Below are 56394 nucleotides of genomic sequence, written 5' to 3' on the forward strand. Positions count from 1 at the left end.
GCGTTTTGCTTACTTTTGCGCTTTTCAAAAGTGAGCCGCTGTAAGAGCGGAACCAATACCAGCCATCACCCAAATAACGGATATGCCCCCAACGCCCGCCCAACCCCGCCACAAAAGATGTGCTGCCACTGATCTTACGCAGGCCCCTCACCACTGAGGCAACCTGTCACGCGGCAAAAGACCACGCCTTGCTCTCGCGAAAATGGGACTACTCTTTCAGCAATGCTTGATCCAGATCAAAACCTTCGCCGGGATTGCTCTGGCGGCCGCAAGGCCAGAATCCCTGCGTGGCTGGTTAAAAAAAGAAACGAATTTAAATTCGCCACACTCCATATCCGTGGGGGCAGTGGGTGCAGGCCTCCAGCCAGCATTCGGTATTACCTGACAGAGGAAGACTTATGTTCGGTTTGGAGGCGCTAGATCTCGCCCGAATTCAATTCGCGTTCACCATCTCATTCCATATCCTGTTCCCGGCCATCACCATCGGTCTGGCCAGTTACCTTGCGGTGCTGGAAGGCCTGTGGCTCAAGACCCACAACGACACTTACCGTGACCTCTACCATTTCTGGTCGAAGATCTTTGCCGTCAACTTCGGCATGGGCGTGGTCTCCGGTTTGGTCATGGCTTATCAGTTCGGCACCAACTGGAGCCGCTTCTCGGACTTCGCCGGCGCTGTCACCGGGCCGTTGCTGACCTATGAAGTGCTCACGGCGTTCTTCCTCGAAGCCGGGTTCCTTGGGGTCATGCTGTTCGGCTGGAACAAGGTCGGACGCAAGCTGCACTTCTTTGCCACGGTGATGGTGGCCGTCGGTACGCTGATCTCGACCTTCTGGATTCTCGCCTCCAACAGCTGGATGCAGACGCCACAGGGCTTTGAAATCATTGATGGCCGGGTGATTCCCACCGACTGGCTGGCCGTGATTTTCAACCCGTCGTTCCCCTACCGTCTGATGCACATGGCCACGGCAGCGTTTGTCGCGACCGCGTTCTTTGTCGGCTCCTCGGCAGCCTGGCATTTGCTGCGCGGCAAGGACAACCCGGCAATCCGCACCATGCTCTCGATGGCGATGTGGATGGCACTGATTGTCGCGCCAATCCAGGCCGTGATCGGTGACTTCCATGGCCTCAATACCCTGAAGCATCAACCGGCGAAGATCGCTGCGATTGAAGGCCACTGGGAAAATATCGGCAACGAGCCCACGCCGCTGATCCTGTTCGGCTGGCCGGACATGAAGGCCGAAAAAACCAGATTCGCCGTGGAAATCCCGTACCTGGGCAGCCTGATCCTGACCCACTCCCTGGACAAGCAGGTGCCGGCCCTCAAGGAGTTCCCGCCTGAGGACCGTCCCAACTCGACCATCGTGTTCTGGTCGTTCCGGGTCATGGTGGGCCTGGGCTTCCTGATGATTTTCACCGGCCTGTTCAGCCTCTGGCTGCGCAAGGGCGACAAGATGTACACGTCCAAGCCGTTCCTGTACCTGGCGTTGTGGATGGGCCCGTCCGGGCTGATCGCGATTCTCGCCGGTTGGTTCACCACCGAAATCGGTCGTCAGCCGTGGGTGGTCTACGGGCTGATGCGCACGGCGGACGCCTCGTCCAACCACAGTTTTGCGCAGATGAGCATTACGTTGGTGTTGTTTGTGGTGGTGTATTTCGCGCTGTTCGGCGCGGGCCTGGGCTACATGATGCGCCTGGTGCGCAAAGGGCCTGTGACCCACGAAAGCACCGAGCCCACCCACGGTGGCCCCGGGCAGAAACGCACACCGGCCCGTCCGTTGTCGGCGGCCGATGACAGCGCCGACGCCGATCACGGCGACACCTTGAACAAGGGGAACTGAGCCATGGGTATTGATCTTCCGCTGATCTGGGCCGTGATCATCATCTTCGGCATCATGATGTACGTGGTCATGGACGGCTTCGACCTGGGGATCGGCATTCTCTTCCCGTTTATCCCGGGCAAGACCGACCGTGACGTGATGATGAACACCGTCGCCCCCGTGTGGGACGGCAACGAAACCTGGCTGGTACTGGGGGGCGCGGCGCTGTTTGGCGCGTTCCCGCTGGCCTACTCGGTGGTGCTCTCGGCGCTCTATCTGCCACTGATGCTGATGCTGATCGGGCTGATCTTTCGCGGTGTGGCGTTTGAGTTCCGCTTCAAGGCCAAGGACGACAAGCGTCACCTGTGGGACAAGGCCTTCATCGGCGGCTCGCTGGCCGCGACGTTCTTCCAGGGCGTGGCACTGGGGGCGTTCATTGATGGGATTCCGGTGGTCGACCGCCAGTTTGCCGGCGGCTCACTGGACTGGCTGACGCCGTTCACGATGTTCTGCGGCGTGGCCCTGATCGTGGCGTATGCGCTGCTGGGTTGCACCTGGCTGATCATGAAGACTGAAGGCAGCCTGCAGGAGAAGATGCACAACCTGGCACGGCCCCTGGCATTCGTGGTGCTGGCGGTGATTGGTATCGTCAGCCTCTGGACGCCGCTGGCCCACCCGGAAATCGCTTCGCGCTGGTTCACCCTGCCGAACCTGTTCTGGTTCCTGCCGGTGCCGATCCTGGTGCTGGTGACCATGTACGGGCTGATTCGCGCCGTGGCCCGCAATGCGCACTACACGCCGTTCCTGTTGACGCTGGTGCTGATCTTCCTCGGTTACAGCGGCTTGGGTATCAGCCTGTGGCCGAACATCATCCCGCCATCGGTATCGATCTGGGACGCTGCCGCACCGCCGCAAAGCCAGGGCTTCATGCTGGTGGGCACACTGTTCATCATCCCGTTCATCCTGGGCTATACCTTCTGGAGCTACTACGTGTTCCGCGGCAAGGTCACCCACGAAGACGGTTACCACTAGGAGGATTGACTCATGTCCGGCAAACCTTCGTTGCACGACATCGAACAGGCCGAGAAAAAGCCGCTCTGGCAGCGGCTGGGCTGGCTGGCGATGATCTGGACCGGCAGTGTCGTGGCCCTGTTCGTGGTGGCCAGCCTGATGCGCATGTTCATGAATGCCGCGGGCCTGACCACCCACTGACATCCCGTTGTACGTATTGCCCTCCTTTATGGAGGGCTTTTTTATTTGCGCGCCTTGAGCACCACGAACTTCGGCGTGGTGGCCACTTGCTCGATGCCGCGGAACAAGCGCGCCAATTTGGTGTGATAACCCAAGTGACGGTTGCCGACGATATACAGCGCGCCGCCGACCACCAGGGCTTCCCGCGCCTGCTGGAACATGCGCCAGGCGAGGAAGTCGCCCACCACCTGCTGCTGGTGGAACGGCGGGTTGCACAGCACCACGTCCAACGATTGCGGCGCTTGATCGGCCAAGCCATCGCCGGGGCGGATCAGCACGTCACGTTCGCCCATCGCTGCGCGCCAGTTCTCGGCCGCCGATTGCACGGCCATATAAGACTCATCGACCAGCGTGTACTGCGCCTCGGGGTTTTGCAGCGCGCTGGCAATCGCCAATACGCCGTTGCCACAGCCCAGGTCCGCAACCCGGGCGCCGCCCAGGTTGCTCGGCAGGTGCGGCAGAAAGGCGCGAGTGCCGATGTCCAGGCCTTCGCGGCAGAACACGTTGGCGTGGTTGAGCAGTTCGATGGCCGGGGTTTCCAGGCTATAGCGCGTAGGGTAGGGCGACACGGCGTGTGGCCGGTCGGCCAGGGTGGCGATCAGCAGGCGGGCTTTTTTCACCGCCAGTGAGGCGTGCATCGGCCCGATGTAGCGCTCCAGCAATTCACCGGCGGCGCGAGGCAGGTGCTTGACCATCGCCCCGGCAATCACCTCGGCACCAGGGACCAGTTGGCCCTGCAGGCGAATCAGTTGTTCTTCCAGCAGGGCCAGGGTCTTGGGTACGCGGATCAGTACTCGGTCGAACGGCCCGACCGGCGTCTGGCTGGCGGGCAGGAACGTTACCGCGTCGAAGGCCTTGCCGTTGCGCGCCAGGTTTTTTTCCAGGCCCAGGGCACCCAGGAACGAGTCGCCGCTGGAGGTGACCTGCACATGCCCTTCGAGGCTGGCCGCCAGGGCGCCGAAACTGTCGTTGAGCACCAGCACGCGAGTGGCCGGGGTCGGCTGCTGTTCCGCCAGGTGGCTGAGCAAATACTCGTCGGCCGCATCAAAGGCTTGCAACGGGTCGTTGTGCTGTTCGGGCTGGCGGATCAGGTCGAGTTGGGCGAAGGCGCTGTCGAGCAGGGGCATGGCGGGGGAGACTCTGGGTAAACGGACCATCTGGGTGAACGGCGACGCGGCCCTTGGAGCTTGCGTCATCACCCGGAACTGGCTGCAAATGTTACGTTTTTTTTGAGGGGATTACATTCGGTGTTTTAAAACAGACCGGCCTTGACCGCGGTCATCACGGCGGCAATCTTGTTCGAGACGCCCAGCTTTTTCATGGCGCTGCTGATATGAAAGCCGACTGTGCGTTCTGACAGGCAAAGAATAGTCGCAATGTCCGAGGCGGTTTTACCCATGGCCGACCATTGCAGGATTTCGGTCTCGCGCGGGGTCAACTTGCTGGGCGCTTGCACGCCGGGCTTGTCGGCATACTTCTGTGCCACCACCGCGTGCAGGGCGTGACAAAGCCATAGGGCTTGCCCGGCTTTCTCGTAAAGTTCTTCAGGGCTTACAGGGCCGGTATCGCGTCCCAGGCTCAGCATGCTGAAGACCCCCTGAAAGTCATGGACTGACTGGGTCCATCCGAAATTCAAGCCTTGGGATTGGGCGTGAACCCATAAGTCCGGTACCGAGGAAAAGGTTTTTTCGTCCCATACGATCGGCAGCACCGAGCGCTTGCAATGGGCCACAACGGGGTCCAGGTCAAAGTAGTCTTGTTGTTTGTAGAGGGTGTTCCATTCATTTGAATAGTTGTTGATGCGGACGGTCTTCGTTGGGTTGTTTGGCAGGTGAGAACTGAGTATGAATCCGCAGTACTGAAAGTCGAGCTCGTAAGTAAGATTCAGGGCCGCTTCATACATACTGGTGATTTCGTTCTCGCCTTCCAGTTTGGGTAAGCGAGTATTGCGCCAGTTGACCATTTGTACATCTCCATGAGTTTTCCCTTTCTATCTGTGACTTGGGACTGCTCGCCTCTCAGGGTCGACCCGAAAATCAGTGTAGGACACGAGCCGGGTGTAAAAATGAAAATTTAGTTATCCCTGCCGGGCTTTTAGAAGGCCAGGTGCTCTACAGAGTTAAACGTGTTGTATAAGTTGTCTGTGTTTTATGCGGAATGTTTAGTGTTATTAGTGGCTTGTCATTAATGTCACTTTGATGGTGTTTATATGCCTTACACCCTTTGCTCGCTGATTGGGTGTGAGCTAATAGCTAAATAGTTAGTACAAATTGAAGGGTTGCTATTTTTAGCTTTTCAGAAAAAACCTGCATCCCTAGCCCCTCGTGGCAGCAATGCCAGTACAAACCAGCGGTGTTTCCAGGCGCTGCTTTGAGGGACACTAGGGGTCTGTGCAAAACGGAGTTCCCCATGACGGCCAGTGCTGAAAAATTCACCCGCCAGACGTTGCTTGACGTGCAATCCCTGACCCCAAGCCTGTTTACCCTGCGTACGACCCGGGACCCGGGCTTTCGATTTCGCGCCGGCCAATTCGTGCGCCTGGGCGTCACCAAGGCCGATGGCAGCATTGTGTGGCGTGCCTATTCGGTGGTGTCCTCGCCGTTTGATGAGCACCTGGATTTCTTCTCCATCGTGGTGCCGGGCGGTGAGTTCACCAGTGAACTGAGCCGTCTGCGTGAGGGCGATACCTTGTTGGTGGAGCGTCAGGCCACGGGCTTCCTCACCCTTGACCGGTTTGTGGATGGCCGCGATCTCTGGCTGTTGGGCACCGGGACTGGCATTGCGCCGTTTCTGTCGATCCTGCAGGACTTCGAGGTGTGGGAAAAATTCGAGCGCATCATCCTGGTCTACAGCGCGCGGGAGGCCCGGGAGTTGGCCTATCAGTCACTGATCCGTGACCTGGGTGAACGCGAGTACCTGGCGGAACACGCCCACAAGCTCACTTACGTTCCCATCGTCACCCGTGAGCAACATCCGGGCGCACTGAATGGACGGATTACCACGCTGATCGAGAATGGCGAACTGGAGCGCGCTGCCGGCGTCGAGCTGACCCCCGAGCATTCCAGGGTGATGATTTGCGGCAACCCGCAGATGATCGATGACACCCGCCAGTTGCTCAAGCAACGCGACATGCAACTGAGCCTGACCCGTCGCCCCGGCCAGGTGGCCGTAGAAAACTACTGGTAAAACAAAGGCGCCCCGAAGGCGCCTTTGCTTTATCTGCCGAGCTTACTCGGGCTTGCTGTTCTGTGCCTTGAGCAGATCGCGGATCTCTCCCAGCAGCTCTTCTTCCTTGGTAGGAACCGGCGGCAAGGTAGGCGCCACGGCCTCTTCACGCTTCAGGCGGTTGATGGCCTTCACACCCATGAAGATCGCAAACGCGACGATCACGAAGTCGATCACGCTCTGGATGAACTTGCCATATGCCAGCACCACTGCAGGCGCATCGCCTTGGGCAGCCTTGAGTGTGACGGCCAGGTCGCCGAAGTCCACACCACCGATCAACAGACCGATAGGGGGCATCACTACGTCGCCTACAAACGAGGAAACAATTTTCCCGAAGGCGGCGCCGATGATAATACCGACGGCCATGTCGACCACATTACCTTTGACCGCGAAGGCCTTGAACTCACTTAACACGCCCATAGGTTATTCCTTGTTACAGATGAGGAGGTAGAAGCCAGTGTAAGACAGTGTGGCGAGGCTTGCTCGACACAACTGCTAACAGTGTCCGTTTTTATCGACACATTAAAACGCAAATAGTTTGCAAAGTGCCACCAATCGCGCGCGGAATACCCGCTATTTCAGGGGGTTACCACACTATTTTCTTTATCGGGTTGGTACGGCTTTTCTATTTATCTTCTGACTCGCGGGTCACTAGCCTCTGGCAAGCACAACTCAATGTGCACTAAAAAAATCAGAGGATACCTCGATGAAAAACCCTATTAGCCGCGGGCCTGTTTCTGCGCGACGGGTGCTGCTTGTAATGGGCGCCAGTCTTCTTTCGCTGTCCGTACACGCCGCCAACCTCACCCGCGATAATGGCGCGGCGGTCGGTGACAATCAGAACTCGCAAACTGCCGGGGCCAATGGCCCGGTGCTGTTGCAAGACGTGCAACTGATCCAGAAGTTGCAGCGCTTCGACCGCGAACGTATCCCGGAGCGTGTGGTGCATGCCCGTGGCACCGGCGCCCACGGTACGTTCACCGTCACCGACAACCTCAGCGACCTGACCAAGGCCAAGGTATTTGCCGCCGGTGAAGCCACGCCGGTGTTTGTGCGCTTCTCTGCGGTCGTTCACGGCAACCATTCGCCCGAGACCCTGCGTGACCCGCGCGGGTTTGCTACCAAGTTCTACACCGCCGAAGGCAACTGGGACCTGGTAGGCAACAACTTCCCGACGTTCTTTATTCGTGACGCCATCAAGTTCCCGGACATGGTTCATGCCTTTAAGCCTGACCCGCGCACTAACCTGGATGACGATTCCCGTCGTTTTGACTTCTTCTCCCATGTTCCAGAGTCCACGCGCACATTGACCGAGTTGTACTCGGACTCCGGTACACCGGCCAGTTATCGCGAGATGGATGGCAACGGTGTACATGCCTATAAGTTGATTAACGCCAAGGGCGAAGTGCACTACGTCAAGTTTCACTGGAAGAGCCTGCAAGGCATCAAGAACCTCGATCCCAAACAAGTGGTTGAAGTTCAGGGCCGCGATTACAGCCATATGACCAATGACTTGGTCACGCACATTAACAAGGGCGATTTCCCCAAGTGGGACTTGTATGTGCAAGTACTGAAACCTGAGGACTTGGCCAAGTTTGATTTCGACCCGCTGGACGCCACCAAGATCTGGCCAAACGTGCCGGAGCGCAAAGTCGGGCAAATGGTGCTTAACCGCAACCCGGCCAACGTCTTCCAGGAAACCGAGCAAGTGGCCATGGCCCCGGCGAACCTGGTGCCGGGCATCGAGCCGTCGGAAGACCGCCTGCTGCAAGGCCGGGTGTTCTCCTATGCCGACACGCAAATGTACCGCCTGGGGCCAAACGCCCTGCAACTGCCGATCAACGCACCCCGGGTAACCGTCAATAACGGTAACCAGGACGGCGCGATGAACTTCGGCAAAACCACCACCGGCGTGAACTACCAGCCTAGCCGCCTGCTGCCACGGGAAGAGCCGCAAACCGCCCGTTACAGCCAGTCGGCCCTGTCGGGCAGCACCCAGCAGGCAAAGATCCAGCGTGAGCAGAACTTCAAGCAGGCTGGTGATTTGTACCGCTCGTTCAACAAGAAAGAGCGTCAGGACTTGATCGACAACTTTGGTGGCTCCCTGGCCACCACCGATGACGAGAGCAAGCACATCATCCTGTCGTTCCTCTACAAGGCTGATCCGGAGTACGGCACCGGCGTGACCAAAGTCGCCAAGGGTGACCTGGCCCGCGTCAAGGCGCTGGCTGAAAAACTGACGGACTGATGGGTTAGCCCCTGTCGGCGCCCGAAGGGGCGTCGACACCTGGCAGGAGAAACGCCATGCGTATCTACATCGCTTTATTCACCGCCTTGCTGGCTTTTACCGCTCATGCCGAGTCGTCCGACCCGGAAGCGGTGAAAACACAGCTCCAGGATTACTACTTCGACGCGGCCCGCCGTGGCGACGTGGACATGCTCAATACCTTCATCGAATCCGGCTATTCGCTGAACACCCAGGACGAAAAAGGCTACACCGCGCTGATTCTCGCGGCCTACCACGGCGAGGGGGCGTACGTGGATCGTTTGCTCGCCGCCGGCGCCGATGCCTGCGTGCAGGACAAGCGCGGCAACACCGCGTTGATGGGGGCGATCTTCAAGGGAGAGCTGAAAATCGCCCAGCGTCTGCTTGCCACCGACTGCAACCCCGACCAGCGCAACGGCGCCGGACAAACGGCGGCCATGTATGCCGGGCTGTTCAAACGTGTGGAGCTGCTGGACGAACTGAAAGCCAAGGGCGCCGATCTCAACGCCGAAGACCCGATCGGTAACAGCGCTTCACGTTTGGCCAGCGGTGAAATCCGTACCCCGGCGCCGCGCTGAGCTATCATCGCGGTTTTTCGGTTGGAGGTTCTCAAATGGCAAAGGCCAAGCGCATGTATGGCTGCACGGAGTGCGGCGCGACCTTTCCCAAGTGGGCCGGCCAGTGCACTGAATGTGGTGCGTGGAACACCCTCACCGAAACCATGATTGAAAGTGGCGGCGCCGTGGCCCCCAGCGGCCGCTCCGGCTGGACCGGGCAACAAACCCAGATCAAGACCCTGGCTGAAGTCAGCGTCGAAGAAATCCCGCGTTTCTCCACAGCCTCCGGCGAGTTGGACCGAGTGCTGGGCGGCGGCCTGGTGGACGGCTCGGTGGTGCTGATCGGCGGTGACCCGGGCATCGGTAAATCCACGATCCTGCTGCAAACCCTGTGCAGCATCGCCAGCCGTATGCCGGCGCTGTATGTCACCGGCGAAGAATCCCAGCAACAGGTGGCCATGCGCGCCCGCCGCTTGGGGTTGCCCCAGGACCAGCTGCGGGTGATGACCGAAACCTGCATTGAAAGCATCATCGCCACCGCGCGCCTGGAAAAGCCCAAGGTGATGGTGATCGACTCGATCCAGACGATTTTCACCGAACAACTGCAATCGGCGCCGGGTGGCGTGTCCCAGGTGCGGGAAAGTGCCGCACTGCTGGTGCGTTACGCGAAACAGAGCGGCACGGCGATTTTCCTGGTGGGCCATGTGACTAAAGAAGGCGCGCTGGCCGGGCCACGGGTGCTGGAACACATGGTCGACACGGTGCTGTATTTCGAAGGCGAGTCCGACGGCCGGTTGCGATTGTTGCGGGCGGTGAAGAACCGTTTTGGCGCGGTCAACGAATTGGGTGTGTTCGCCATGACCGACCGGGGCCTGAAGGAAGTCTCCAACCCGTCGGCGATTTTTCTGACCCGCGCTCAGGAAGAAGTCCCAGGCAGTGTGGTGATGGCAACGTGGGAAGGCACCCGGCCGATGCTGGTGGAAGTCCAGGCGCTGGTGGATGACAGCCACCTGGCGAACCCGCGTCGGGTCACGTTGGGCCTGGATCAGAACCGTCTGGCGATGTTGCTGGCGGTACTGCACCGCCACGGCGGCATTCCCACCCATGACCAGGACGTGTTCCTCAACGTGGTGGGCGGGGTCAAGGTGCTGGAGACCGCGTCCGACCTGGCGTTGATGGCGGCGGTGATGTCCAGCCTGCGCAACCGGCCGTTGCCCCACGACTTGCTGGTATTTGGCGAGGTGGGCCTGTCGGGTGAAGTGCGCCCGGTGCCGAGCGGGCAGGAGCGCCTGAAAGAAGCGGCCAAGCACGGCTTCAAGCGCGCCATTGTGCCCAAGGGCAATGCCCCGAAAGAAATGCCGCCGGGGCTGCAGGTGATCGGAGTGACCCGCCTGGAGCAGGCGCTGGATGCCCTGTTCGAATAGTCGCCAGCCACACATTACCCCTGTGGGAGCCGGGCTTGCCCGCGATGGCGGTGTATCAGCTAATTGATATGCAAACTGACACACCGCCATCGCAGGCAAGCCAGCTCCCACATTTTCAGATCTCCAGCAAGGCGGCGAATTCCCGCTCCAGCTCTTCCTGATCGCCCAGGTTCAACTCGATTATCCGCCGCAGGTGGCTGATCGAGTCGAGGTCGATGTGCTCGCACGCAAAGCCCAACTGCCCGTGATCGTCATGGGTCAGCCGCACTTGCATCTTCACGTCGGTTTCGGCGTCCAGATGAATATCCACGTCGAACGACTCGTAGCGATGGCCCTGCCAGCCTTCGGGCCGTTGCACGAGCAGTCCCTTGAGCGACAAATCCACCAGTTGCACCGGCCAGACATGGCCGTCTTGCGTGAGCTCGGTCTTGGCATCGAAGGCAATCCGTCGGAAACGGCGTCGGTCTGAAGGCTGTTCGCTCATGGTGAAACCCTCTGTGGATAAGAGAATTGTAGCCCTGCGCCATCATGGGGCGATTATTTCTGCTTTTTTCGCCCCGGCAAGGCTCTAGACCAACGTAGGGGGGTGGCCTTTAGGGCCAGTAGCGCTAAACTCGGGATGGCTGTCTTTCTGTCCACCCTGGCTGGAATATAAAAATGAAAAATAATAATAGCCTGCTACGCCATCTACCCTGGCTGCTGCTGGCAATCGTAGGAGCGTGCGCCCTGGGCGTAGTGGCCTTGCGCCGCGGCGAGGCGATCAACGCCTTGTGGATTGTGGTCGCAGCAGTGGCCATTTATCTGGTTGCTTACCGTTACTACAGTCTGTTCATCGCTAACCATGTGATGCAGCTCGATCCACTGCGGGCTACCCCCGCTGTGCTCAACAACGACGGTCTGGACTATGTGCCGACCAACAAACACATCCTGTTCGGTCACCACTTCGCGGCAATCGCCGGCGCAGGGCCTTTGGTCGGCCCGGTACTGGCGGCGCAGATGGGCTACCTGCCCGGCACGTTATGGCTGATCGCCGGCGTGGTGCTGGCGGGCGCGGTGCAGGACTTCATGGTCCTGTTCCTGTCCACCCGTCGCAACGGCCGTTCCCTGGGGGACATGGTCCGCGAAGAGATGGGCCGCGTGCCCGGGACCATCGCGCTGTTTGGCTGCTTCCTGATCATGATCATCATCCTCGCGGTGCTGGCGCTGATCGTGGTCAAGGCCCTGGCCGAAAGCCCGTGGGGCATCTTCACGGTGATGGCAACCATCCCGATCGCGATGTTCATGGGCATTTACATGCGCTACATCCGCCCGGGCCGCATTGGCGAGATCTCGATCATCGGCGTGCTGTTGCTGCTGGGCTCGATCTGGCTGGGCGGGCAGATTGCCGCTGACCCGGTATGGGGCAAGGCCTTTACCTTCACCGGCATCCAGATTACCTGGATGTTGATCGGCTACGGTTTCGTGGCGGCGGTGCTGCCGGTGTGGCTGATTCTCGCGCCACGCGACTACCTGTCTACCTTCCTGAAAATCGGCACCATCATCGCCCTGGCGATCGGCATCCTGGTGACCATGCCAGAGCTGAAAATGCCGGCGCTGACCCAGTTTATCGATGGCACCGGTCCGGTGTGGAAGGGCGGCCTGTTCCCGTTCCTGTTCATCACCATTGCCTGTGGCGCCGTGTCGGGCTTCCACGCGCTGATCTCCTCGGGCACTACGCCCAAGTTGCTGGCCAGTGAAGGGCACGCCCGTTACATCGGTTATGGCGGCATGTTGATGGAGTCGTTCGTGGCCATCATGGCAATGGTTGCCGCTTCGGTGATCGAGCCTGGCGTGTACTTCGCCATGAACAGCCCGGCCGCAATTGTGGGCGGTGACGTGGTGACCGTTGCGCAAACCGTCAGCAGCTGGGGGTTTGCGATTACCCCGGAAGCGTTGCAGGCAGTGGCGCATGACATCGGCGAGTCCACCATCCTGGCCCGTGCCGGCGGTGCGCCGACCCTGGCGGTCGGTATCGCGCAGATCCTGCACAGCGTACTGCCGGGTGAAAACACCATGGCGTTCTGGTACCACTTTGCGATCCTGTTCGAAGCGCTGTTCATCCTGACCGCAGTCGACGCCGGTACCCGTGCCGGTCGCTTCATGCTTCAGGACCTGCTCGGCTCCTTCGTACCGGCGCTCAAGCGTACCGAGTCCTGGACGGCCAACCTGATTGCCACCGCAGGTTGCGTGGCCATGTGGGGTTACCTGCTGTACCAAGGCGTGATCGACCCACTGGGCGGCATCAACACCTTGTGGCCGCTGTTCGGTATCTCCAACCAGATGCTGGCCGGTATCGCGCTGATGCTCGCCACCGTTGTGCTGATCAAAATGAAACGCCAGCGCTACATCTGGGTGACCATGCTGCCGGCAGTCTGGCTGCTGATCTGCACCGTGACCGCAGGCTTCATCAAGCTGTTCGACGCCAACCCGGCGATCGGCTTCCTGTCGCTGGCCAAGAAATACAGCGATGCCCTGGCCGGCGGCCAGATCCTCGCACCGGCCAAGAGCATCGACCAGATGCAGCACGTGATCTGGAACGCCTACACCAACGCAACGCTGACGGCGCTGTTCCTGTTCGTGGTCTTCAGCATCCTGTTCTATGCGCTCAAGGTCGGCATTGCCGCCTGGGGCAAAAAGGAACGTACGGATAAAGAAGCGCCATACCAGGCCATCCCAGACGCTTGATAGAGGATTGCAATCATGTTCAATGACATCAGTCGCCTCGGTAAATACCTCGGTCAGGCCGCGCGCCTGATGGTCGGCATGCCCGACTACGACACCTACGTCGAGCATATGCAAACCAAACACCCGGACAAGCCGATGATGGACTACAAGGCGTTCTTCCGGGAACGCCAGGAAGCCCGTTACGGCGGCAAGGGCGGGCCCAAGTGCTGTTGAAGCACCGCATTTGAGCCCAACACCCTACTGTAGGAGCCCGGCTTGCCGGCGATAGCGATCTTCCGACCGCCATCGCCGGCAAGCCGGGCTCCTGCATTTCTTTTAGCGCATGGGAGATCGTCGTTTTGTTAACCCCCATCCCCGTCACCGTCCTCAGCGGCTTTCTCGGCGCAGGCAAGACCACCTTGTTGCGCCACCTGCTCAAGGCCGAGCACGGCTTGAAAATCGCCGTGATCGAGAACGAATTCAGCGACGCCGGTATCGACACCCAATTGCTGGGCAGCGAGCCGGTGCAAGTCATGACCCTGTCCAATGGCTGCGTGTGCTGCACCATTCACACCGACCTGACCAAGGCCCTGTACCTGCTGCTGGAACGCCTGGACAGCGGCGAGATCGCCTTCGACCGCCTGGTGATCGAGTGCACCGGCCTGGCCGACCCGGCCCCGGTAGCCCAGACCTTTTTCATCGATGAAGAACTGCGCGAGCGCTATATCCTCGACGGCATCATCACCCTGGTGGACGCGGCCCACGCCGAACACCACCTGACCCAGACCATCGCCCAGGCGCAGATCGGGTTTGCCGACCGCCTGCTGGTGAGCAAGCGTGACCTGGTGGACAACGCCACCTTTGACGCCCTGAGCGAGCGCCTGACCCGCATCAACCGCAGGGCACCGATTCGTGTAGTGGAGCACGGCAAGATCGACCTTGCCGAACTGCTGGATGTGCGCGGCTTCAACCTGAACGCCGGCATGAGCCTGCGCCCGGTGAGCCAGGCGCCGTCCATCGACCGTATTTCCAGCCTGGTGCTGCGCACCGACCAGCCGCTGGATATCGACAAGCTCAGCGAGTTCATGAACGAATTGCTGGAAGACCACGGCAAGCAACTGCTGCGCTACAAGGGCGTGCTGAACATTGCCGGGGAAGACCGGCGCATGGTGTTCCAGGGCGTGCTGAAGCTCTACGGGTTCGATTGGGACACCGAATGGGCCGAAGGCGAGCTGCGGGAAAGTGTGATTGTGTTTATTGCCGACGAGTTGCCGGAAGAGAAGATCCGCGAAGGCTTTGCACGGGTCTATCAACCCTGACTTGAAATGCGGTCAATGTGGGAGCTGGCTTGCCTGCGATAGCAGTGTGTCAGTCACAGGTGTATTAACTGGCACACCGCTATCGCAGGCAAGCCAGCTCCCACACTTAACCGTATTTCAATTTGAAATCCGGCATAAAAAAGCCCGGCTCTTGAGCCGGGCTTTTCATTCAAGCTACTGCAATCAAGCGCCGTATACCGGCAGCTTCTTGCAGATGGCCTTGACCTTCTCACGCACAGCGTCGATCACTGCTTCGTTGTTCAGGTCAGCCAGGATGTCGCAGATCCAGCCAGCCAGTTCCTTGCACTCTGCTTCCTTGAAGCCACGAGTGGTCACAGCCGGGGTGCCGAAGCGCAGGCCGGAAGTGACGAACGGCGAACGTGGGTCGTTCGGTACCGAGTTCTTGTTCACGGTGATGAAGGCTTTGCCCAGTGCGGCGTCAGCATCCTTACCGGAGATGTCCTGCTTGATCAGCGACAGCAGGAACAGGTGGTTTTCAGTACCGCCGGACACCACGTCAAAACCGCGCTCGATGAACACACCGGCCATGGCCTTGGCGTTTTTCACCACTTGCTGCTGGTAGGTCTTGAACTCAGGCTGCAGGGCTTCCTTGAAGCAGATCGCTTTGGCGGCGATCACGTGCTCCAGCGGGCCACCTTGGCCGCCCGGGAATACGGCGGAGTTCAGCTTCTTCTCGATCTCGGCGTTGGCGCGCGCCAGGATCAGGCCGCCACGTGGACCGCGCAGGGTCTTGTGGGTCGTGGTGGTTACTACGTCAGCGAATGGCACCGGGTTCGGGTAGACGCCAGCGGCGACCAGACCGGCCACGTGGGCCATGTCGACGAACAGGTAGGCGCCGACTTTGTCAGCGATTGCGCGGAAGCGTGGGAAATCCAGGATCTGCGAGTAGGCAGAGAAACCGGCCACGATCATTTTTGGCTTGTGCTCAACCGCCAGGCGCTCGACTTCGTCGTAGTCGATCAGGCCATTGCCGTCGATGCCGTACTGAACGGCGTTGTACAGCTTGCCGGAGGAGGAAACGCTGGCACCGTGGGTCAGGTGACCGCCGTGGGCCAGGCTCATGCCCAGGATGGTGTCGCCCGCTTGCAGCAGGGCCAGGTAAACGGCGCTGTTGGCTTGGGAGCCGGCGTGTGGCTGGACGTTGGCGTAATCGGCGCCGAACAGTTCCTTGGCGCGGTCGATTGCCAGCTGCTCAACGATGTCGACGTACTCGCAACCACCGTAGTAACGCTTGCCTGGGTAACCTTCGGCGTACTTGTTGGTCAGAACCGAACCTTGAGCCTCCATAACCGCAGGGCTGGTGTAGTTTTCCGAAGCGATCAGCTCAATGTGCTCTTCCTGGCGCACGGCTTCTTGCTCCATGGCGGCAAAGAGATCGGCGTCGTACTTGGCAATAGTCAAATCACGGCTGAACATGGCGGTCCTCAAGGATCGGGGGCAGAAAAGAAGCGCATTCTAACCCAATGGGTTTTAGATGGCATATGAAAGGACATCATGTCGCGGACAAGCGGGATTCACTTGGGGATGAGTGGTGCCCTTGTGGCGAGGGGGCTTGTCCCCCGTTGGGCTGCGCAGCAGCCCCATTCAGGGCTCACACGTTTATTCAGATAGATCGCGGTGGCAGGTTTTGGGGCTGCTTCGCAGCCCAACGGGGGACAAGCCCCCTCGCCACAAAAGCCGCATCACACGCTCTTAGTCGAACATGAACAGCGCATCATTGCTGAACTGCGCCTCAAACCGGTTCGCCGGCATCGGCCGCCCGAACAGGTAGCCCTGCACTTCGTCACAACCGTGCTCCCGCAGGAAGTCCAGCTGCTCATGGGTTTCCACGCCCTCGGCGATTACCGCCAGGTTCAGGCTGTGGGCCATCGCGATAATCGCCCGGGCAATCTGCGCATCCTGTTCACCCGACGGCAGGCCGTCGACAAAGGTGCGGTCGATCTTCAGCACGTCGATCGGGAATTGCTTGAGGTAGTTCAGCGACGAATAACCCGTGCCGAAGTCGTCTACCGCAATGCTCAGGCCGAGGTTTTTCAGGCTGGCGAGGATCTGCATCGCTTCATTGACCTCGCGCATCAGGATACTTTCGGTCAGCTCCAGCTCCAGGCACGCCGGCGGCAGGCCGGTGTCCTTGAGGATGGTGGCGATACGCTCGCCCAGTTGCCCGTCGGAGAACTGCCGGGCCGAGATGTTGACCGAGACCTTGGGCACCCGCACCTTGTTCTGGTGCCAGGTCTTGAGTTGACGGCAGGCTTCGCTGATCACCCAGTCGCCTACATCCACCACCAGTCCCAACTCCTCCAGCACCGGGATGAAATCCCCCGGCGGCACCAGCCCGCGCCGCGGATGACGCCAGCGCAGCAGGGCTTCGGCGCCGGTCAGGCGTTTGCCGTCGCCGCTGAACTGCGGCTGGTAATAGAGCACGAATTCGTTCTGTTCGAGGGCGTGGCGCAGGTCGCTTTCCAGCTCCAGGCGCTCCAGGGCGCTGGCGTTCATGTCGGCCTGGTAGAACTGGAAGTTGTTCTTGCCGCGCTCCTTGGCGTGGTACATCGCCGTGTCGGCGTTCTTCATCAACTGGCTCAGCTCGTTGCCGTCCTGCGGGCTCAAGGCGATGCCGATACTGGCGGTCACGAAGAACTCGCGGCCCTCCAGCACAAACGGCTTCACCAGGCTGGCCAGGATCTGCTCGGCCACGTGAATCGCGCGGTTCAGCGCCATTTCACGGTTGACCCGTGGCTGCAGCAGCAAGGTGAACTCGTCGCCGCCCATGCGCGCCACGGTATCGTCTTCGGCCACGCAGCCCAGCAGGCGGGTGGCCATTTCCTTGAGCATGCGGTCGCCGGCAGCGTGGCCCAGGGAGTCGTTGATCGGCTTGAAGCGGTCGAGGTCGAGGAACATCAGCACCACCCACGACTTCTGCCGTTCCGCCGACTGCAACGCGGTGTGCAGGCGGTCCTGGAACAGCGTGCGGTTGGGCAGGTGGGTCAGGGCGTCGTAGTAGGCCAGGCGGTGGATCCGCTGTTCGCTGGCCTTGCGCTCGCTGATGTCACTGAAGAAGCACACGTAGCTGGCCAGGTCGCCTTCGTCATCGAACACGGCAGTAATCCCGACCCAGGCCGGGTAATGCTCGCCGTTGCGGCGCTTGAGCCACACTTCGCCTTCCCAGGTGCTGTGCTGGTGCAATTGCTTGAGCACGTAGCGCAGGTGAGCTTCCTGCTGTTCGTCGACGGTGAGCATGTTCGGCAACTGGTCGAGCACGTCCGCCACCGCATAACCGCTGACCCGGCTGAAGGCCTCGTTGGCCTGCACGATATAGCCGGCCGGGTCGGTGATCAGGATCGCCGAGGTGGAGTGTTCGAATACCGTGGCCGCCATGCGCAGGTCTTTTTCCGCGCGGCGTTGCTGGCTGATATCGCGACCCACGCCGAGGATGCCTTCGAACGCGCCGTGCTCGTCCCACACCAGCACCAGGCGCAGCTCGATGGGGATCTTGCGCCCGTCGGCGCGCAGGCAGTCGAACAGGAACAACTGGGTCTGCACGTCGTTGCGCAAGGCCGCCAGGGACTCGGGTTGGTCCAGGGCGCGGCTGACTTGTTCCACCAGGGAGTAGATGCCGGTCAGTTGCTGCGGGTTGGCGATGGTCGATTGCCAGCCGTTTTCAAAGATCCAGTCAACGTCATAACCCAGCACCGCGTTCACCGAAGGGCTGACGTAGTTGAGGGCCAGCTTGCTGTCGGTGGAAAAGATCACGTCGCTGATGCTTTCGGCCAGCATGCGGTAGCGCTGTTCGCTGTCCCGCAGGGATTCGCTGGCCTCGATCTGGTCGGTGATGTCCTTGGCCACGCCGATAATGCGCGTCACCTGGTCGGTCTTGTCTCGGGCCAGGGCCTGTTCGCGGATATCGAAGCGCCGCCATTGGTTGTTGCGGTGACGAAAGCGCAGTTGGCACTGCAACTGGCTGAGGTAGCCGGCCTGACGCTGTAGCTGACGCAGGTCGTGGTAACGCTCGGCGTCTTCGGGGTGCAGCAGGATTTCCCAGAAATACTCGCCCATTTGCTGCAGTTCGGGCTTGTTGTAGCCCAGGGTGTGGCCAAGGTGGTGGTTGCTGAAAATCATCCGTTGGCTGATCACGTCCTGCACATACAGGTGATCGGGCACGGTGCGCACCACGTCCGACCAGAAACCCTCGCGCTCCACCAGCGACAGCTCGATCAGCTTGCGGCTGGTGATGTCGCTGATGCTCAGGATCACGGCCTTGAAGTCGTCCTGTTGCTCCGGCAGGCGCATCACCAGCCACAGGTATTGGTCGTTGCCTGCGACGTCGCTGAGCTGGATTTCCAGTTCGAGCTGTTTCTGTTGGGTCAGTACCGCGTCGATCACCTGGTGGCCGATGGCGGTCGGGCTCGACGGGCAGGCGTCGATCAGGCGCTCCCAGGCTTGCTCGCAAGAGGCGACATTCAGCAGGCGCACCGCCACCTGATTGACCTCGGTAATGCGCAGTTCCTTGAGCAGTTGCTGGCGTTGCTCCGGGCTGTCTTGCAGTAACTGTTGCAACTGTTCGCGGGTTTGCAGTCGGGCTCTATCGAAGAACGCACGCAGGCCAGACAGGTCCAGCACGCACAGCGCCACGCCGGTGCCTTCGAAAATATCCTGGTAGCGGCGCCGTCCCTCGTGCACCTGGCGCTGGCGGCGGCGCATGTTCAGCAGCACGATCACCGGGATCAGCGAGAAGGCCAGGCCCAGCAGGCATTTGCCAATAAAGGCCGGCAGCAGCTGTTCCAGCACGGCAGCGCGGTCGAACAGGCCGCGCAGTTGCCAGTCGCTCTTGCTCAGGGGCGTGACCAGTACACTTTTGTTCAATTCGTCCGGGGTCAGCGACGAGGCCCATTGGGCCGGCATGCCGCTGTCACGGCTGACCACGCGGTGGTTGAGGCGGTTTTCGATGACCCACATGGGGCGCTGGCCCTGGCCGTCCTGGCGGGTCAGGTTGGCCAGGTAATTGGGCGCCAGGCGCAGGGCCCAGTACATCTTGGTGCCGCCGCTGGGCTGGTGCAGCAGCAGGTAGATGACGGTGCCGTCGTTGTTGTTGCTCAGGTAATAGGACTGGGCGTGGCTGCGCTTGACCAGTTCTTCAAGCCAGGCGCTGTCCTGGCTGTCGCTGGCGCTGTCACTGATCATCGCGCCGCTGGGGGCGAGCAGGGCGACGCTGCGCAACTCCGGCAGGGAGCGTTGCAGGGTGCGCATCAGGATTTGTTGCTGTTCGGTGTCCCGGGGCGGCTCGACGATCGGTAGCAGGTTCAGGGCGATTTGCGCGCTGAGGGCCATGTTCAGGCTGATCTGTTCGGCCAGGTCGGCGCTGTAGTCGATGGTGTATTGCTGCTGGTTTTTCTGGTTTTGCTGCAATTGGTCCAGCAGTTGCCAGAACAGCAGCGCGAGCAGCAGCAGGACAAGCGTCGCCAATGCGCCCTTCAGGGTTCCGTGCAGGGGCGCTCCCGGCGCTATATGAGCGGCGCGCAGGGGAGTTGGCGGCGTGACGTTGGACAAACTGTGATCCTGCGGTTTGGCTGGACTGGCGCGCGACGTGCACTATAAGCCGGACGCCCGGAGGGCGGCTAGCATGCCTTGTGTTGTGGCAAAGTGCCAGCCCCGCCTGGCTGGACTGCCCACCCGCATTCAGGTAGCTTTGCCGGTTACGCGAGGGCGTTCCAGCCCCAGACAATCAGGCATCTACCGCACGCAGGCATTGATAGATATCAACGGCCCGCGCGGCGCATGGCCTGGCACGGGTTTCGCCCGCTTAATTCATCAGTCACTGACGCTAGGTTCACCATGGCTCAATACGTCTTCACCATGCATCGGCTGGGAAAAGTTGTTCCGCCGAAGCGGGAAATCCTGAAAAACATTTCTCTGTCCTTCTTCCCGGGCGCCAAGATCGGCGTGCTCGGCCTCAACGGTTCGGGTAAATCCACCCTGTTGAAAATCATGGCCGGCGTCGACACCGAATTCGACGGCGAAGCCCGCCCGATGCCCGACCTGAACATCGGCTACCTGCCGCAAGAGCCGATCCTGGACCCGACCAAGACCGTGCGTGAAGTGGTCGAGGAAGCCGTCAGCGTGATCAAGAACGCCCAGGCGCGCCTGGACGAGGTCTACGCGGCCTACGCTGAAGAAGATGCCGACTTCGACAAACTGGCGGCAGAACAGGCCAAGCTCGAAGCCATCCTGCAAGCCGCAGACGGTCACAACCTGGACCGGCAGCTGGAAGTCGCCGCCGACGCGCTGCGCCTGCCGGCGTGGGACGCCAAGGTTGAACACCTGTCCGGTGGTGAAAAGCGTCGTGTGGCCCTGTGCCGCCTGCTGCTTTCCGCCCCTGACATGCTGTTGCTCGACGAACCCACCAACCACCTGGACGCCGATTCCGTCGCCTGGCTGGAGCATTTCCTCCACGACTTCCCGGGCACCGTGGTTGCGATCACGCACGACCGGTACTTCCTGGACAACGTGGCCGGCTGGATTCTGGAACTCGACCGCGGCGCCGGTATCCCTTACGAGGGCAACTACTCCGGTTGGCTGGAAGCCAAGTCCGACCGTCTGGCGGCCGAATCCAAGCAGCAGTCGGCCCATGAAAAGGCCATGAAAGACGAGCTGGAATGGGTGCGTAAAGGCGCCAAGGCACGTCAGTCGAAATCCAAGGCCCGTCTCGCGCGTTTCGAAGAGATGCAATCCCAGGAATTCCAGAAGCGTTCCGAGACCAACGAGATCTACATCCCGGCCGGTCCGCGCCTGGGTGACAAGGTCATCGAGTTCAAGAACGTCTGCAAAGGCTACGGCGATCGCGTGTTGATCGACAACCTGTCGTTCTCCATGCCCAAAGGCGCCATCGTTGGTGTGATCGGCGGTAACGGTGCGGGTAAATCCACGCTGTTCCGCATGCTGATGGGCAAGGAACAACCGGACTCGGGCACCATCGAAGTCGGCGAAACCGTGCAGCTGGCGTGCGTGGACCAGAGCCGCGACGACCTCGACGGCAGCAAGACGGTGTTCCAGCAGATTTCCGACGGTTCCGACCAGATTCGTATCGGCAACTATGAAATCCCGTCGCGCACCTACGTGGGTCGCTTCAACTTCAAGGGCGGCGACCAGCAGAAGTTCGTCAAGGACCTGTCCGGGGGTGAGCGCGGTCGCTTGCACCTGGCCCTGACCTTGAAAGAGGGCGGCAACGTCCTGCTGCTCGACGAACCGTCAAACGACCTCGACGTTGAAACCCTGCGTTCCCTGGAAGAAGCGCTGCTGGACTTCCCGGGCGCCGCCATTGTGATCTCTCACGATCGGTGGTTCCTTGACCGCGTGGCCACTCACATCCTGGCGTACGAAGACGACTCCCAAGCCGTGTTCTTCGAAGGCAACTACACCGAATACGAAGCCGATCGCAAGAAACGCCTCGGCGAAGCCGCTGCCCAGCCGCATCGTGTACGGCACAAGAAACTGGCCTGATTCGGGCTGGTGGTTTGAAAAAGCGGAGCCTTCGGGCTCCGCTTTTTTTTGCGTGTTTTCAGGTGGACCGCGTCGTCTGCATCGCAGGCAAGCCAGCTCCCACATTCGACCGCGTTGTCTTGAATGTACGCAGCCAGATGTGGGAGCTGGCTTGCCTGCGATAGCGGTTCATTTGTTGGTGCGAAACTTTGATTTAAATCCTCATTAAGGTGCAAAAACTGCCTTAATTTATATCAAATGCACCATTTAAATTCACAAAGGCGACATTTTGCCCTGTCGCGGTGCGGCATGAGTTGATAAAGTCCGGGACAAATCTCCTTTAACGACAATAAATTTGCCGAGACTTTTCATGATTGAATCCGTTGAATCCTTCCTTGCCCGCCTCAAAAAACGCGACCCCGACCAGCCGGAATTCCACCAGGCCGTGGAAGAAGTCCTGCGCAGTTTGTGGCCGTTTCTTGAAGCCAATCCCCACTACCTGAACTCGGGCATCCTGGAGCGCATCTGCGAGCCTGAGCGTGCGATTGTGTTCCGGGTGTCGTGGGAAGATGACCAGGGCAAAGTGCGGGTCAACCGCGGGTTCCGGATCCAGATGAACAGCGCCATCGGCCCATACAAAGGCGGCCTGCGTTTCCACCCGTCGGTCAACCTCGGCGTGCTGAAATTCCTCGCCTTCGAACAAACCTTCAAGAATTCCCTCACCTCGCTGCCCATGGGCGGCGGCAAGGGCGGCTCGGACTTCGATCCCAAGGGCAAGAGCGACGCCGAGGTGATGCGCTTCTGCCAGGCGTTCATGAGCGAGTTGTATCGCCATATCGGCTCGGACGTGGATGTGCCCGCCGGTGATATCGGCGTGGGCGCCCGCGAAATCGGCTTCCTGTTCGGCCAATACAAGCGCCTGAGCAACCAGTTCACCTCGGTGCTGACCGGCAAGGGCATGAGCTACGGCGGCAGCCTGATCCGCCCGGAAGCCACCGGTTTTGGCTGTGTGTACTTCGCCGAGGAAATGCTCAAGCGCAATGGCGAGCGGGTCGAAGGCAAGCGCGTGGCCATCTCCGGTTCCGGCAACGTCGCGCAATACGCGGCGCGCAAGGTCATGGACCTGGGGGGCAAGGTGATTTGCCTGTCCGACTCCGAAGGCACCCTGTACTGCGAAAGCGGCTTGACCGAAGAACAATGGACGGCGCTGCTGGAGCTGAAAAACGTACAGCGCGGGCGCATCAGCGAACTGGCGGTGCGTTTTGGCCTGGAATTCCGTGCCGGCAAGGCGCCGTGGGAGTTGGCCTGCGATATCGCGCTGCCCTGTGCGACCCAGAACGAACTGGACGCCGAAGCGGCGCGCACCCTGTTGCGCAATGGCTGCGTGTGTGTGGCCGAAGGCGCCAACATGCCCACCACCCTGGAGGCGGTGGATATCTTTATCGAGGCCGGCATCCTGTTCGCGCCGGGCAAGGCGTCCAATGCGGGCGGCGTGGCGGTGAGCGGGCTGGAGATGTCGCAGAACGCCATGCGCCTGCTGTGGACCGCCGGCGAAGTGGACAGCAAGCTGCACAACATCATGCAGTCGATCCACCATGCGTGCGTGCATTACGGCGAAGAGAACGGTCGGGTCAACTACGTGAAGGGCGCCAACATCGCAGGCTTTGTGAAAGTTGCGGACGCGATGCTGGCTCAAGGCATCGTTTAAGCCTCGGGCTCGATGCGCAGGATTTCGATCAACTGATCACCGACGGGGCGCTTCCACAGCACCTCGTCGCCCACCTGCGCACCCAGCAGCGCCCGGCCCAGGGGCGAACCCCAGTTGATCAGGCCCACCGTGGCGTCGGCCTGGTCTTCGCCCACTAACTGAATGCGCTGCTCTTCGTCCTGTTCGTTGGCAAAGGTCACCCAACTGCCGATCTGCACCTTGTCGGTGGAGGTTGCCGGCGCCACCACCTGTGCGCTTTGCAGGCGCTGGTTGAAGTAACGCAAATCCCGCTCAAGGTCGGCCTGGCGCTGTTTATCGGCCTGCTCGCCCTTGGCGGATTCTTCGCTGTGCTCGTTCTGCAACTGCGCCACCTTGGCCTGCAACTGCGCAAGCCCGCGGGCGGTGAGGTGATTGGGTTGCGCGCTGACCTGGCGTTCCACCGGTTGGCTGGCCTGGGCAGCGGCGCTGTCTTCATTGACGAACGCTCGACTCATGGGATTCTCCTGCTATGGAGTTTGGGCCATGGTCGCAGGGGTTAAGTTTCGCTGGATGTCTGAAAGCGACCTATGGCGAGCGAAAGGCCCGGGCGGCGTCGCGGTCCTTTTCCTGTTGCCAGGCGCGTTCGCGGTCGTCCCAGTGGCGGTTCTTATAGTCGTTCAGGTCTTCGTTCTCGCGCATGGCCTTGCACTGGCGGAAGCCGTCATCCCAGCCTTCGGCGTAGGTGCGGTCCTTCAGATAGCGGGGGACGTTCTTGCGAAATTCCCCGGTGATCACCCCGGCGGCCTGGCGGCCGCTGCTGCAACCGTCGTCATAGCCGTCGGCGAAGGCGGGAGGGTAACCCTTGGCCAGCAAATCCTCATGGGTTGATTGGCAACCCGAGAGCAGGGCCAACACGCCCAGCATTACTGCGTGCCGCCACATCGCATGCTCCCTGGCCGTTGAACGGCTGATGAGGGGAGTTTAGAAGGCGATTCGTTGGGGGGATGTGAAAGGGCTGTGATTAATCTGTTGGCACTGCTGCCTCTGAAGTAACGCGGTCAAAATGTGGGAGTTGGCTTGCCTGCGATGCCGGCGACGCGGTATCTCAGGCGTAAACCAGCGATGCCATCGCAGGCAAGCCAGCTCCCACATTTGATAGGTGTTTTCCTGGCGAGTGGGGTCAGTAGTGATACCACTTCACTTCCAGCATCACTTCATTCACCGGTGTCGCCAAGTGGCTGTATTCACGCTGGGCACTCAGTCTCAACCCCAGGTTGCGCGACAATTCCCACTGTTGATTCAGGCTGATACTGCGCCGTACTTCGCCATTGGTGAAGAAATCACCCTTGGCTTCCAGGCTCAGGTTGCCCAGCGGATTGCGCCACAGCACGCCGGTGTTGAAGCCGGCCGCCGGGGAGATGGCTTCGCCAAAGTCGCTGTTGTGTTCCACGCGCACGGTGCCGAGGGCGAAGCCCAGCATGTCGTCGCGCAGTTGCCAGGTGCCGCCGGCGCCGCCGTTGACGTGGCTGACCAGGGTTTCGTCGTCATGTTTGCCCGGCACGCGCTCAAGGCCGCCGGTCACTTGCCACGACCAGGGTTGCAGCAGCTCGTTGCGCGGGGTCAGTGAGCGGATGGTCGCCAGGTCCAGTTGCTGCAATTGCCAGTGGTTGCCTTCGTACTGGCGCAGTTTCATTTGCAGGATTTCGATCTGCGCGCCCAGCGGGAAGCCTTCGGCGTTGTCGTTCAGGTCGTGATAGGCCATGCGCAGGCCATATTCGCCGAAGGCCTTGTCGCCCCGGGTGCCGATGCCGGCTTGCCAGGTGCGGGACTCGTGGCCGTCTTCGGGCAGGCCGGGGCGTTCGATCTTCAGGTCTGGCGCCGGGTTCTGGTTGATGGCCCGCAGCAGTTCGAAGCTGCGTTGGGAGCGTTCGGTGTCGCGCTCCAGGCCGTTGGCGCGGTAGCGGCCGAGGCGGTAGGCCGCGTCGATGATCAGGGCCTGGCGGTCTTTGGCGATGGCCTTGAAGCCCGGCTCCTGCAGTTGTTTCTGGTCGTCGCTGATCTTCAGCACCCATTGTTGCTCATCACTGCTCAGAGGCTTGGCACGTTCCAGCAGTTCGCGTTCACGGGACGGGCGATAGTCGATTTTCTCCACCAGGCCGGCTTCTTTCACGGCTTTCACAGTGTCGGTAGGAATCGCGGTCAGCGGGAATTGTTCGGTCAGCCGCAGCGTTGGGCGGGCCACTTGCAGCAGTTCCAGCAGGCGATAGGAGCAGTTTTCGTCGAAGAAGAAGTAGTCGAACTGGATCTGTTTGAGTTCCCACACATGCTCGACCATGCGCTCGGTCTCGACCTGGGTCAGGTTCAGGCGGTATTCCCACAGGTCGCGGTTCTCCAGGCTACGGTATTCGGAGAGTTTTTCCTGGTAGGGCACCAGCGCAAACAGGCCGGGATAACCGCCCATCAGGCCTTTCCAGGCGTAGAGGATGCTGTTGTCCGAGCCTTCGATATAGGCGCCAAAGTTGATCGCGTAGCTGAGCAGCGCGGTGTTGTTGCTCTGCACGTCAGCCTGGTCGATGCGCAGCAGGGTGTGGCCGAACATTGACGACGGGCTGTTGAGGTAGGCCGCCGGGAAGATCATCACCGCGCTGTGGGGGGCGACGTCCTTGAACCATTGCTTGAATTCCTTGCAGTCCAGCGCCGGCAAGTCAGTCAGGTGCAACTGGTCCTTGAGCCAACGGGTACGTGCGGGGTAAACGCATTGAGCGTGTTTTTCACCGAGGCTGGCCGGAGCATAGAGTGCTTCTACGGTGGCCTTTAGTTCCTGGTCCGGATGGTGGGCGCCATCGGGTGCGAGGAAGAATTTCTTGTCGCTGACATAACTGCGCCAGCCTTCGAACTTGCCGGATTCGTAATGCCCCAGCGACAGCCAGAACGGCTCGTTGGCCAGTTGCTGCAAACGTTGATCATCAAGGTGCGGTGCCGCATACAGCGGGGCGCAGGCGAAGAGTGCCAGGTAGGCAAGGCGTTTGAGCATGTGGGCAACTTAAGTCGAGATAAAAAGACCCAAAGGGGAGGCAGGTCCAAAAATAATAAAACCCGTGCCTCGAAAGGCACGGGCGGGTCGAGCTTAAGCCTGGGTAGCGTATTTCGCCAGGCGGGTGTCGCCTTTCAGTACGGCCAGGGTGTTGTTGTGCACGTCATCAGCGGTTACGTCAGCTTTGCTGAAGATTTGCTGGAAGTGCTCGTGAGTCACCGCGGCAAAGTGCTCGCGGTCTTCAGGAGCAACACCCAGTACCACGGCGTAGGTAGTCAGCGCTTCGCCGTTACCTTTGGCCATGTCTTCGGACAGCTCGTTCATCATGCCATTCATGGCAATCCACGATTTGCCACCGTAGGTCAGTGCGCTGTTGGTGTTACAGCCGTTAGTGCCCGAGGTCATGCCGAAAGTGGCGTTCCCCGAGGTACCGTTGGTGGTGGAAGCCAGGAAGTGAGCGGGAGTGCCGCGTTGGCCTTCGAACAACATGTTGCCCCAACCGCAGTTCGGGCCACCTGGCGCTTCAGCCATTGCATTGAGGGAGACTACGGTGAAGAGAGTACCAAGAAGGATCCGTTTCATAGCTTTGTTCTCTTTGTGTGCAAACCAATGGACAAGGGTTCAGGTGCCTGACAGCACCCTAGGGGCCGGTTATTAGTCCAACCCGCAGCAGGTTGGAGTTTAGGCACGATCCAAGGGTTCCGTTATTTTTTGTGAAACAAGCCGGAAACACTCGGTTTTTTTACAGCCTCAAAGCCGGGTCTATGCTTTCCCTAAGCCGTGCCTTGCCAGCCGGCCCAACCCGGCGCCAGAATGCCGTCATCTGCCCCGCCTGATGTAAGGAAGCCCGATGCCTGATCCTGTTGCTGCCAGCTTGCGTCTAGCGCCTGAAGCGCTGACTCGTCCTTTTTCCGCTGAACAGTTCAGCTTCTCGACCACCAATGATTTGGAGCCCTTTCGCGGTGTGCTTGGCCAGGAACGTGCGGTCGAAGCCTTGCAGTTTGGTGTGGCCATGCCACGCCCCGGTTACAACGTATTTGTGATGGGCGAGCCCGGGACCGGCCGCTTTTCGTTCGTCAAACGCTACCTTAAGGCCGAAGGCAAACGCCTGCAGACCCCGGCCGACTGGGTCTACGTCAATAATTTCGATGAGCCTCGCGAGCCCCGCGCGCTGGAACTGCCTGCGGGCGGTGCTGCCGCGTTCATCAGCGACATCAACGGCCTGATCGACAACCTGGTCGCGACCTTTCCAGCGGTGTTCGAACACCCGACGTATCAACAGCGCAAAAGCGCCATCGACCGTGCCTTCAACCAGCGTTACGACCGTGCCCTGGATGTGATCGAGCGCTTGGCCCTGGAAAAGGACGTGGCGCTGTACCGTGACAGCAGCAACATCGCCTTTACCCCGATGCTCGACGGCAAGGCGCTGGACGAGGCCGAGTTTTCGCAGTTGCCGGAAGCCGACCGCGAGCGTTTCCACACCGATATTTCCGAGCTGGAAGAACGCCTCAACGAAGAACTCGCCAGCCTGCCCCAGTGGAAGCGCGAGTCCAATAACCAGATGCGCCAGTTCAACGAAGAAACCATCACCCTGGCCTTGCAGCCACTGTTGGCGCCGTTGTCCGAGAAGTACGCGGAGAACGCGGCCGTCTGCGGTTACTTGCAGGCCATGCAGGTGTACCTGCTGAAAACCGTGGTCGAGCAGTTGGTGGATGACGCGAAAACTGACGCCCAGGCCCGTAAGTTGCTGGAAGAGCAGTACTGCCCGAGCCTGGTGGTGGGCCATCCGGTCAACGGTGGCGCGCCGGTGGTATTCGAGCCGCACCCGACCTACGACAACCTGTTCGGCCGTATTGAATACAGTACCGACCAGGGCGCGCTCTACACCACCTATCGCCAGTTGCGGCCGGGCGCGCTGCACCGGGCCAACGGCGGTTTCCTGATCCTCGAAGCCGAGAAAATGCTCAGCGAGCCGTTTGTGTGGGACGCCCTCAAGCGTGCCCTGCAGTCGCGCAAGCTGAAGATGGAATCACCGTTGGGCGAACTGGGCCGCCTGGCCACCGTGACCCTCAACCCGCAAGTGATCCCGTTGCAGCTCAAGGTCATCATCATCGGCTCCCGCCAGCTGTACTACGCGTTGCAAGACGCGGATCCGGACTTCCAGGAGATGTTCCGGGTGCTGGTGGATTTTGACGAAGACATTCCGATGGTGGATGAAAGCCTGGAGCAGTTTGCACAGTTGCTGAAAACCCGCACCTCGGAAGAAGGCATGGCGCCGTTGACCTCGGACGCTGTGGCGCGTCTGGCGACCTACAGCGCGCGGCTGGCGGAGAACCAGGGGCGCCTGTCGGCGCGTATCGGCGATCTGTTCCAGTTGGTCAGCGAGGCGGATTTCATTCGCCACCTGGCGGGCGATGAGCGCACGGATGCCGGGCACATCGAGCGCGCGCTCAAGGCCAAGGCCACGCGCACCGGGCGGGTGTCGGCGCGGATTCTCGACGACATGCTCGCCGGGGTGATCCTGATCGACACCGCCGGTGCCGCGGTGGGCAAGTGCAACGGGCTGACAGTGTTGGAGGTCGGTGACTCGGCATTCGGTGTGCCGGCGCGGATTTCTGCCACGGTGTACCCGGGCGGCAGCGGCATCGTCGATATCGAGCGCGAAGTTAACCTCGGCCAGCCGATTCACTCCAAGGGTGTAATGATCCTCACCGGTTACCTGGGCAGCCGTTATGCCCAGGAATTCCCGCTGGCGATCTCGGCGAGTATCGCCCTGGAGCAGTCCTACGGTTACGTCGACGGCGACAGTGCGTCCCTGGGCGAGGCGTGCACCTTGATCTCGGCCCTGTCGAAGACGCCGCTCAAGCAGTGCTTTGCCATCACCGGTTCCATCAACCAGTTTGGTGAAGTGCAGGCGGTGGGTGGGGTCAACGAGAAGATCGAAGGTTTCTTCCGCCTCTGTGAAGCCCGCGGGCTGACCGGCGAGCAGGGCGCGATCATTCCCCAGGCCAACGTCGCGACGCTGATGCTTGATGAGAAGGTGTTGCAGGCCGTGCGGGACGGGCAATTCCACGTCTACGCCGTGCGTCAGGCTGACGAAGCCCTGAGCCTGCTGGTGGGCGAGCCGGCGGGGTCGCCGGACGAGGAGGGGCAATTCCCGGAAGGCAGCGTCAACGCGCGGGTGGTGGAGCGCCTGCGGGCGATTGCCGAGATGATCAGCGAAGATGATCTGAAGGAAGCCGAGAAGGAGTTGGCGCAGGAGGCGTTGGCTGAGACCAAGCCCGTGTGATGTTGATCGGATGAGGGGCGCGCCTTGTGGCGAGGGGGCTTGTCCCCCGTTGGGCTGCGAAGCAGCCCCAAATCCAGGCAGTGTGTTTTACCTGTTAGAGCGTGTTTATCCTATTGGGGCTGCTTCGCAGCCCAGCGGGAGACAAGCCCCCTCACCACAGGGCAGTCGTCCGTTGGTCCCCCAGCCTTGGTTTGTACCGGGTTTCTTCTATTCTCAGCTCAAGGGATATCCACAGGAGTCGCTGGATAGAAACAGTCTTGCCCTGCGAGGCTGAATACCGGATCTACCGAGGGTCGCCGCCATGTCGCGCAACCTCTGCCTCACCCGCCAGTGCCTGGGCCTGGTCACCCGTATCGAATGTTCCATTCGCCCTCTCGCGGGGGATACCGGGATGTGGACCTTGTTGTTTGCCGCCGGAATGACTGGCGAACAGCCCTCCACCATCAAGTCTCAAGGCCCGTTTCACGGACCTTTCGTGGCACAAACCATCCTCGATTCGATTGTCGAAAGCCTGACCCTGCACGGGTACGAGCTGGCCGACGACCCGCAGATCTGGTGCCTGCACCTCCAGGCGCACTTGCGACAGCTCAATGGCGGGCGGCACACGGCGTTGAGTGATATCCGCTAAACATCGAAAACCCAATGGGTGGGTTTGTGTGGGAGCTGGCTTGCCTGCGATGCAGGCAACTCGGTCTTTCAGCTGGACCGAGGTGATGCTATCGCGGGCAAGCCCGGCTCCCACACCAGCCCGCTTGGCGCTTACGGCTTGGGGGCAGGTGCCGCCTCGGGCTTGTCCAGCTTGACCTCAAACCCATACTGCACCGTGTTCAACCCGGTGCGCTGGTAGGTCTCCAATGCGCTCGGCTGGCCGTAGAAGTAATGCACGTCGAACAACGCCGTGCCGTACTCCTCTGCGCGGTGGCTGACGCCGAGAATTTCCTTCAGGTAGTTGCCGCTGGCGTCCTTGGCATAGAACCGCCAGCTGTCGGCGGGGAACAGCTTCTGGTCGACAATCAGCGCGTTGTCTTTCAGTTCCAGGCCCTTGGGCAGTTGCCCCGCCGTGAGGTTGCCTTTTTCGATGGTGGCCAGGAACAGCGGCATTGAACCTACGGCAAACCCTGGGTTCTCGGGGAACAGGTTCAGGTCATAGGTAATGGTGGCGCGCCCCGGGTCGACCTCGTAGGCCTCGGCGGGCAGCTCGATCGGCTCGCCCAGCTTGCCTTCGTCGTTGGCCGTGAGAAAGGTCACGGGGGCATCGCCGCCGCCCCGGTCGTCGCCCAGCAGGTCGTCGTTGAAGGTGTAGGGGTGATCGAACTCGATGTGCGCCGCGCTGGCGTCATCCACCGACTGATTGATGGTGACGCTTTTCTTGAGTTGGTCTTCGGACAGCGTGGCGTCCTTCAGCCAGTCGGAGGCCTGGTCGTCATACACGGTGACGGGCATCGGCAGGGGCTGTACGGTTTTCTCCAGGCTGTTCTTGTCGAAGCGCCGCACGGGCAGGTCCAGGTCCTTGCGGGTTACGGTGGCTTGGGAAAAATCGAGGACGCTGACTTGCACGTTGTCGATCAAGCCATTGAAGTACACCTTGGTGTAATGGCTGTCCTGCTTGTGTTCGAAGGCTTTCTGCTCGTCTTCCAGCTGTTTCTCGAAGGCATCGGACCAGGCCGTCTGCTTTTGCATTTCCGCCAGTTGCTTCTCGTAGAACGCCAGTTGGGCGGCGTTCTCGTTGATCGAGCCCGAACGCGAGAGAAATTGCCCGGTGGTATCGCGCGCCTGCACCAGCAGCGGGTTAGGCGATTCGTCGGCGACTTCCGGCGCGAGGGGGGAGCTGTTGGTCAGTTCGATCTCGGCGTAGTTCTTTTCCAGGGTCAGCAGGGTGATCGTGACGTTTTCTTCGGTGCGTTTGCGGCCCACGTCCTTCTTCGACAAGTCGAAGGTAAAGACTTTGCGCGGGGCGATCACTTCGACCTTGCCCTTGAGGGTGACAGGCTGCGGCTGGCTCTTGTTGTCAGTCTCGATGCCTTCGACGAACGGGTAGGTCACCGTGAGGTCATCGGGGTTGGTCAGGTTGGAACTGGTGGGGCTCAACTGGATGCCCGGGTCGGTTTCCGACCATTCCGGCTGGAAGGGGATGACCTTGTTGTTGCTCAAAGTGACCGACTGCCACTCCAGGCCGTGGGGGAACGGGAACTGGTCGGGCATGTTGAAGTTGAACGGGAAGATCGGCTGCAGGTCCGTCAGGTAGTCCGAATGGGACGCCTTGCGCAGCACAAACAGGCCATTGATGTAGGTGTCAACCAGGGCCTGGGGTGTCGGGTAATGCTTGAGCAGCGCCAGGGCGTCTTCGCTGTACTCGGCCTCGATGGGCTTGGTGGCGAGCTTGACCCGCGCCCGTTCCAGCAACAGCAACGAGCCACCGAGCTCGGACACGGCGTCCTTGAGCTTGGGGTCCTGGATGGCGTCCAGGGACTGTTCGAACTTGGCGGTTTTCTCTTCGAGGCTGGCTTGCTTGTGTTCATCGCTGGGGGAACAACCGCTGCCCATCAGCAACGCCGCACACAGGCCAATGCTGGCCAAAGGGGATCGCACATCCATTATCTGAGTTTTCCTGTCCGACATCATCGAGCCGAGTTGATGAGCTCGACACTAGCAGAAAAATTCTTTTACAGATGCCGTACAGATCAGTTTTCTCGACGGTTTCTGGCGTTTGGGAACGGCTGGTATACTCGGCGCCATTTTTAGCCAAGCTGTGTGAGATTCAATGGAACGCTTTATCGAAAATGCAATGTATGCCTCACGCTGGCTGTTGGCGCCGATCTATTTCGGTTTGTCCCTGGGCCTGCTGGCGCTGGGTCTGAAGTTCTTCCAGGAAGTGTTCCATGTGATTCCCATGGTGTTCTCCATGAGCGAATCGGATGTGATCCTGGTGCTGCTGTCGTTGATCGACATGGCGCTGGTGGGCGGCCTGCTGGTGATGGTTATGATCAGTGGCTACGAGAACTTCGTCTCCCAGCTGGACATCGACGAAAGCAAGGAAAAGCTCAACTGGCTGGGGACCATGGATTCCTCGTCGCTGAAGATGAAGGTCGCGGCGTCCATCGTGGCGATTTCGTCGATCCACTTGCTGCGGGTCTTCATGGACGCGAAGAACGTCGACCCCGAGCACCTGAAGTGGTACGTGATCATTCACATGACCTTCGTGGTGTCGGCGTTTGCCATGGGCTACCTGGACAAAGTCACCAAGCACTAATGGACGGATGGCCGGTTTTCGCCTTGTGGTTCGAGGCATTCCGGCCTATCTCTATAGCTCTGTCCTGGAGGTGCCGTCATGAACCTGCAAGAGCTGTATGCCTACGCCACGGTGGGCCGTATTGACCAATTGAGCCTGATCTCCCTCGAAGGCGGTATCTACGTGCTGGAAGCCCGCATGCAGGGCAGGGCGTACCCGTTGGGTGATGACCAGGGCAAAACCCTGCACCTGCGTTCGGTGGAGCACGCGCGCCAACTGCTGCACAAGCACGCGATGCCGAAAATGCCGTTTGAGCTGGTGCACACCTCGGTGCACGACGAAATGTGCGGCATGCCGCCCAGCGCCGAGGAAAGCCTGCGCTTGCCGATCGCCATCCACTCCGCCTGGTAAGGGCGGGGGCTCATCATCGGTCGTTCTTGTGTGCTAGTCTGCTCGCCCTTTTAGTTCTGGGCGGTTCGGGAAATGTTGCAGTTTTCCGGCGCTGTCCTACAGCGGAGCAGTTCCATGTCCGAAGTTAACTTGTCCACCGACGAAACCCGCGTGAGCTACGGCATTGGCCGTCAGTTGGGCGACCAACTGCGCGACAACCCGCCACCGGGCGTGAGCCTGGACGCGATCCTGGCTGGCCTGACCGACGCTTTCGCCGGCAAGCCAAGCCGTGTGGACCAAGAGCAAATGGCCGCCAGCTTCAAGGTCATCCGCGAAATCATGCAAGCCGAAGCGGCTGCAAAGGCTGAAGCCGCTGCTGGCGAAGGCCTGGCTTTCCTGGCTGAAAACGCCAAGCGTGACGGCATCACCACCCTGGCTTCCGGCCTGCAATTTGAAGTGCTGACCGCAGGTTCTGGCGCCAAGCCAACCCGTGAAGACCAAGTGCGCACTCATTACCACGGCACCCTGATCGACGGCACTGTGTTCGACAGCTCCTACGAGCGCGGCCAGCCTGCAGAATTCCCGGTTGGCGGCGTGATCGCCGGCTGGACCGAAGCCCTGCAACTGATGAATGCCGGCAGCAAATGGCGTCTGTACGTGCCGAGCGAACTGGCTTACGGCGCTCAAGGCGTTGGCAGCATCCCGCCGCACAGCGTTCTGGTGTTCGACGTCGAGCTGCTCGACGTTCTGTAAGACCTTACCTGTAGGAGCGAGCCTGCTCGCTCCTACAGCGTTTTGCGCGGTTACTCATGGATGAAACTTGCCATTGAGATCCGTCACCGGGCGCAACGCCCGGGCATAGCAGAACAGAAACAGATTTCTCACCACCTCCTTCAACACCCCAGGTTCGCTGGAGCTCAGGCCATTGACGTCCAGGTCGCCCTGATCCTGCAGTTCACTCAGCGCTTCTTCTTCCAGCACCGCGCAGACTTCCCCGGTTTCCCGATGAAGGATCCGCAGGTAAGGGTGTGGGCGGTCCAGCCAGGCATCAATCAAATAAGTCATGGGTCGCATCTCCTTGATGGTTTTCAATGAGAATAATTCTTATTCAAGGAATAGCAAGTACCTATTGGCGATTTCCGTACTTTTCTGTGTGGATATTGTTTTTGATCAAAAGGCCTGGCCTTTTGCCAGTAGTGCGGGGGTGACGCGGGGAGGGCGAAGCGCCATCCCGTGCAGGGCACGGGATGGAGGCAGCAGATTCAGACTTTGCGCACGAACTCGGACTTGAGCTTCATCGGGCCTATACCGTCGATCTTGCAGTCGATATCGTGGTCGCCATCGCACAGGCGGATGTTTTTCACCTTGGTGCCGACCTTGACCACCAGGGACGTGCCCTTGACCTTGAGGTCCTTGATCACGGTGATGGTGTCGCCGTCCTGCAGGACGTTGCCCACAGAGTCTTTTTTCACGGATTCATCGCTGGCAGCCTCGGCTTCGCCTCCGACGGCCCACTCATGGGCGCATTCCGGGCAAATCAGCTGGGCGCCGTCTTCGTAGGTGTATTCGGAATTGCATTTCGGGCAGGGTGGCAACGTGCTCACTAAAGCTCCTTTAGTTTCAGGATGGCTAAAAAGCGCACATTGTATAGGGTTTTAGCCCGGCAGGGTGCAGCAACGCCAGAGAGCGCTGTGGGAGCTGGCTTGCCTGCGATTGCATCACCGCGGTGTGACGAACAAACCGAGGTGCCTGCATCGCAGGCAAGCCAGCCCCCACATGAAGCGGAGCAGAATCAGTGAGTGCGGGCGACCGCAAACTCACTCAGCTCAACCAGGGCATCCCGGTATTCGCTGGCTGGAAGGGCTTCCAGGCATTGGATGGCGCGAGCGACGTAGTCACGGGCCAGTTGTGCGGTGTATTCGAGGGAGCCCGAGGCTTCCACGGCTTCACGGATGCTTTCCAGGTCTTCGATCCCGCCTTTCTGGATCGCCTTGCGCACCAGGGCGGCCTGTTCCGGCGTGCCTTCGCGCATGGTATAGATCAGCGGCAAGGTCGGCTTGCCCTCGGCCAGGTCGTCACCGACGTTCTTGCCCAGGGTTTCGGCGTCGCCGCGATAATCCAGCAGGTCGTCCACGAGCTGGAAGGCCACCCCCAGGTGATCGCCGAAGGTGCGCAGGGCTTCGCTCTGCTCGGGCGTCGCTTCGCACAGGGCCGCGGCACTGTGGGTCGAGGCTTCGAAGAGCATCGCGGTTTTGCCGCGAATCACTTCCATGTAGGTTTCTTCGGTAGTGCTGGCATCGCGAACCTTCGACAGCTGCAACACTTCGCCTTCGGCGATGATGCGCGTGGCCTGTGAAAGAATCTTCATCACCGGCATCGAGCCCAGCTCGACCATCATTTCGAAGGAACGTGAGTACAGGAAGTCGCCCACCAGCACGCTTGGCGCGTTGCCCCACATCGCGTTGGCCGTCTCGCGACCGCGGCGCATGCCGGACATGTCGACCACGTCGTCGTGCAGCAGGGTAGCGGTGTGCAGGAACTCGATGGTCGCGGCCAGCAGGCGCAGGTCATCGCCTTCGCGGCCGAGCGCCTTGCCACACAGCAACACTAATAAAGGACGCAGGCGTTTACCGCCGGCCGACGTAATGTAGTCGCCAATTTTGGAGACCAGCGGCACTTTAGAAGTCAGCTGCTTCTTGATGATGCCGTCGACGGCGCTAAAATCGTCCGCCACCGCGCGGTAGAAAGCTTGGGGTTGCATCAGCGACAGTCGCTCCAGAAGGGTTGCGCGGCATGCTAGGACCCACGTCCCGTAGTGTCAAGGCGCGATAGACGGCTACTTGCAACACCTCCATAGCTTGCGTACAATCGCGCACCCTGAACTTCCTGGGCAGCACCTGCCTTACGCAATTGCATTCGGGACGTCCATCCCATGCAGCCATGCCAGCCAATACCTCTTCTTATAAAGCGCTGGGTGAGCAGGATTATCGGAGAAATACCATGTCGTACGCAGTAATTGTTACTGGTGGCAAGCAATACAAGGTCGCCCCAGGTGAATACCTGAAGATCGAGAAGCTGGAAATCGCTACTGGCGAATCCGTTACCTTTGATCGCGTTCTGTTGGTCGCCAATGGCGATGACGTGAACATCGGCGCTCCAGTTGTTGCAGGCGCTACCGTTGTGGCTGAAGTGATCTCCCAAGGTCGTCACGATAAAGTCCGCATCATCAAGTTCCGTCGTCGTAAGCACCACATGAAGCGTATGGGCCACCGCCAGTGGTACACCGAGATCAAAATCACCGGTATTCAGGCTTAATTTCAGCCTAATTCCTCACTAGGAGAATTGACTCATGGCACACAAAAAAGCTGGTGGTAGTACCCGTAACGGTCGCGACTCAGAAGCCAAACGCCTTGGCGTGAAGATGTATGGCGGCCAGGTTATCATTCCGGGCAACATCATCGTGCGTCAGCGCGGCACCCAATTTCACGCCGGTTACGGTGTTGGCATGGGTAAAGATCACACTCTGTTCGCTAAAATCGACGGCGTGATCAAGTTTGAAGTAAAAGGCGCTTTCAACCGCCGTTACGTGAGCATTGTCCCGAAGACTGAAGTCGTCGCGGCATAATTACGTAGTTGCTGGAAAAGCCCTGTCTCGCGACGGGGCTTTTTCGTTTGTGGGGTGAGTCTCTTGCAAAGCTGTTTGTGATGGGTGAAGGCAGTGGATTTGCGGTCGTTGCTTGAGGTCGCTGCGCTCATTTTTGCAAGAGTCTTATGTCTTGGTTTCTTAAGCTCGTCCATGCGACGAGAGGCGTTTTGTTATGAAGTTCGTTGATGAAGTTTCGATCCGAGTAAAAGCTGGCGACGGCGGTAACGGTTGCATGAGTTTCCGTCGGGAAAAATTCATCGAAAACGGTGGTCCCAACGGTGGTGATGGTGGTGACGGCGGCTCGGTCTACATGGTCGCCGACGAAAACCTCAACACTCTGGTGGATTACCGTTACACCCGGCACTTTGATGCCGAGCGTGGCTCCAACGGCGGCAGCACCGACTGCACCGGTAAAAAAGGCGAAGAGCTGGTCCTGCGGGTTCCGGTCGGCACTACCGTGATCGACTCCGCGACCCAGGAGATCATCGGCGACCTGACCAAAGCCGGTCAGCGCTTGCTGGTGGCTCATGGCGGCTGGCACGGTCTGGGTAACACCCGTTTCAAATCCAGTACCAACCGTGCGCCACGCCAGACCACGCCGGGCAAGCCGGGCGAGCAGCGTGACCTCAAGCTGGAAATGAAGGTGTTGGCTGACGTGGGTCTGCTGGGCCTGCCGAACGCTGGCAAAAGTACGTTCATCCGCTCGGTGTCTGCTGCCAAGCCGAAAGTTGCCGATTACCCGTTCACTACCCTGGTGCCAAACCTGGGTGTGGTCAGTGTCGATCGCTGGAAAAGCTTCGTGGTTGCGGACATCCCGGGCCTGATCGAAGGTGCTTCCGATGGCGCGGGCCTGGGGATTCGTTTCCTCAAGCACTTGTCCCGTACCCGCTTGCTGCTGCACCTCGTCGACATGGCGCCGCTGGATGACACCAGTGCGCCGGACGCTGCAGAAGTGATTGTCAGCGAGCTGACCAAGTTCAGCCCGTCCCTGGCTGAGCGTGACCGTTGGTTGGTACTGAACAAGTGCGACCAGATCCTCGAGGAAGAGCACGAAGAGCGCGTCAAGGAAATCGTTGATCGCCTGGAATGGACCGGTCCGGTCTACGTGATCTCGGCCATTGCCAAAGAAGGCACTGAGCGCCTCACTCGCGATATCATGCGCTACCTCGAAGACCGTGCCGATCGCCTGGCGGCCGACCCTGTCTACAAGGCGGAGCTGGCCGAGCTGGATCAGCGCATCGAAGACGAAGCCCGTGCCCAGTTGCAAGCGCTGGATGACCAGCGTGCGCTGCGTCGCAGTGGCGTCAAGTCGGTCCATGACATCGGTGACGACGATTGGGACGAAGAAGACGTGGATGATGAAGATGGCCCGGAAATCATTTACGTGCGCGACTGATTCGTTGCAGTAAACTTAAGCGCCGCTCAATCGAGCGGCGTTTTGGTATCTGGAAATCGGTAGTCACGAATAACGTTATGGGCGGCGCTGGGTCGCGCGGCCCTCTATCTAAGGTTGAAGATGATGCGGAGCAAGGTGACAGGTGCGCAGCGTTGGGTCGTTAAGATCGGTAGCGCGCTGCTGACGGCGGATGGCAAGGGGCTGGATCGTGCGGCCATGAGCGTCTGGGTGGACCAGATGGTGGCGTTGCATGAGGCTGGCGTTGAGTTGGTGCTGGTGTCGTCCGGGGCAGTTGCCGCGGGCATGAGCCGTCTCGGCTGGACCGCGCGACCCAGCGCGATGCACGAGCTGCAGGCCGCTGCCGCCATCGGTCAGATGGGCCTGGTGCAGGCCTGGGAGTCCAGCTTTGCCGAGCACGGTCGCCACACGGCGCAGATTCTGCTGACCCATGACGACTTGTCTGACCGCAAGCGCTACCTGAATGCCCGCAGCACCTTGCGCGCCCTGGTTGAACTCAAGGTGATCCCGGTGATCAACGAGAATGACACCGTGGTGACCGACGAAATTCGTTTCGGCGACAACGACACCCTGGCCGCCCTGGTGGCTAACCTGGTTGAGGCTGACTTGCTGGTGATCCTCACGGATCGCGATGGCATGTTCGACGCTGACCCGCGCAATAACCCGGATGCCCAGCTGATTTACGAAGCCCGTGCAGATGACCCGGCGCTGGATGCAGTGGCCGGCAGTGTCGGTGGTGCCCTGGGGCGTGGCGGTATGCAGACCAAGCTGCGTGCGGCGCGGCTGGCGGCGCGTTCCGGCGCGCATACCATCATCGTGGGTGGCCGGATTGAGCGTGTGCTGGATCGCCTCAAGGCGGGTGAGCGCATCGGTACGCTACTGTCGCCCGAGCGTGGCATGCTGGCGGCGCGCAAGCAGTGGCTGGCGGGGCATCTTCAGACGCGCGGTACCCTGGTGCTGGATGCGGGTGCGGTGTCTGCGTTGTCTCAAGGCAACAAAAGCCTGCTGCCGGTGGGCGTAAAATTGGTCCAGGGCAGTTTCCGTCGTGGCGAGATGGTGGTGTGTGTGGCGCCGGACGGTCGCGAGATTGCCCGTGGCCTGGCCAATTACAGCGCCCTCGAAGCGCAGAAAATCATTGGGCAGTCGTCTGAGGCGATTGTCGGTCTGTTGGGTTACATGGCTGAGCCGGAGTTGGTTCACCGGGATAACCTGATTCTGGTTTAAGTAAAAAGGAAGTCTCGATGCGCGTAATGAAGGGATTGCTCGGTTTGCTGCTGGTGGTGCCGCTGCTGGCGTCGGCCGAAGAGATTGGCCAGGTGTCGACGGTGTTCAAGTTCGTCGGCCCCAATGACCGGATCGTGGTCGAGGCCTTTGATGATCCGAAGGTGGATGGCGTGACCTGCTACCTGTCTCGCGCCAAGACTGGCGGGGTGAAGGGTGGCCTGGGCCTGGCGGAAGATCGTGCCGAGGCGTCGATTGCTTGTCGTCAGGTGGGCGCGATTCGCTTCAGGGGCGAGCTGAAGGATGGGGATGAGGTGTTCAAGGAGCGCACGTCCCTGGTGTTCAAGACCATGCAGGTGGTGCGTTTCCTCGACAAGAAGCGCAATACCCTGGTGTATCTGGTCTACAGCGACCGCTTGATCGAAGGCAGCCCGCAGAATGCGGTGACGGCGATTCCGATCCTGCCGTGGCCTACGGCGCAGTAAATCTCTAAAAGAGCCGGCATGCCGGCTCTTTTTTTGGCTTGCCCAAATTGCAGGCAATAAAAAACCGACCCTGGGGTCGGTTTTTTAACAAGCTTATCGCTTAGGCTGCAGCAGCAAGGTTCAGAGCCTTGATGTGGCCATTCAGACGACCTTTATGGCGAGCAGCTTTGTTCTTGTGGATGATGCCTTTATCGGCCATACGGTCGATAACTGGCACGGCCAGAACGTAAGCAGCTTGAGCTTTTTCAGCGTCTTTTGCGTCAATGGCTTTAACTACATTCTTGATGTAGGTACGAACCATGGAACGCAGGCTGGCGTTGTGGCTGCGACGCTTCTCAGCCTGTTTTGCACGTTTTTTGGCGGAAGGTGTGTTGGCCACCGTCGAGCTCCTCGAAAGACTTTTTAGGAAATAGCAAACAAAATAGGCCGCGAATCATGCCGATGAGTTGAAGTCTTGTCAAGGGCGTGTGATGCGAACTGCTGAGTGGTCGATCTTAAGAGGCGGGTGATTTATTTCCGGCGCTTGACCTGTAAACTCGCGAGCTTTGGCTCTGTGCTTGTTGCAGGCGCGGAGTATCGCATATGTGGGCCGTTTGTTCGCCTGCTCTTTATCTATAGGCAAAAACTCTTTCAATGAACCTGCTCAAATCGTTGGCCGCCGTCAGCTCTATCACCATGATTTCCCGGGTTCTGGGGTTTGTGCGTGACACGCTGCTGGCACGTATTTTTGGCGCCAGCATGGCCACGGATGCCTTCTTTATTGCCTTTAAACTGCCCAACCTGCTGCGGCGGATCTTCGCCGAAGGGGCTTTTTCCCAGGCCTTCGTGCCGATTCTGGCGGAATACAAGGCCCAGCAAGGCGAGGAGGCGACCCGCACCTTTATTGCTTATGTTTCGGGTTTGCTGACGCTGGTGCTGACGCTGGTGACGATCGCGGGCATGCTCGCCGCGCCCTGGGTGATCTGGGCCACGGCCCCCGGCTTTGCCAATACGCCGGAAAAATTCGCCCTGACCACTGACCTGTTGCGGGTGACCTTTCCTTATATATTGCTGATTTCCCTGTCGTCCCTGGCCGGGGCGATCCTCAATACCTGGAACCGCTTCTCGGTGCCGGCGTTTGTGCCAACCCTGCTTAACGTCAGCATGATTGTTTTTGCGCTGTTCCTGACGCCGTACTTCGATCCGCCCGTGATGGCTCTGGGCTGGGCGGTCCTGGCCGGTGGCCTGGCACAACTGCTGTATCAGCTGCCGCACCTGAAGAAGATCGGCATGCTGGTGCTGCCGCGCCTGAACCTCAAGGACACCGGCGTCTGGCGGGTGATGCGCAACATGCTGCCGGCAATCCTCGGGGTTTCCGTCAGCCAGATTTCACTGATCATCAACACTGCCTTCGCCTCGTTGCTGGTCTCGGGTTCGGTGTCGTGGATGTATTACGCCGACCGCCTGATGGAATTGCCGTCCGGTGTGCTGGGTGTGGCGCTCGGCACCATCCTGCTGCCAACGTTGTCCCGAACCTACGCCAGCAAGGACCGTCACGAGTATTCGCGGATCCTCGATTGGGGCCTGCGCCTGTGCTTCGTGCTGGTGCTGCCGTGCGCCGTGGCCCTGGGGTTGCTCGCCGAGCCGCTGACGGTTGCGCTGTTCCAGTACGGCCAGTTCACCGCGTTTGACGCCTCGATGACCCAGCGTGCGCTGATTGCCTACTCCGTCGGGCTGCTGGGCATCATCGTGATCAAAGTGCTGGCCCCTGGCTTTTATGCTCAACAAAACATCCGCACCCCGGTAAAAATCGCGATCTTCACCCTTATCGTGACGCAGCTGCTCAACCTGGCGTTCATTGGCCCGTTGAAGCATGCCGGGCTGGCGCTGGCGATCAGTGTGGGTGCCTGCATCAATGCCGGGCTGCTGTTTTATCAGCTGCGCAAACAGAAAATGTTCCAGCCGCAGGCGGGCTGGGGCCCGTTCGCGCTCAAGCTGGTGGTGGCCGTGGGCGCGATGGCGGCGGTGCTGCTGGGCCTGATGCACTTCATGCCCGCCTGGGATCAGGGGCATATGCTGGAGCGCTTCATGCGCCTCGGTGTGTTAGTGGTGGCTGGCGTAGCGGTGTACTTCGGCATGTTGCTGCTGATGGGCTTCCGCTTGCGGGATTTCAATCGCAAGTCGCTGAGCTAGAGACTTTTCGTCGATAAAGCGGTTGTTTTATCGATTCGCACAAATGGCCTGCGCTGTTGCCTGTCGTCCGGGGCCGGGTGTGGTTATAATCGACCACTTTATGAGCAAGAAGCGCGTTATGCAGCTGGTTCGAGGTCTCCACAACCTGCGCCCCCAGCATCGGGGCTGCGTCGCCACTATTGGCAACTTTGACGGTGTTCACCGTGGCCACCAGGCTATCCTGGCCCGCCTGCGTGAGCGTGCGGTTGAGTTGGGCGTGCCCAGCTGTGTGGTGATTTTTGAACCACAGCCCCGCGAATTCTTTACCCCGGAAACGGCGCCGGCACGTCTGGCCCGCCTGCGGGACAAGCTGCAACTGCTGGCGGAAGAGGGCGTGGACCGTGTCCTCTGCCTGGCTTTCAACCAGCGCTTGCGCAGCCTCAGTGCCGCCGAGTTCGTCGACCGTATCCTGGTGGACGGCCTGGGCGTGCAGCACCTGGAGGTCGGCGACGACTTCCGTTTCGGTTGCGACCGGGTAGGGGATTTCGATTTCCTGCAGCAGGCCGGCGTCACCCAGGGTTTTACCGTCGAAGCCGCGCAAACCGTCGAACTGGACGGCCTGCGCGTGAGCAGTACCCAGGTGCGTAACGCCCTGGCCGCTGCCGACTTCGCCTTGGCCGAGCGTTTGCTCGGTCGCCCGTTCCGGATTGCCGGGCGGGTCCTGCACGGCCAGAAGCTGGCGCGCCAACTGGGCACGCCAACCGCCAACGTGCAACTCAAGCGCCGTCGTGTGCCGCTGACCGGGGTTTACCTGGTGAGTGTCGACATCGACGGCCAATCGTGGTCCGGAGTCGCCAACATAGGCGTCAGGCCCACGGTTGCAGGTGATGGCAAAGCCCACCTGGAGGTTCACCTTTTGGATTTTGCCGGTGATCTGTATGACCGGCGTTTGACGGTGGCTTTCCACCAAAAGCTGCGTGAAGAGCAGCGTTTCGCCTCCCTGGAGGCGTTGAAAACGGCGATCAATGCGGATGTCGCCGCCGCCCGTGCACTAGCCGCACCTAGCGCCCATCGCTAATGAAGAGCCTTAAATGACCGACTATAAAGCCACGCTAAACCTTCCGGACACCGCCTTCCCAATGAAGGCCGGCCTGCCACAGCGCGAACCGCAGATCCTGCAGCGCTGGGACAGTATTGGCCTGTACGGAAAGTTGCGCGAGATTGGCAAGGATCGTCCGAAATTCGTCCTGCACGACGGCCCTCCTTATGCCAACGGCACGATTCACATCGGTCATGCGCTGAACAAGATTCTCAAGGACATGATCGTCCGCTCGAAAACCCTTTCGGGCTTCGACGCGCCTTATGTTCCGGGTTGGGACTGCCACGGCCTGCCGATCGAACACAAAGTCGAAGTGACCTACGGCAAGAACCTGGGCGCGGATAAAACCCGCGAACTGTGCCGTGCCTACGCTACCGAGCAGATCGAAGGGCAGAAGTCCGAATTCATCCGTCTGGGTGTGTTGGGCGACTGGGCCAACCCGTACAAGACCATGGACTTCAAGAACGAGGCCGGTGAAATCCGTGCCTTGGCCGAAATCGTCAAGGGCGGTTTCGTGTTCAAGGGCCTCAAGCCCGTGAACTGGTGTTTCGACTGCGGCTCGGCCCTGGCCGAAGCAGAAGTGGAATACGAAGACAAAAAGTCCTCGACCATCGACGTGGCCTTCCCGATCGCCGACGAGGCCAAGCTGGCCGAAGCGTTCGGCCTGGCGAGCCTGGCCAAGCCAGCCTCCATCGTGATCTGGACCACCACCCCGTGGACCATCCCGGCCAACCAGGCGCTGAACGTGCACCCGGAATTCACCTACGCCCTGGTAGACGTCGGTGACAAGCTGCTGGTGCTGGCTGAAGAGCTGGTTGAGTCGTGCCTGACCCGCTACAACCTGCAGGGCTCGGTGATCGCGACCACTACCGGCTCCGCGCTGGAGCTGATCAACTTCCGTCACCCGTTCTACGACCGTCTGTCGCCAATCTACCTGGCCGAGTACGTTGAACTGGGCGCCGGCACTGGTGTGGTTCACTGCTCGCCTGCCTATGGCGTAGATGACTTCGTGATCTGCAAGCAGTACGGCCTGGTCAACGACGACATCATCAATCCAGTGCAAAGCAACGGGGTGTATGCGCCGTCCCTGGAATTCTTCGGTGGCCAGTTCATCTTCAAGGCGAACCCGGCGATCGTCGACAAGCTGGCTGAAGTCGGTGCGCTGCTGCACACCGAAACCATCACCCACAGCTACATGCACTGCTGGCGCCACAAGACCCCACTGATCTACCGCGCCACCGCGCAGTGGTTTATCGGCATGGACAAAGAGCCGACCAGCGGCGAAACCCTGCGCAAGCGTGCGATCAAGGCGATCGAAGACACCAAGTTCGTCCCGGCCTGGGGCCAGGCGCGCCTGCACTCGATGATCGCCAACCGTCCGGACTGGTGCATCTCCCGCCAGCGCAACTGGGGCGTGCCGATCCCGTTCTTCCTGAACAAGGAAAGCGGCGAGCTGCACCCACGTACCGTCGAGCTGATGGAAGTGGTTGCCCAGCGCGTTGAGCAAGAGGGTATCGAAGCCTGGTTCAAGCTGGATGCCGCCGAGCTGTTGGGCGACGAAGCGCCGCTGTACGACAAGATCAGCGACACCCTCGACGTGTGGTTCGACTCGGGTACCACCCACTGGCACGTATTGCGTGGCTCGCACCCTATGGGTCACGAGACCGGCCCGCGCGCCGACCTGTACCTGGAAGGCTCCGACCAACACCGTGGCTGGTTCCACTCCTCGTTGCTGACCGGTTGTGCGATCGACGATCACGCCCCGTACCGCGAGTTGCTGACCCATGGTTTCACCGTCGACGAGAACGGTCGCAAGATGTCCAAGTCTTTGGGCAACGTGATCGCGCCGCAAAAGGTCAACGACACCCTGGGCGCCGACATCATGCGCCTGTGGGTGGCCTCTACCGATTATTCGGGCGAGATGGCCGTGTCCGAGCAGATCCTGCAGCGCAGCGCCGATGCGTACCGCCGGATCCGTAATACCGCACGCTTCATGTTGTCGAACCTGACCGGTTTCAACCCGGCCACCGACATCCTGCCGGCCGAGGACATGCTCGCCCTGGACCGTTGGGCCGTGGACCGTACCCTGTTGCTGCAGCGCGAGTTGCAAGAGCACTACGGCGAATACCGTTTCTGGAACGTCTACTCGAAGATCCACAATTTCTGCGTGCAGGAGTTGGGTGGTTTCTACCTCGACATCATCAAGGACCGCCAGTACACCACCGGCGCCAACAGCAAGGCCCGCCGTTCGGCGCAGACCGCGCTGTACCATATCTCTGAAGCGCTGGTGCGCTGGATCGCGCCGATCCTGGCCTTCACCGCCGACGAGCTGTGGGAATACCTGCCGGGCGAGCGTAACGAGTCCGTGATGCTCAACACCTGGTACGAAGGCCTGACCGAACTGCCGGCCGACTTCGAGCTGGGCCGCGAGTACTGGGAAGGTGTGATGGCGGTCAAGGTTGCGGTGAACAAGGAGCTGGAAGTGCAGCGCGCGGCGAAGGCCGTTGGCGGCAACTTGCAGGCCGAAGTCACGCTGTTTGCCGAGGAAGGCCTGACCGCCGACCTGGCCAAGCTGAGCAACGAACTGCGCTTTGTCTTGATCACGTCCACCGCCAGCCTGGCGCCGTTTGCTCAAGCCCCTGCGGATGCCGTCGCGACTGAAGTCCCGGGCCTCAAGCTCAAAGTGGTCAAGTCGTCCTTCGCCAAGTGCGCCCGTTGCTGGCACTGCCGTGAAGATGTCGGTGTGAACCCGGAGCATCCGGAAATCTGCGGTCGCTGCGTCGACAACATCTCTGGCGCTGGCGAGGTTCGTCACTATGCCTAAAGCCAGTCGTTTTGGACGCCTGGGCTTGCTCGTACTGAGCGTGCTGGTGCTGGTCATTGACCAGCTCAGCAAGGCTCATTTCGAAGGCGCCTTGCAGATGTACCAGCAGATCGTGGTGATTCCCGACTACTTCAGCTGGACCCTGGCCTACAACACCGGCGCTGCGTTCAGCTTCCTGGCTGACAGCTCCGGCTGGCAGCGCTGGCTGTTTGCCTTGATCGCCGTGGTGGTCAGTGCGGTGCTGGTGGTCTGGCTCAAGCGCCTGGGGCGCGATGACACCTGGCTGGCGGTTGCGCTGGCCCTGGTGCTGGGTGGCGCATTGGGCAACCTGTACGACCGCATCGCCCTGGGCCATGTGATCGACTTCATTCTGGTGCATTGGCAGAACCGCTGGTACTTCCCGGCGTTCAACTTTGCTGACAGCGCCATCACCGTCGGTGCAATCATGCTGGCGTTGGATATGTTCAAAAGTAAGAAAACCGGAGAGACCGTTCATGACTGAACAGGTATTGGCTGAGCAACGCATCGGCCAGAACACGGAAGTCACCTTGCATTTCGCATTGCGCCTGGAGAATGGCGACACGGTCGACAGCACGTTCGACAAGGCTCCGGCGACCTTCAAGGTTGGCGACGGCAACCTGCTGCCGGGCTTCGAAGCGGCCCTGTTCGGTTTCAAGGCCGGCGACAAGCGCAACCTGCAGATCCTGCCGGAAAACGCCTTTGGCCAGCCCAACCCGCAAAACGTGCAGATCATCCCGCGCTCGCAGTTCCAGGACATGGAGCTGTCGGAAGGCTTGCTGGTGATCTTCAATGATGCGGCGAATACCGAGCTGCCAGGTGTGGTGAAAGCCTTTGATGACGCGCAAGTGACCATCGACTTCAACCACCCGTTGGCCGGGAAAACCTTGACCTTTGATGTTGAAATCATCGACGTTAAAGCGCTCTGACTGACGAAGCCGGCGCTGGTAAACGGCGCCGCAATGTTCCAATTTCTTGCGTTGCAAGACACGAGGCACAGCATGCAAATCAAACTCGCCAACCCCCGTGGCTTCTGCGCCGGCGTGGACCGGGCGATTGAAATCGTCAACCGCGCCCTGGAAGTCTTCGGGCCGCCGATTTATGTGCGTCATGAAGTCGTCCACAACAAATTCGTGGTCGAGGACCTGCGCAGTCGCGGCGCCATCTTCGTTGAAGAACTGGACCAGGTGCCGGACGACGTTATCGTCATCTTCAGCGCCCACGGCGTTTCCCAGGCGGTGCGTACTGAAGCTGCAGGCCGTGGCCTGAAAGTGTTCGACGCTACCTGCCCGCTGGTGACCAAAGTGCACATCGAAGTTGCGCGCTACAGCCGCGATGGTCGTGAATGCATCCTGATCGGCCACGCCGGTCACCCGGAAGTCGAAGGCACCATGGGCCAGTACGACGCCAGCAATGGCGGCGCGATCTACCTGGTAGAGGATGAAAAAGACGTCGCTGCCTTGCAGGTGCACAACCCTGAAAAGCTGGCCTTCGTCACCCAGACCACCTTGTCCATGGATGACACAAGCCGCGTCATCGATGCCTTGCGCTCGCGTTTCCCGGCCATCGGCGGGCCACGCAAGGATGACATCTGCTACGCCACGCAAAACCGCCAGGATGCGGTCAAGCAATTGGCTGACGAATGCGACGTAGTACTGGTGGTGGGCAGTCCGAACAGTTCCAACTCCAATCGGCTGCGCGAGCTGGCCGAGCGCATGGCGACTCCGGCCTACCTGATCGATGGTGCCGAAGACATGCAGCGCAGCTGGTTCGACGGTGTCGAGCGCATTGGTATCACTGCGGGTGCCTCGGCCCCGGAAGTGCTGGTGCGTGGCGTGATTCAACAATTGCAGGCCTGGGGCGCAACCGGTGCCGATGAGCTGGCTGGTCGTGAAGAGAACATCACTTTCTCCATGCCCAAGGAGCTGCGGGTTCGTTCGCTGCTCTGAGTCCCTGGGTGCCGGCATAGCCTCGGCACAACGCCTGCTCGGTCTTGTTACTGCGCAGGCTGATGCGCCCGCTGGCTGCCAGCACTATCTGATACAGGCTCAATTGCTGGTCCGTGGCACACACGTGAACCGTGCCAGCACTGAACGCCCCTGCTGACAGCAGCGGTTCACCCAGGCCGCTGAAGCGTATCTGGGTTCTCACCGGGGTATTCCCCACAATTGGTATCTGCCCACTGTCCTGGCGCTCCAGCAGCACCGGGTTGTCGTCGTCCAGATGGCCGCGACCGTTCAGGTCCAGTATTACCCTCCATCCCCGACTCCAGTCATCGTCCAATGCATGGATGACCACCGTGCGATTGCGTGCGATGGCTTCCGTGCGCGCATAACGTACCCCGCTGGCGAGGGATTCGGCGGCGCCCTGGCGTCGTTGCGACTCAAGCAGCCCCTTGAGGCTCGGCACTGCCAGATTGGCCAGGATGCCGCTCAGGAACAGGCCCAGTATCAGCTCGATCAGCGAGAAACCTCGTTGTTTCATGTGCCGTCCCTCCGTGGACGCGGTGTGCTTTTTCAGTCGGTGCCGGATGGCAGACATAGTTATAGCGCCCGGGTCGCGGCGTCGAATGGTGGCCATGTAGTCCAAAGTATTTCGCTTTGTTCCGGGGTGCAGCGCTTGGGCAAGACCGGCGCTAGTCTTGCGTCGCACTGCGGATTTCCCGCTGCTTTTTTTGACGACCTTCGACATGGATGGCGACGGTAATGAATACGTGCCCTGCAATATTTCACCCTCGACCGACCCAGGTCGGGATGACCCTGGTCGAGGTTTTGGTGTCTGTACTGATCCTGGCCATTGGCCTGCTGGGGGCGGCGGTGATTCAGCTCAATTCGTTGAAATACACCGACAGTTCCAGGATGACCAGTCAGGCCAGTTTCATTGCGTACGACATGCTTGACCGGATCCGTGCCAACTCCGGTGCCGATTATTCGTGGGGGCAGAGCGAGCGCGCGCCTGCGAGTACTTCGGTCGCGAGTGTCCGTGATCTGGACCTGCACGATTTCGAAGCCAACATCGCAGGATTTGCCGGGGAGAGCGCCAAGGGTTCGGTGGTGGTCAATCAGCGCGAGGTGACGATCAGTATCAGTTGGGACGACTCCCGTGGCGCGAAGGCTCAAGGGGCCCGGGAAACATTTACCCTGACCAGTCGGGTTGCCGTCGACCCGAGGGTGCGGCCATGAGAGGCCCAGGTCGCGGTTTCAGTCTGGTGGAGATGCTGCTGGCATTGGCCCTCGGCCTGGTGCTGATCCTGGGCGTGACGCAGATTGCGCTCAGCTCCCGAATCACTCATGCCAGTCAGCGTGCAGCTTCGCTGCTGCAGGATGATGCACGGTTCGTCCTCGGCAAGCTGATTCAGGAAATACGCCAGGCAGGCATGTTCGGTTGCCTGTCCACGGCCTCGATCAGCAACGCGCCTGCGGGTTTCGATCGGCCCATCGGCTGGAGTGCCACCGGCAGCTCCCGGTCCCTGACGCTGGTGACCGCTGGCGTCGGAGAGGGCGGCAGCAAGCCCGATTGGACAGTGCTCTCCGACTGCACCGTTGCTGCCCAAGCCTATGCGGGGAGCGCGCCGGCACTCGCGCCCGGGCAGATCCGCTTTCCACTGCGCAGGCTGACGTACACCTTCGAGGGCGGGCAATTGAAGTTCAGCACGCTGGCGGCCCCGAGCAAGGCGGTGCTTGTGGATAACGTGGGGGCGTTCGATATCAGTTTCGGGGTGGCCGGGAAGGCGGGCTCGACGGTTGTCACCCGATATGATCCCAACCCCGGCGATGAGTCGCTGATACGTAGCGTGCGGATTTTACTGACGCTTCAGGATCCGGCGGGGTTGGTGAAAGACCAGACCTATAGCGTTGTAGCGGCGCTGCGTAATCGTCTGGAGTAGCGGGCCCATGGTTTATGACTTCTCCCGTTCAAGGCAGGCAGGCATGGTGTTGCTGATCAGCCTGGTCTTTCTGCTGCTGTTGGCGCTGCTCGGGTTGTCTTCGATGGAGGGGGCAATCTCGCAAGAAAAAATGACCGGCGGTGTTCGCCAGCGCAACCAGTCGTTTCAGCTGGCCGAAAGCGGCCTCAGGCTTGGCGAGTCTGTGGTGCAGGCGCCCGGGTTTGCCCTGCACCCTTGTCGCTCGATTGCCGCGTGCGCGCCACCTGCCGAGTCGGTTTCGGTCGCGGGGCCGGGGACGAACCCCGTGTCGACGGTCACTTGGATCGGGATGAAGGATGGCATCTACGGTATTCAAAACCTGGGGCCGGGGACGGGCTTGGCCCATCTCCCGGCAGACATCCAGGCCACTCTCTATCGCGTGACGTCGGTGGGTGTCAGTGGTCACTCGCGATCGGTCCTGGAATCTGTGTATGCGCGCGTCGGCAGCGGCCCCGATGAGCGTTTTCGACGAATCATGTGGCGGCAACTTCAATAGGTGAACAGCACGATGAGCAAGGATTGCACAGGCTTCACCCTGATCGAATTATTGATCGCCGTGGCGATCATCGGCCTCCTGGCCGGGGTTGCCTATCCCGGGTATGCCAGCCATATGAAAAAGGTCTATCGTGCGGAAATTGCCGGGTTGCTGACTGAACAGGCCCAGCTCCTTGAGCGCTATTACGCGAGGAACGGCACTTTTATTGATGCGACCGGCGTCATCGCCGGCAATGATCGCTATAGAATCACCCCTGCATTGAACCCTCAGGATTTCATTCTGCTTGCCACGCCGGCGATTGACTCGGTGATGGCCGGCGATCCCTGTGCCGCCTTCAGCCTGAGCAGTACCGGTGCGCGAAGCAATCCGGGAGCCGCGCCTGATATGACCCGCAAGGCGTGCTGGGGGCAATGATGAGGAAGCTGGACGATTGGGCGCCGGGCGTGCCTTTTTCTTTTTATCGGCTGGATCGAACAATGGCTAAGCAACAGCAAGTAGTGGTTGTGGGTGGTGGGGTAATCGGGTTGTTGACGGCGTTCAACCTGGCGACCCAGGGGCAGGCGGTGGTGCTGTTGGATCGTTCGGCGGTCGGGCAGGAGTCTTCGTGGGCAGGCGGCGGCATTGTTTCCCCACTGTACCCGTGGCGCTACAGCCCGGCGGTAACTGCCCTGGCGCATTGGTCCCAGGACTTTTACCCGCAACTCGCGGAGCGTCTGTTTGCAGCGACTGGCGTTGATCCGGAAGTTCACACCACGGGCCTGTATTGGTTGGATCTGGACGATGAAGCCGAGGCGCTTGCCTGGGCCGCCCGCGAAGGCCGTCCGTTGAGCAAGGTGGATGTTTCAGCTGCCCATGACGCTGTGCCGGTGTTGGGTACCGGGTTTTCCGAGGCGATCTATATGGCGGATGTGGCCAATGTGCGTAATCCGCGACTGGTCAAATCCCTCAAGGCGGCCTTGTTGGCCCTGCCAGGCGTGACGATTCACGAGCAGTGCGCGGTTGATGGGTTTATTCAGGACGGCGGGAAGATTGTTGGTGTGAACACGGCGCTTGGGCCGATCCGTGGTGATCAGGTAGTGCTCGCCGCCGGGGCCTGGAGCGGTGAGTTACTGGGCAGCCTGGGGTTGGCGTTGCCCGTGGAGCCGGTCAAGGGCCAGATGATCTTGTACAAGTGCGCGTCGGACTTTTTGTCGAGCATGGTCCTGGCCAAGGGCCGTTATGCGATTCCCCGGCGCGATGGGCACATTCTGATCGGCAGCACGCTGGAGCATGAAGGCTTCGACAAGACCCCCACCGATTCCGCGCTGGAAAGCCTGAAGGCCTCTGCCGTCGAGTTGATCCCGGCCCTGGCCGATGCTCAAGTGGTGGGACATTGGGCCGGCTTGCGGCCCGGCTCGCCGGAAGGCATTCCCTATATTGGCAAGGTGCCCGGGTTTGAAGGGCTGTGGCTCAACTGCGGGCATTACCGCAATGGCCTGGTGCTGGCGCCGGCGTCCTGCCAGTTGTTCGCCGATTTATTGCTGGAGCGTCAGCCGATCATTGATCCGACACCGTACGCGCCGGCAGGCCGAATCAGCGCTGGATAGCCTTCGGCCCTTGCTCCAGATGCGCCTGGGTGCAATACCATTCCTGGCGCAGGCTCAAGGCTCGGTCCTGTGGCAGGTGAAGGCCGCAGTGGGCGCAACGCACCATCTGGATCGTGCCGGGTTCGCTGGGCCGCTGCTGTTTGGCGGCCGGGCTTTTGAATTTGCGCCAAAACCATACCGCGGCAGCAATAACGGCAATCCAGAACAGTAGACGAACCATGGTGGGCAGCTTCTCGACAAGGAATTCGGCAGTTTAGCCAAGGACGTGACAGGCGCACAGCGGAATTAAATCGCAGGCAAAAAAAAGGGAGACCCGAGGGTCTCCCTTTTTGCATCGCAGCGAACAATCAGTCAAAGATACCGAAAGTCATGTAGCTGAACCACGAGCGGTCTTCGTTGTTGCCCAGGGCTTGAGGCCCTTGCTCTTCGATAATGTCGCCGTTTTCGTCACGAGGCTTGAGGTCCGATGGAATCGAATCCTTGGCGTCCTGGTATTGCTTGATGATGTCCTGGTTGGCGCGGGTTTCGCCCGGCGGCAGCGGTGGACGGGACTCGATCAGGCCCAGGGTGTATTTGCTCAACCACGAACGGTTGTCCGCTTCGGCTACCTGCGGTACGAACTGGCCGTCCTTCAGACTTGGGTGGTCCGGGTAGTTGAGCTTCAGGGTTTCCAGGCTGGTAGCGGCCAGGGCGTCCAGGTGCAGGCGCTGGTAAGCCTCGGTCATCACGGCCAGGCCGTCACCCACGGACGGGGTTTCCTGGAAGTTTTCCACTACATAGCGGCCACGGTTCGCGGCAGCAACATACGCCTGACGGGTCAGGTAGTAGTGGGCTACGTGGATCTCGTAGGAAGCCAGCAGGTTGCGCAGGTAGATCATGCGCTGCTTGGCGTCAGGCGCGTAGCGGCTGTTGGGGTAGCGGCTGGTCAGCTGGGCGAACTCGTTGTAGGAGTCGCGGGCAGCGCCCGGGTCACGCTTGGTCATGTCCAGCGGCAGGAAGCGCGCCAGCAGGCCAACGTCCTGGTCAAACGAGGTCAGGCCCTTGAGGTAGTAGGCGTAGTCCACGTTCGGGTGTTGCGGGTGCAGGCGGATAAAACGCTCGGCGGCGGACTTGGCAGCTTCCGGCTCGGCGTTCTTGTAGTTGGCGTAGATCAGCTCGAGCTGGGCCTGGTCGGCGTAGCGCCCGAACGGATACCGCGACTCCAGTGCCTTCAGCTTTGCCGTGGCGCTGGTGTAGCTGTGGTTGTTCAGGTCGGTCTGAGCTTGTTGGTACAGCTCGACCTCGCTCAGGTTTTCGTCGACGACTTCCTTTGTTGACGAGCAAGCAGCAGTCATGGCGAGGATGGCGATCAGCAGCAGGTGTTTCACTTGCATGGCGGCTTGCGTCCCTATGACGGCCGCTGTCTTGGGCGGGGCCGTCCTGTTATGATGAGCGCCCCTTGGAAAGCCTCGGGGCAAAAGACGCCGTATTTAACCACAAGCGCGCAGCCGAAACCAAAGGCTGTGCCACGCCTAGTCTGAGCATGTCCGATAAAATTGAACTTCGCGCAGAGGTGCCGTCCGAATTGGGCGGCCAACGCCTCGATCAAGTCGCCGCACAATTATTCGCTGAGCACTCGCGCTCGCGCCTTTCCGCCTGGATCAAAGACGGCCGCCTGACTGTGGATGGAGCGGTTATCCGCCCGCGAGACATAGTCCATGGTGGTGCGATTCTTGAGCTGACTGCCGAGCAGGAAGCCCAGGGAGAATGGATCGCCCAGGACATTGAACTGGACATCGTCTACGAAGACGACGACATCCTGGTGATCAATAAACCCGCAGGCCTCGTGGTTCACCCGGCCGCCGGGCACGCTGATGGCACCCTGCTCAATGCCTTGCTGCACCACGTGCCGGACATCATCAATGTCCCGCGCTGCGGCATCGTGCACCGTCTGGACAAGGACACCACTGGCCTTATGGTGGTGGCCAAGACCATTCAGGCGCAGACGCAGCTGGTCACACAACTGCAGAGCCGCAGCGTCAGCCGGATCTACGAATGCATCGTGATCGGCGTGGTAACGGCGGGTGGCAAAATCAATGCCCCGATCGGTCGCCACGGCCAGCAGCGCCAGCGCATGGCGGTGATGGAAGGCGGCAAGCAGGCCGTCAGCCACTACCGTGTACTTGAGCGTTTCCGCTCCCACACCCACGTGCGGGTGAAGCTGGAAACCGGTCGTACCCACCAGATTCGGGTGCACATGGCGCACATCAACTTCCCGTTGGTCGGAGATCCGGCCTACGGTGGCCGCTTCCGTATTCCGCCTGCGGCCAGTGCAACCATGGTTGATTCGCTGAAGACCTTCCCGCGCCAGGCGCTGCATGCCCGCTTCCTGGAGCTGGATCATCCGACGAGCGGTAAGCGGATGAGCTGGGAATCGCCACTTCCAGACGATTTTGTCTGGTTGTTGTCGCTGCTCAAGCAGGATCGCGAGGCGTTTATCGGATGAGTGACTGGCTGATTCCTGACTGGCCCGCGCCGGCCGGGGTGAAAGCCTGTGTTACCACCCGTGCGGGCGGCGTCAGTGTGGCGCCGTTCGACAGCCTCAACCTTGGCGATCATGTCGAGGACAGTCTCGACGCCGTCCTTGAAAATCGCCGTCGCCTTACCGACGCCTTCAATATTCAGCCGGCCTGGTTGCGTCAGGTTCACGGTGTTGGTGTGGTTGAGGCGGATCCAAGTCGGACTGCCGAAGCAGATGGCAGTTGGACCAGCACCCCAGGCATCGCCTGCACATCAATGACGGCAGATTGCCTGCCTGCCTTGTTTTGCAATCGCGCCGGCACCCGCGTGGCCGCAGCCCATGCCGGCTGGCGTGGGCTGGCCGCTGGCGTATTGGAAGCGACCGTTGAAAGCCTGGATCCCGAGCCTGCCGACGTACTGGTGTGGCTGGGCCCGGCGATTGGCCCGCAAGCCTTTGAAGTCGGCCCGGAAGTGCGTGAAGCCTTTATGCAGCAACTTCCGGAAACGATTGCGGCGTTCGTCCCCAGTCAGAACCCGGGCAAGTTCATGGCCGATATTTATCAGTTAGCCCGCCTGCGTCTCGCAGCCTGCGGCGTTACTGCTGTCTATGGTGGCGGCTTCTGCACGGTGACCGATCCTCGCTTCTATTCCTACCGCCGCAGCCCGCGCACGGGTCGGTTTGCCTCCCTTATCTGGCTTGAACGCTAGACTCTCTTGACTTGGGTCAATCCTGACGCAAGTCAGCAATAGCCCGCTTGAATCTTCCAGAATCCACCCCATCTATAAGGGTATCTGGCAGGTTTCTTCATTCAGGATGTGTTTGTTCATAGCTCCGGCCTGCTCAAAAGGAAGGTGACTAATGCGTATTGATCGTTTAACCAGCAAATTGCAGTTGGCTTTATCTGACGCCCAATCTCTGGCGGTTGGCCTGGACCATCCGGCCATCGAGCCTGCGCACTTGATGCAAGCGCTTCTGGAGCAGCAAGGCGGTTCCATCAAACCCTTGTTGATGCAGGTGGGCTTTGACGTCAACAGCCTGCGCAAAGAGTTGAGCAAAGAGCTCGACCAACTGCCGAAAATCCAAAATCCGACTGGCGACGTGAATATGTCCCAGGACTTGGCGCGCCTGTTGAACCAGGCCGACCGTCTGGCCCAGCAGAAGGGTGACCAGTTCATCTCCAGTGAAGTGGTGTTGCTCGCCGCGATGGACGACAACAGCAAACTCGGCAAACTGTTGCTGGGCCAGGGCGTGAGCAAGAAAGCCCTGGAAAATGCCATCAACAACCTGCGCGGTGGCGAGGCGGTCAATGACCCTAACCACGAGGAGTCTCGCCAGGCCCTGGAC

Annotated in this window: 54 protein-coding genes (1 of these 54 only partly in view); 36 read left to right on the forward strand and 18 right to left on the reverse strand. The window is 60.3% G+C overall.

Annotated elements, in window-relative coordinates; genetic code table 11:
• Nucleotides 1-398 precede the first annotated feature (398 nt).
• The 3 genes from MUM_RS0123810 to MUM_RS1000000133490 are packed head-to-tail and all read left to right on the forward strand — an operon-like array spanning nt 399 to nt 3029.
• Complete coding sequence (locus MUM_RS0123810; protein ID WP_010174899.1) at nt 399-1838, forward strand: cytochrome ubiquinol oxidase subunit I; 1440 nt, start codon at nt 399-401, stop codon at nt 1836-1838.
• Between the two features lie 3 nt (nt 1839-1841).
• Nucleotides 1842-2849, forward strand: coding sequence for a cytochrome d ubiquinol oxidase subunit II (cydB, locus tag MUM_RS0123815; RefSeq protein ID WP_008432810.1), 1008 nt, complete (start codon nt 1842-1844; stop codon nt 2847-2849).
• Nucleotides 2850-2861: 12 nt separating this feature from the next.
• Nucleotides 2862-3029 carry a DUF2474 domain-containing protein gene (locus tag MUM_RS1000000133490; protein ID WP_010174906.1) on the forward strand — a complete coding sequence of 56 codons (168 nt, stop codon included), beginning with the start codon at nt 2862-2864 and terminating at the stop codon, nt 3027-3029.
• A 41-nt stretch (nt 3030-3070) separates the two neighbouring features.
• On the opposite strand, the gene MUM_RS0123825 is transcribed toward MUM_RS1000000133490, so the two are convergent.
• Both MUM_RS0123825 and MUM_RS0123830 read right to left on the reverse strand, forming a co-directional pair.
• Nucleotides 3071-4195: a methyltransferase gene (locus MUM_RS0123825; RefSeq protein ID WP_010174908.1), complete on the reverse strand. Its 1125-nt coding sequence runs from the start codon at nt 4193-4195 to the stop codon at nt 3071-3073.
• Nucleotides 4196-4320: 125 nt separating this feature from the next.
• The gene (locus MUM_RS0123830; RefSeq protein WP_010174910.1) at nt 4321-5031 is read right to left on the reverse strand and encodes a helix-turn-helix transcriptional regulator; all 711 of its coding nucleotides are present in this window, start codon (nt 5029-5031) and stop codon (nt 4321-4323) included.
• Between the two features lie 446 nt (nt 5032-5477).
• Between MUM_RS0123830 and MUM_RS0123835 the strand changes: the two genes are divergently transcribed.
• On the forward strand, nt 5478-6254 hold the full coding sequence (locus tag MUM_RS0123835; protein WP_010174912.1) for a ferredoxin--NADP reductase: 777 nt from the start codon (nt 5478-5480) through the stop codon (nt 6252-6254).
• A gap of 42 nt (nt 6255-6296) precedes the next feature.
• Here the strand turns inward: MUM_RS0123835 and mscL are convergent, their stop codons facing one another.
• On the reverse strand, nt 6297-6713 hold the full coding sequence (gene mscL / locus MUM_RS0123840) for a large-conductance mechanosensitive channel protein MscL (protein WP_010174913.1): 417 nt from the start codon (nt 6711-6713) through the stop codon (nt 6297-6299).
• 286 nt (nt 6714-6999) lie between these two features.
• Here mscL and katB point away from each other — a divergent pair, with 286 nt between their 5' ends.
• The 3 genes from katB to radA are packed head-to-tail and all read left to right on the forward strand — an operon-like array spanning nt 7000 to nt 10540.
• Nucleotides 7000-8541 (forward strand): catalase KatB, encoded by a 1542-nt coding sequence (gene katB / locus MUM_RS0123845; protein WP_029616068.1) that lies wholly within the window; start codon nt 7000-7002, stop codon nt 8539-8541.
• 56 nt (nt 8542-8597) lie between these two features.
• Complete coding sequence (locus tag MUM_RS0123850; RefSeq protein WP_010174917.1) at nt 8598-9137, forward strand: ankyrin repeat domain-containing protein; 540 nt, start codon at nt 8598-8600, stop codon at nt 9135-9137.
• 35 nt (nt 9138-9172) lie between these two features.
• A complete protein-coding gene (radA, locus tag MUM_RS0123855) occupies nt 9173-10540 on the forward strand; it encodes a DNA repair protein RadA (RefSeq protein ID WP_003215821.1) in 1368 nt (455 codons plus the stop codon).
• A 115-nt stretch (nt 10541-10655) separates the two neighbouring features.
• On the opposite strand, the gene MUM_RS0123860 is transcribed toward radA, so the two are convergent.
• Entirely contained in the window at nt 10656-11024 is a 369-nt protein-coding gene (locus tag MUM_RS0123860; protein ID WP_010174919.1) for a PilZ domain-containing protein, read from the reverse strand.
• 173 nt (nt 11025-11197) lie between these two features.
• On the opposite strand from MUM_RS0123860, the gene MUM_RS0123865 reads away from it, so the two are divergent.
• The 3 genes from MUM_RS0123865 to yjiA all read left to right on the forward strand — a co-directional run bounded on the left by MUM_RS0123865 (nt 11198) and on the right by yjiA (nt 14562).
• The gene (locus tag MUM_RS0123865) at nt 11198-13264 is read left to right on the forward strand and encodes a carbon starvation CstA family protein (RefSeq protein WP_010174921.1); all 2067 of its coding nucleotides are present in this window, start codon (nt 11198-11200) and stop codon (nt 13262-13264) included.
• 15 nt (nt 13265-13279) lie between these two features.
• The gene (locus tag MUM_RS0123870) at nt 13280-13477 is read left to right on the forward strand and encodes a YbdD/YjiX family protein (RefSeq protein WP_003176208.1); all 198 of its coding nucleotides are present in this window, start codon (nt 13280-13282) and stop codon (nt 13475-13477) included.
• A gap of 125 nt (nt 13478-13602) precedes the next feature.
• Nucleotides 13603-14562: a GTPase gene (gene yjiA, locus MUM_RS0123875; protein WP_010174923.1), complete on the forward strand. Its 960-nt coding sequence runs from the start codon at nt 13603-13605 to the stop codon at nt 14560-14562.
• 183 nt (nt 14563-14745) lie between these two features.
• On the opposite strand, the gene glyA is transcribed toward yjiA, so the two are convergent.
• Together glyA and MUM_RS0123885 are read right to left on the reverse strand one after the other, a co-directional pair.
• Nucleotides 14746-15999 (reverse strand): serine hydroxymethyltransferase, encoded by a 1254-nt coding sequence (gene glyA / locus MUM_RS0123880; RefSeq protein ID WP_010174925.1) that lies wholly within the window; start codon nt 15997-15999, stop codon nt 14746-14748.
• Between the two features lie 276 nt (nt 16000-16275).
• Nucleotides 16276-20127: a bifunctional diguanylate cyclase/phosphodiesterase gene (locus tag MUM_RS0123885; protein ID WP_029616069.1), complete on the reverse strand. Its 3852-nt coding sequence runs from the start codon at nt 20125-20127 to the stop codon at nt 16276-16278.
• A 285-nt stretch (nt 20128-20412) separates the two neighbouring features.
• On the opposite strand from MUM_RS0123885, the gene ettA reads away from it, so the two are divergent.
• Together ettA and gdhA are read left to right on the forward strand one after the other, a co-directional pair.
• Nucleotides 20413-22077 (forward strand): energy-dependent translational throttle protein EttA, encoded by a 1665-nt coding sequence (gene ettA, locus MUM_RS0123890; protein WP_003215833.1) that lies wholly within the window; start codon nt 20413-20415, stop codon nt 22075-22077.
• A 349-nt stretch (nt 22078-22426) separates the two neighbouring features.
• Nucleotides 22427-23764, forward strand: coding sequence for an NADP-specific glutamate dehydrogenase (gdhA, locus tag MUM_RS0123895; RefSeq protein ID WP_010174929.1), 1338 nt, complete (start codon nt 22427-22429; stop codon nt 23762-23764).
• On the opposite strand, the gene MUM_RS0123900 is transcribed toward gdhA, so the two are convergent.
• From MUM_RS0123900 to MUM_RS0123915, 4 genes are all read right to left on the reverse strand, one after another.
• Entirely contained in the window at nt 23761-24258 is a 498-nt protein-coding gene (locus MUM_RS0123900; RefSeq protein WP_010174931.1) for a GreA/GreB family elongation factor, read from the reverse strand. The genes gdhA and MUM_RS0123900 overlap by 4 nt on opposite strands.
• A gap of 70 nt (nt 24259-24328) precedes the next feature.
• Nucleotides 24329-24685 carry a hypothetical protein gene (locus MUM_RS0123905; RefSeq protein WP_010174933.1) on the reverse strand — a complete coding sequence of 119 codons (357 nt, stop codon included), beginning with the start codon at nt 24683-24685 and terminating at the stop codon, nt 24329-24331.
• A 238-nt stretch (nt 24686-24923) separates the two neighbouring features.
• Nucleotides 24924-26777, reverse strand: a complete 1854-nt coding sequence (locus MUM_RS0123910; RefSeq protein WP_010174935.1) for an Lnb N-terminal periplasmic domain-containing protein — start codon at nt 26775-26777, stop codon at nt 24924-24926.
• Between the two features lie 93 nt (nt 26778-26870).
• Nucleotides 26871-27359 carry a DUF3015 domain-containing protein gene (locus MUM_RS0123915; protein ID WP_010174937.1) on the reverse strand — a complete coding sequence of 163 codons (489 nt, stop codon included), beginning with the start codon at nt 27357-27359 and terminating at the stop codon, nt 26871-26873.
• Between the two features lie 268 nt (nt 27360-27627).
• Here MUM_RS0123915 and MUM_RS0123920 point away from each other — a divergent pair, with 268 nt between their 5' ends.
• A complete protein-coding gene (locus MUM_RS0123920; protein ID WP_010174939.1) occupies nt 27628-30066 on the forward strand; it encodes a Lon protease family protein in 2439 nt (812 codons plus the stop codon).
• 301 nt (nt 30067-30367) lie between these two features.
• Nucleotides 30368-30694: a PA4575 family protein gene (locus MUM_RS0123925; RefSeq protein ID WP_010174941.1), complete on the forward strand. Its 327-nt coding sequence runs from the start codon at nt 30368-30370 to the stop codon at nt 30692-30694.
• A 131-nt stretch (nt 30695-30825) separates the two neighbouring features.
• Here MUM_RS0123925 and MUM_RS0123930 read toward each other — a convergent pair whose 3' ends face one another.
• On the reverse strand, nt 30826-32661 hold the full coding sequence (locus tag MUM_RS0123930; RefSeq protein WP_010174943.1) for a hypothetical protein: 1836 nt from the start codon (nt 32659-32661) through the stop codon (nt 30826-30828).
• A 166-nt stretch (nt 32662-32827) separates the two neighbouring features.
• Between MUM_RS0123930 and MUM_RS0123935 the strand changes: the two genes are divergently transcribed.
• The 3 genes from MUM_RS0123935 (at nt 32828) to MUM_RS0123945 (ending at nt 34438) form a co-directional block, all read left to right on the forward strand.
• Nucleotides 32828-33316, forward strand: coding sequence for a TIGR00645 family protein (locus tag MUM_RS0123935; RefSeq protein WP_010174946.1), 489 nt, complete (start codon nt 32828-32830; stop codon nt 33314-33316).
• A gap of 78 nt (nt 33317-33394) precedes the next feature.
• Entirely contained in the window at nt 33395-33706 is a 312-nt protein-coding gene (locus tag MUM_RS0123940; RefSeq protein WP_010174948.1) for a DUF6482 family protein, read from the forward strand.
• Between the two features lie 114 nt (nt 33707-33820).
• Nucleotides 33821-34438, forward strand: coding sequence for an FKBP-type peptidyl-prolyl cis-trans isomerase (locus tag MUM_RS0123945; protein ID WP_003215854.1), 618 nt, complete (start codon nt 33821-33823; stop codon nt 34436-34438).
• A 54-nt stretch (nt 34439-34492) separates the two neighbouring features.
• On the opposite strand, the gene MUM_RS0123950 is transcribed toward MUM_RS0123945, so the two are convergent.
• The 3 genes from MUM_RS0123950 to MUM_RS0123960 form a co-directional block, all read right to left on the reverse strand.
• Nucleotides 34493-34750, reverse strand: coding sequence for a PA4570 family protein (locus MUM_RS0123950; protein ID WP_003215856.1), 258 nt, complete (start codon nt 34748-34750; stop codon nt 34493-34495).
• A 197-nt stretch (nt 34751-34947) separates the two neighbouring features.
• Nucleotides 34948-35289: a zinc ribbon domain-containing protein YjdM gene (locus MUM_RS0123955; protein ID WP_003215858.1), complete on the reverse strand. Its 342-nt coding sequence runs from the start codon at nt 35287-35289 to the stop codon at nt 34948-34950.
• A gap of 188 nt (nt 35290-35477) precedes the next feature.
• The gene (locus tag MUM_RS0123960) at nt 35478-36446 is read right to left on the reverse strand and encodes a polyprenyl synthetase family protein (RefSeq protein ID WP_003215860.1); all 969 of its coding nucleotides are present in this window, start codon (nt 36444-36446) and stop codon (nt 35478-35480) included.
• A 239-nt stretch (nt 36447-36685) separates the two neighbouring features.
• Between MUM_RS0123960 and rplU the strand changes: the two genes are divergently transcribed.
• The 5 genes from rplU (at nt 36686) to MUM_RS0123985 (ending at nt 40451) form a co-directional block, all read left to right on the forward strand.
• Entirely contained in the window at nt 36686-37000 is a 315-nt protein-coding gene (gene rplU / locus MUM_RS0123965; RefSeq protein ID WP_003176051.1) for a 50S ribosomal protein L21, read from the forward strand.
• Between the two features lie 34 nt (nt 37001-37034).
• The gene (gene rpmA / locus MUM_RS0123970) at nt 37035-37310 is read left to right on the forward strand and encodes a 50S ribosomal protein L27 (RefSeq protein ID WP_003215862.1); all 276 of its coding nucleotides are present in this window, start codon (nt 37035-37037) and stop codon (nt 37308-37310) included.
• 193 nt (nt 37311-37503) lie between these two features.
• Nucleotides 37504-38727 carry an Obg family GTPase CgtA gene (cgtA, locus tag MUM_RS0123975; RefSeq protein WP_010174956.1) on the forward strand — a complete coding sequence of 408 codons (1224 nt, stop codon included), beginning with the start codon at nt 37504-37506 and terminating at the stop codon, nt 38725-38727.
• A 123-nt stretch (nt 38728-38850) separates the two neighbouring features.
• On the forward strand, nt 38851-39969 hold the full coding sequence (gene proB / locus MUM_RS0123980) for a glutamate 5-kinase (RefSeq protein ID WP_010174957.1): 1119 nt from the start codon (nt 38851-38853) through the stop codon (nt 39967-39969).
• Nucleotides 39970-39986: 17 nt separating this feature from the next.
• A complete protein-coding gene (locus MUM_RS0123985) occupies nt 39987-40451 on the forward strand; it encodes a CreA family protein (protein ID WP_029616071.1) in 465 nt (154 codons plus the stop codon).
• Nucleotides 40452-40551: 100 nt separating this feature from the next.
• Here MUM_RS0123985 and rpsT read toward each other — a convergent pair whose 3' ends face one another.
• Nucleotides 40552-40830 carry a 30S ribosomal protein S20 gene (rpsT, locus tag MUM_RS0123990; protein ID WP_003215870.1) on the reverse strand — a complete coding sequence of 93 codons (279 nt, stop codon included), beginning with the start codon at nt 40828-40830 and terminating at the stop codon, nt 40552-40554.
• 254 nt (nt 40831-41084) lie between these two features.
• Here rpsT and murJ point away from each other — a divergent pair, with 254 nt between their 5' ends.
• The 6 genes from murJ to ispH all read left to right on the forward strand — a co-directional run bounded on the left by murJ (nt 41085) and on the right by ispH (nt 48492).
• Nucleotides 41085-42623, forward strand: coding sequence for a murein biosynthesis integral membrane protein MurJ (murJ, locus tag MUM_RS0123995; protein WP_010174959.1), 1539 nt, complete (start codon nt 41085-41087; stop codon nt 42621-42623).
• Between the two features lie 118 nt (nt 42624-42741).
• On the forward strand, nt 42742-43680 hold the full coding sequence (gene ribF / locus MUM_RS0124000) for a bifunctional riboflavin kinase/FAD synthetase (RefSeq protein ID WP_010174960.1): 939 nt from the start codon (nt 42742-42744) through the stop codon (nt 43678-43680).
• 13 nt (nt 43681-43693) lie between these two features.
• Nucleotides 43694-46525: an isoleucine--tRNA ligase gene (gene ileS, locus MUM_RS0124005; protein ID WP_010174961.1), complete on the forward strand. Its 2832-nt coding sequence runs from the start codon at nt 43694-43696 to the stop codon at nt 46523-46525.
• Nucleotides 46518-47027, forward strand: coding sequence for a signal peptidase II (gene lspA / locus MUM_RS0124010; RefSeq protein ID WP_010174962.1), 510 nt, complete (start codon nt 46518-46520; stop codon nt 47025-47027). The genes ileS and lspA overlap by 8 nt, the downstream gene beginning before the upstream one ends.
• 7 nt (nt 47028-47034) lie before the next feature.
• Entirely contained in the window at nt 47035-47472 is a 438-nt protein-coding gene (gene fkpB, locus MUM_RS0124015) for an FKBP-type peptidyl-prolyl cis-trans isomerase (protein ID WP_003215879.1), read from the forward strand.
• A gap of 72 nt (nt 47473-47544) precedes the next feature.
• Nucleotides 47545-48492 (forward strand): 4-hydroxy-3-methylbut-2-enyl diphosphate reductase, encoded by a 948-nt coding sequence (gene ispH / locus MUM_RS0124020; RefSeq protein ID WP_010174963.1) that lies wholly within the window; start codon nt 47545-47547, stop codon nt 48490-48492.
• On the opposite strand, the gene MUM_RS0124025 is transcribed toward ispH, so the two are convergent.
• Nucleotides 48446-49027: a GspH/FimT family pseudopilin gene (locus MUM_RS0124025; RefSeq protein WP_010174964.1), complete on the reverse strand. Its 582-nt coding sequence runs from the start codon at nt 49025-49027 to the stop codon at nt 48446-48448. The two genes, ispH and MUM_RS0124025, sit on opposite strands and share 47 nt — an antisense overlap.
• A gap of 221 nt (nt 49028-49248) precedes the next feature.
• Here MUM_RS0124025 and pilV point away from each other — a divergent pair, with 221 nt between their 5' ends.
• The 5 genes from pilV to thiO all read left to right on the forward strand — a co-directional run bounded on the left by pilV (nt 49249) and on the right by thiO (nt 52550).
• A complete protein-coding gene (pilV, locus tag MUM_RS0124030; protein WP_032882132.1) occupies nt 49249-49725 on the forward strand; it encodes a type IV pilus modification protein PilV in 477 nt (158 codons plus the stop codon).
• Nucleotides 49722-50429 carry a PilW family protein gene (locus MUM_RS0124035; RefSeq protein WP_029616073.1) on the forward strand — a complete coding sequence of 236 codons (708 nt, stop codon included), beginning with the start codon at nt 49722-49724 and terminating at the stop codon, nt 50427-50429. Before pilV ends, MUM_RS0124035 begins: the two co-directional genes overlap by 4 nt.
• A gap of 7 nt (nt 50430-50436) precedes the next feature.
• A complete protein-coding gene (locus MUM_RS0124040) occupies nt 50437-50964 on the forward strand; it encodes a pilus assembly PilX family protein (protein WP_010174970.1) in 528 nt (175 codons plus the stop codon).
• Nucleotides 50965-50976: 12 nt separating this feature from the next.
• Entirely contained in the window at nt 50977-51378 is a 402-nt protein-coding gene (locus MUM_RS0124045) for a type IV pilin protein (protein ID WP_010174972.1), read from the forward strand.
• Nucleotides 51379-51440: 62 nt separating this feature from the next.
• Nucleotides 51441-52550: a glycine oxidase ThiO gene (gene thiO / locus MUM_RS0124050; protein WP_010174974.1), complete on the forward strand. Its 1110-nt coding sequence runs from the start codon at nt 51441-51443 to the stop codon at nt 52548-52550.
• Here thiO and MUM_RS0124055 read toward each other — a convergent pair.
• Nucleotides 52537-52770, reverse strand: coding sequence for a PP0621 family protein (locus tag MUM_RS0124055; RefSeq protein ID WP_010174976.1), 234 nt, complete (start codon nt 52768-52770; stop codon nt 52537-52539). The two genes, thiO and MUM_RS0124055, sit on opposite strands and share 14 nt — an antisense overlap.
• Before the next feature lie 127 nt (nt 52771-52897).
• Complete coding sequence (locus tag MUM_RS0124060; RefSeq protein WP_008432851.1) at nt 52898-53923, reverse strand: outer membrane protein assembly factor BamD; 1026 nt, start codon at nt 53921-53923, stop codon at nt 52898-52900.
• Between the two features lie 149 nt (nt 53924-54072).
• On the opposite strand from MUM_RS0124060, the gene rluD reads away from it, so the two are divergent.
• The 3 genes from rluD to clpB all read left to right on the forward strand — a co-directional run.
• A complete protein-coding gene (gene rluD / locus MUM_RS0124065; protein WP_003215899.1) occupies nt 54073-55035 on the forward strand; it encodes a 23S rRNA pseudouridine(1911/1915/1917) synthase RluD in 963 nt (320 codons plus the stop codon).
• Entirely contained in the window at nt 55032-55757 is a 726-nt protein-coding gene (gene pgeF, locus MUM_RS0124070) for a peptidoglycan editing factor PgeF (protein ID WP_010174980.1), read from the forward strand. The genes rluD and pgeF overlap by 4 nt, the downstream gene beginning before the upstream one ends.
• Nucleotides 55758-55908: 151 nt before the next feature.
• Nucleotides 55909-56394, forward strand: partial view of an ATP-dependent chaperone ClpB gene (gene clpB, locus MUM_RS0124075; protein ID WP_010174982.1) — the 5' portion only. It continues 2079 nt past the right edge of the window; only the first 486 of its 2565 coding nucleotides appear in the window; the start codon lies at nt 55909-55911; the stop codon falls past the right edge of the window.

Source organism: Pseudomonas sp. PAMC 25886 (assembly GCF_000242655.1).
Taxonomy (GTDB): domain Bacteria; phylum Pseudomonadota; class Gammaproteobacteria; order Pseudomonadales; family Pseudomonadaceae; genus Aquipseudomonas.

Bases quoted from the DNA above. Each gene is read 5' to 3' on its own strand.
- MUM_RS0123810 (WP_010174899.1), top strand. From the start codon at position 399: ATGTTCGGTTTGGAGGCGCTAGATCTCGCCCGAATTCAATTCGCGTTC.
- cydB (WP_008432810.1), top strand. From the start codon at position 1,842: ATGGGTATTGATCTTCCGCTGATCTGGGCCGTGATCATCATCTTCGGC.
- MUM_RS1000000133490 (WP_010174906.1), top strand. From the start codon at position 2,862: ATGTCCGGCAAACCTTCGTTGCACGACATCGAACAGGCCGAGAAAAAG.
- MUM_RS0123825 (WP_010174908.1), bottom strand. From the start codon at position 4,195: ATGCCCCTGCTCGACAGCGCCTTCGCCCAACTCGACCTGATCCGCCAG.
- MUM_RS0123830 (WP_010174910.1), bottom strand. From the start codon at position 5,031: ATGGTCAACTGGCGCAATACTCGCTTACCCAAACTGGAAGGCGAGAAC.
- MUM_RS0123835 (WP_010174912.1), top strand. From the start codon at position 5,478: ATGACGGCCAGTGCTGAAAAATTCACCCGCCAGACGTTGCTTGACGTG.
- mscL (WP_010174913.1), bottom strand. From the start codon at position 6,713: ATGGGCGTGTTAAGTGAGTTCAAGGCCTTCGCGGTCAAAGGTAATGTG.
- katB (WP_029616068.1), top strand. From the start codon at position 7,000: ATGAAAAACCCTATTAGCCGCGGGCCTGTTTCTGCGCGACGGGTGCTG.
- MUM_RS0123850 (WP_010174917.1), top strand. From the start codon at position 8,598: ATGCGTATCTACATCGCTTTATTCACCGCCTTGCTGGCTTTTACCGCT.
- radA (WP_003215821.1), top strand. From the start codon at position 9,173: ATGGCAAAGGCCAAGCGCATGTATGGCTGCACGGAGTGCGGCGCGACC.
- MUM_RS0123860 (WP_010174919.1), bottom strand. From the start codon at position 11,024: ATGAGCGAACAGCCTTCAGACCGACGCCGTTTCCGACGGATTGCCTTC.
- MUM_RS0123865 (WP_010174921.1), top strand. From the start codon at position 11,198: ATGAAAAATAATAATAGCCTGCTACGCCATCTACCCTGGCTGCTGCTG.
- MUM_RS0123870 (WP_003176208.1), top strand. From the start codon at position 13,280: ATGTTCAATGACATCAGTCGCCTCGGTAAATACCTCGGTCAGGCCGCG.
- glyA (WP_010174925.1), bottom strand. From the start codon at position 15,999: ATGTTCAGCCGTGATTTGACTATTGCCAAGTACGACGCCGATCTCTTT.
- ettA (WP_003215833.1), top strand. From the start codon at position 20,413: ATGGCTCAATACGTCTTCACCATGCATCGGCTGGGAAAAGTTGTTCCG.
- gdhA (WP_010174929.1), top strand. From the start codon at position 22,427: ATGATTGAATCCGTTGAATCCTTCCTTGCCCGCCTCAAAAAACGCGAC.
- MUM_RS0123900 (WP_010174931.1), bottom strand. From the start codon at position 24,258: ATGAGTCGAGCGTTCGTCAATGAAGACAGCGCCGCTGCCCAGGCCAGC.
- MUM_RS0123905 (WP_010174933.1), bottom strand. From the start codon at position 24,685: ATGTGGCGGCACGCAGTAATGCTGGGCGTGTTGGCCCTGCTCTCGGGT.
- MUM_RS0123910 (WP_010174935.1), bottom strand. From the start codon at position 26,777: ATGCTCAAACGCCTTGCCTACCTGGCACTCTTCGCCTGCGCCCCGCTG.
- MUM_RS0123915 (WP_010174937.1), bottom strand. From the start codon at position 27,359: ATGAAACGGATCCTTCTTGGTACTCTCTTCACCGTAGTCTCCCTCAAT.
- MUM_RS0123920 (WP_010174939.1), top strand. From the start codon at position 27,628: ATGCCTGATCCTGTTGCTGCCAGCTTGCGTCTAGCGCCTGAAGCGCTG.
- MUM_RS0123925 (WP_010174941.1), top strand. From the start codon at position 30,368: ATGTCGCGCAACCTCTGCCTCACCCGCCAGTGCCTGGGCCTGGTCACC.
- MUM_RS0123930 (WP_010174943.1), bottom strand. From the start codon at position 32,661: ATGGATGTGCGATCCCCTTTGGCCAGCATTGGCCTGTGTGCGGCGTTG.
- MUM_RS0123935 (WP_010174946.1), top strand. From the start codon at position 32,828: ATGGAACGCTTTATCGAAAATGCAATGTATGCCTCACGCTGGCTGTTG.
- MUM_RS0123940 (WP_010174948.1), top strand. From the start codon at position 33,395: ATGAACCTGCAAGAGCTGTATGCCTACGCCACGGTGGGCCGTATTGAC.
- MUM_RS0123945 (WP_003215854.1), top strand. From the start codon at position 33,821: ATGTCCGAAGTTAACTTGTCCACCGACGAAACCCGCGTGAGCTACGGC.
- MUM_RS0123950 (WP_003215856.1), bottom strand. From the start codon at position 34,750: ATGACTTATTTGATTGATGCCTGGCTGGACCGCCCACACCCTTACCTG.
- MUM_RS0123960 (WP_003215860.1), bottom strand. From the start codon at position 36,446: ATGCAACCCCAAGCTTTCTACCGCGCGGTGGCGGACGATTTTAGCGCC.
- rplU (WP_003176051.1), top strand. From the start codon at position 36,686: ATGTCGTACGCAGTAATTGTTACTGGTGGCAAGCAATACAAGGTCGCC.
- rpmA (WP_003215862.1), top strand. From the start codon at position 37,035: ATGGCACACAAAAAAGCTGGTGGTAGTACCCGTAACGGTCGCGACTCA.
- cgtA (WP_010174956.1), top strand. From the start codon at position 37,504: ATGAAGTTCGTTGATGAAGTTTCGATCCGAGTAAAAGCTGGCGACGGC.
- proB (WP_010174957.1), top strand. From the start codon at position 38,851: ATGCGGAGCAAGGTGACAGGTGCGCAGCGTTGGGTCGTTAAGATCGGT.
- MUM_RS0123985 (WP_029616071.1), top strand. From the start codon at position 39,987: ATGCGCGTAATGAAGGGATTGCTCGGTTTGCTGCTGGTGGTGCCGCTG.
- murJ (WP_010174959.1), top strand. From the start codon at position 41,085: ATGAACCTGCTCAAATCGTTGGCCGCCGTCAGCTCTATCACCATGATT.
- ribF (WP_010174960.1), top strand. From the start codon at position 42,742: ATGCAGCTGGTTCGAGGTCTCCACAACCTGCGCCCCCAGCATCGGGGC.
- ileS (WP_010174961.1), top strand. From the start codon at position 43,694: ATGACCGACTATAAAGCCACGCTAAACCTTCCGGACACCGCCTTCCCA.
- lspA (WP_010174962.1), top strand. From the start codon at position 46,518: ATGCCTAAAGCCAGTCGTTTTGGACGCCTGGGCTTGCTCGTACTGAGC.
- ispH (WP_010174963.1), top strand. From the start codon at position 47,545: ATGCAAATCAAACTCGCCAACCCCCGTGGCTTCTGCGCCGGCGTGGAC.
- MUM_RS0124025 (WP_010174964.1), bottom strand. From the start codon at position 49,027: ATGAAACAACGAGGTTTCTCGCTGATCGAGCTGATACTGGGCCTGTTC.
- pilV (WP_032882132.1), top strand. From the start codon at position 49,249: ATGAATACGTGCCCTGCAATATTTCACCCTCGACCGACCCAGGTCGGG.
- MUM_RS0124035 (WP_029616073.1), top strand. From the start codon at position 49,722: ATGAGAGGCCCAGGTCGCGGTTTCAGTCTGGTGGAGATGCTGCTGGCA.
- MUM_RS0124040 (WP_010174970.1), top strand. From the start codon at position 50,437: ATGGTTTATGACTTCTCCCGTTCAAGGCAGGCAGGCATGGTGTTGCTG.
- MUM_RS0124045 (WP_010174972.1), top strand. From the start codon at position 50,977: ATGAGCAAGGATTGCACAGGCTTCACCCTGATCGAATTATTGATCGCC.
- thiO (WP_010174974.1), top strand. From the start codon at position 51,441: ATGGCTAAGCAACAGCAAGTAGTGGTTGTGGGTGGTGGGGTAATCGGG.
- MUM_RS0124055 (WP_010174976.1), bottom strand. From the start codon at position 52,770: ATGGTTCGTCTACTGTTCTGGATTGCCGTTATTGCTGCCGCGGTATGG.
- MUM_RS0124060 (WP_008432851.1), bottom strand. From the start codon at position 53,923: ATGCAAGTGAAACACCTGCTGCTGATCGCCATCCTCGCCATGACTGCT.
- rluD (WP_003215899.1), top strand. From the start codon at position 54,073: ATGTCCGATAAAATTGAACTTCGCGCAGAGGTGCCGTCCGAATTGGGC.
- pgeF (WP_010174980.1), top strand. From the start codon at position 55,032: ATGAGTGACTGGCTGATTCCTGACTGGCCCGCGCCGGCCGGGGTGAAA.